Origin of the sequence: Streptomyces sp. WAC05374 (genome assembly GCF_004353505.1) — a bacterium.
Taxonomy (GTDB): Bacteria; Actinomycetota; Actinomycetes; order Streptomycetales; family Streptomycetaceae; genus Streptomyces.
Map to the genome: position 1 here is coordinate 1 of NZ_SMNQ01000020.1, position 56,630 is coordinate 56,630.

Annotated in this window: 52 protein-coding genes and 1 pseudogene (1 of these 53 running past the window's edge); 24 read left to right on the forward strand and 29 right to left on the reverse strand. The window is 72.0% G+C overall.

Annotation, left to right across the window (positions count from 1 at the left end):
• Positions 1-591 (forward strand): beta-lactamase family protein (locus tag E2B92_RS27405; protein WP_235024010.1); only part of this gene is annotated, 591 nt, incomplete at its 5' end.
• Between the two features lie 58 nt (positions 592-649).
• Here E2B92_RS27405 and E2B92_RS27410 read toward each other — a convergent pair.
• Both E2B92_RS27410 and E2B92_RS27415 read right to left on the reverse strand, forming a co-directional pair.
• Positions 650-1,102, reverse strand: coding sequence for a GNAT family N-acetyltransferase (locus E2B92_RS27410; protein ID WP_126884146.1), 453 nt, complete (start codon positions 1,100-1,102; stop codon positions 650-652).
• Between the two features lie 56 nt (positions 1,103-1,158).
• Entirely contained in the window at positions 1,159-1,620 is a 462-nt protein-coding gene (locus E2B92_RS27415; protein WP_126884145.1) for a MarR family winged helix-turn-helix transcriptional regulator, read from the reverse strand.
• Positions 1,621-1,762: 142 nt separating this feature from the next.
• On the opposite strand from E2B92_RS27415, the gene E2B92_RS27420 reads away from it, so the two are divergent.
• From E2B92_RS27420 to E2B92_RS27435, 4 genes are all read left to right on the forward strand, one after another.
• Positions 1,763-2,977 (forward strand): MFS transporter, encoded by a 1,215-nt coding sequence (locus tag E2B92_RS27420; RefSeq protein ID WP_126884144.1) that lies wholly within the window; start codon positions 1,763-1,765, stop codon positions 2,975-2,977.
• 61 nt (positions 2,978-3,038) lie between these two features.
• Entirely contained in the window at positions 3,039-3,461 is a 423-nt protein-coding gene (locus tag E2B92_RS27425) for a GlcG/HbpS family heme-binding protein (RefSeq protein WP_126884143.1), read from the forward strand.
• A 204-nt stretch (positions 3,462-3,665) separates the two neighbouring features.
• On the forward strand, positions 3,666-4,307 hold the full coding sequence (locus tag E2B92_RS27430) for an HAD family hydrolase (protein ID WP_126884142.1): 642 nt from the start codon (positions 3,666-3,668) through the stop codon (positions 4,305-4,307).
• A 277-nt stretch (positions 4,308-4,584) separates the two neighbouring features.
• Positions 4,585-6,357, forward strand: coding sequence for a globin domain-containing protein (locus tag E2B92_RS27435; RefSeq protein WP_133087729.1), 1,773 nt, complete (start codon positions 4,585-4,587; stop codon positions 6,355-6,357).
• A 16-nt stretch (positions 6,358-6,373) separates the two neighbouring features.
• Here E2B92_RS27435 and E2B92_RS27440 read toward each other — a convergent pair whose 3' ends face one another.
• From E2B92_RS27440 to E2B92_RS27460, 5 genes are all read right to left on the reverse strand, one after another.
• Positions 6,374-6,853 (reverse strand): NUDIX hydrolase, encoded by a 480-nt coding sequence (locus tag E2B92_RS27440; protein WP_126889258.1) that lies wholly within the window; start codon positions 6,851-6,853, stop codon positions 6,374-6,376.
• A gap of 62 nt (positions 6,854-6,915) precedes the next feature.
• The gene (locus E2B92_RS27445) at positions 6,916-7,812 is read right to left on the reverse strand and encodes a LysR family transcriptional regulator (protein WP_126889257.1); all 897 of its coding nucleotides are present in this window, start codon (positions 7,810-7,812) and stop codon (positions 6,916-6,918) included.
• A gap of 201 nt (positions 7,813-8,013) precedes the next feature.
• Positions 8,014-9,174 carry a cystathionine gamma-lyase gene (locus E2B92_RS27450; protein WP_126889256.1) on the reverse strand — a complete coding sequence of 387 codons (1,161 nt, stop codon included), beginning with the start codon at positions 9,172-9,174 and terminating at the stop codon, positions 8,014-8,016.
• A complete protein-coding gene (locus tag E2B92_RS27455; protein WP_312846109.1) occupies positions 9,171-9,677 on the reverse strand; it encodes a low molecular weight protein-tyrosine-phosphatase in 507 nt (168 codons plus the stop codon). The genes E2B92_RS27450 and E2B92_RS27455 overlap by 4 nt, the downstream gene beginning before the upstream one ends.
• Before the next feature lie 5 nt (positions 9,678-9,682).
• Complete coding sequence (locus E2B92_RS27460) at positions 9,683-10,063, reverse strand: phage holin family protein (RefSeq protein ID WP_126889255.1); 381 nt, start codon at positions 10,061-10,063, stop codon at positions 9,683-9,685.
• A 51-nt stretch (positions 10,064-10,114) separates the two neighbouring features.
• Between E2B92_RS27460 and E2B92_RS27465 the strand changes: the two genes are divergently transcribed.
• The 4 genes from E2B92_RS27465 (at position 10,115) to E2B92_RS27480 (ending at position 12,497) form a co-directional block, all read left to right on the forward strand.
• A complete protein-coding gene (locus E2B92_RS27465) occupies positions 10,115-10,432 on the forward strand; it encodes a cupin domain-containing protein (protein WP_126889254.1) in 318 nt (105 codons plus the stop codon).
• A gap of 157 nt (positions 10,433-10,589) precedes the next feature.
• The gene (locus E2B92_RS27470; protein WP_382665641.1) at positions 10,590-10,838 is read left to right on the forward strand and encodes a DUF5326 family protein; all 249 of its coding nucleotides are present in this window, start codon (positions 10,590-10,592) and stop codon (positions 10,836-10,838) included.
• Between the two features lie 350 nt (positions 10,839-11,188).
• Positions 11,189-11,914: an IclR family transcriptional regulator gene (locus E2B92_RS27475; RefSeq protein ID WP_133087730.1), complete on the forward strand. Its 726-nt coding sequence runs from the start codon at positions 11,189-11,191 to the stop codon at positions 11,912-11,914.
• A 148-nt stretch (positions 11,915-12,062) separates the two neighbouring features.
• Positions 12,063-12,497, forward strand: coding sequence for an SsgA family sporulation/cell division regulator (locus E2B92_RS27480; RefSeq protein WP_126888001.1), 435 nt, complete (start codon positions 12,063-12,065; stop codon positions 12,495-12,497).
• A 271-nt stretch (positions 12,498-12,768) separates the two neighbouring features.
• Here E2B92_RS27480 and E2B92_RS27485 read toward each other — a convergent pair whose 3' ends face one another.
• Positions 12,769-14,103 (reverse strand): YibE/F family protein, encoded by a 1,335-nt coding sequence (locus E2B92_RS27485; protein ID WP_126887992.1) that lies wholly within the window; start codon positions 14,101-14,103, stop codon positions 12,769-12,771.
• 199 nt (positions 14,104-14,302) lie between these two features.
• Between E2B92_RS27485 and thiC the strand changes: the two genes are divergently transcribed.
• Positions 14,303-16,084 carry a phosphomethylpyrimidine synthase ThiC gene (gene thiC / locus E2B92_RS27490; RefSeq protein WP_126887993.1) on the forward strand — a complete coding sequence of 594 codons (1,782 nt, stop codon included), beginning with the start codon at positions 14,303-14,305 and terminating at the stop codon, positions 16,082-16,084.
• 177 nt (positions 16,085-16,261) lie between these two features.
• On the opposite strand, the gene E2B92_RS27495 is transcribed toward thiC, so the two are convergent.
• From E2B92_RS27495 to E2B92_RS27505, 3 genes are all read right to left on the reverse strand, one after another.
• Positions 16,262-17,080 carry a hypothetical protein gene (locus E2B92_RS27495; RefSeq protein WP_185923706.1) on the reverse strand — a complete coding sequence of 273 codons (819 nt, stop codon included), beginning with the start codon at positions 17,078-17,080 and terminating at the stop codon, positions 16,262-16,264.
• A 159-nt stretch (positions 17,081-17,239) separates the two neighbouring features.
• A complete protein-coding gene (locus E2B92_RS27500) occupies positions 17,240-18,412 on the reverse strand; it encodes a metallophosphoesterase (protein ID WP_126887995.1) in 1,173 nt (390 codons plus the stop codon).
• 256 nt (positions 18,413-18,668) lie between these two features.
• A complete protein-coding gene (locus tag E2B92_RS27505; protein WP_126887996.1) occupies positions 18,669-19,775 on the reverse strand; it encodes a LacI family DNA-binding transcriptional regulator in 1,107 nt (368 codons plus the stop codon).
• Positions 19,776-20,361: 586 nt separating this feature from the next.
• Here E2B92_RS27505 and hisC point away from each other — a divergent pair.
• Complete coding sequence (gene hisC / locus E2B92_RS27510) at positions 20,362-21,444, forward strand: histidinol-phosphate transaminase (RefSeq protein WP_126887997.1); 1,083 nt, start codon at positions 20,362-20,364, stop codon at positions 21,442-21,444.
• 165 nt (positions 21,445-21,609) lie between these two features.
• On the opposite strand, the gene E2B92_RS27515 is transcribed toward hisC, so the two are convergent.
• Positions 21,610-21,978, reverse strand: a complete 369-nt coding sequence (locus E2B92_RS27515) for a cyclophilin-like fold protein (RefSeq protein WP_126887998.1) — start codon at positions 21,976-21,978, stop codon at positions 21,610-21,612.
• Between the two features lie 198 nt (positions 21,979-22,176).
• On the opposite strand from E2B92_RS27515, the gene E2B92_RS27520 reads away from it, so the two are divergent.
• From E2B92_RS27520 to E2B92_RS33080, 5 genes and pseudogenes are all read left to right on the forward strand, one after another.
• Positions 22,177-23,703 carry a cytochrome ubiquinol oxidase subunit I gene (locus E2B92_RS27520; RefSeq protein WP_126887999.1) on the forward strand — a complete coding sequence of 509 codons (1,527 nt, stop codon included), beginning with the start codon at positions 22,177-22,179 and terminating at the stop codon, positions 23,701-23,703.
• A 16-nt stretch (positions 23,704-23,719) separates the two neighbouring features.
• The gene (gene cydB, locus E2B92_RS27525) at positions 23,720-24,721 is read left to right on the forward strand and encodes a cytochrome d ubiquinol oxidase subunit II (RefSeq protein WP_126888000.1); all 1,002 of its coding nucleotides are present in this window, start codon (positions 23,720-23,722) and stop codon (positions 24,719-24,721) included.
• A 22-nt stretch (positions 24,722-24,743) separates the two neighbouring features.
• Positions 24,744-28,466, forward strand: a complete 3,723-nt coding sequence (gene cydD / locus E2B92_RS27530; protein WP_133087731.1) for a thiol reductant ABC exporter subunit CydD — start codon at positions 24,744-24,746, stop codon at positions 28,464-28,466.
• Positions 28,467-28,505: 39 nt separating this feature from the next.
• Positions 28,506-30,230 carry a GAF domain-containing sensor histidine kinase gene (locus E2B92_RS27535; protein ID WP_126884263.1) on the forward strand — a complete coding sequence of 575 codons (1,725 nt, stop codon included), beginning with the start codon at positions 28,506-28,508 and terminating at the stop codon, positions 30,228-30,230.
• 1,045 nt (positions 30,231-31,275) lie between these two features.
• Positions 31,276-31,698: pseudogene (locus E2B92_RS33080) on the forward strand (M23 family metallopeptidase); the annotation flags it as partial.
• Here the strand turns inward: E2B92_RS33080 and E2B92_RS27545 are convergent.
• Positions 31,692-32,561, reverse strand: coding sequence for a Cof-type HAD-IIB family hydrolase (locus E2B92_RS27545; RefSeq protein ID WP_126884261.1), 870 nt, complete (start codon positions 32,559-32,561; stop codon positions 31,692-31,694). The pseudogene E2B92_RS33080 and the gene E2B92_RS27545 sit on opposite strands and share 7 nt — an antisense overlap.
• 87 nt (positions 32,562-32,648) lie before the next feature.
• Here E2B92_RS27545 and E2B92_RS27550 point away from each other — a divergent pair, with 87 nt between their 5' ends.
• The gene (locus E2B92_RS27550; protein ID WP_126884260.1) at positions 32,649-33,539 is read left to right on the forward strand and encodes an LLM class flavin-dependent oxidoreductase; all 891 of its coding nucleotides are present in this window, start codon (positions 32,649-32,651) and stop codon (positions 33,537-33,539) included.
• Between the two features lie 2 nt (positions 33,540-33,541).
• Here E2B92_RS27550 and E2B92_RS27555 read toward each other — a convergent pair whose 3' ends face one another.
• From E2B92_RS27555 to E2B92_RS27570, 4 genes are all read right to left on the reverse strand, one after another.
• A complete protein-coding gene (locus E2B92_RS27555) occupies positions 33,542-34,084 on the reverse strand; it encodes an RNA 2'-phosphotransferase (RefSeq protein WP_126884259.1) in 543 nt (180 codons plus the stop codon).
• Positions 34,085-34,181: 97 nt separating this feature from the next.
• On the reverse strand, positions 34,182-35,162 hold the full coding sequence (locus E2B92_RS27560; protein WP_126884258.1) for a MerR family transcriptional regulator: 981 nt from the start codon (positions 35,160-35,162) through the stop codon (positions 34,182-34,184).
• Between the two features lie 68 nt (positions 35,163-35,230).
• Positions 35,231-36,997, reverse strand: a complete 1,767-nt coding sequence (locus E2B92_RS27565) for an SDR family oxidoreductase (protein ID WP_126884257.1) — start codon at positions 36,995-36,997, stop codon at positions 35,231-35,233.
• On the reverse strand, positions 36,997-37,758 hold the full coding sequence (locus E2B92_RS27570; RefSeq protein ID WP_126884256.1) for a M24 family metallopeptidase: 762 nt from the start codon (positions 37,756-37,758) through the stop codon (positions 36,997-36,999). The genes E2B92_RS27565 and E2B92_RS27570 overlap by 1 nt, the downstream gene beginning before the upstream one ends.
• Positions 37,759-37,982: 224 nt before the next feature.
• Between E2B92_RS27570 and E2B92_RS27575 the strand changes: the two genes are divergently transcribed.
• The 5 genes from E2B92_RS27575 (at position 37,983) to E2B92_RS27595 (ending at position 41,909) form a co-directional block, all read left to right on the forward strand.
• The gene (locus E2B92_RS27575) at positions 37,983-38,966 is read left to right on the forward strand and encodes an ABC transporter ATP-binding protein (protein WP_126884268.1); all 984 of its coding nucleotides are present in this window, start codon (positions 37,983-37,985) and stop codon (positions 38,964-38,966) included.
• Entirely contained in the window at positions 38,963-39,865 is a 903-nt protein-coding gene (locus E2B92_RS27580; RefSeq protein ID WP_126884255.1) for an ABC transporter permease, read from the forward strand. Before E2B92_RS27575 ends, E2B92_RS27580 begins: the two co-directional genes overlap by 4 nt.
• Before the next feature lie 49 nt (positions 39,866-39,914).
• The gene (locus E2B92_RS27585) at positions 39,915-40,826 is read left to right on the forward strand and encodes an ABC transporter ATP-binding protein (protein ID WP_126884254.1); all 912 of its coding nucleotides are present in this window, start codon (positions 39,915-39,917) and stop codon (positions 40,824-40,826) included.
• Between the two features lie 16 nt (positions 40,827-40,842).
• Positions 40,843-41,562: an ABC transporter permease gene (locus E2B92_RS27590; RefSeq protein WP_126884253.1), complete on the forward strand. Its 720-nt coding sequence runs from the start codon at positions 40,843-40,845 to the stop codon at positions 41,560-41,562.
• Between the two features lie 113 nt (positions 41,563-41,675).
• Complete coding sequence (locus E2B92_RS27595; protein ID WP_126884252.1) at positions 41,676-41,909, forward strand: SGM_3592 family protein; 234 nt, start codon at positions 41,676-41,678, stop codon at positions 41,907-41,909.
• Here E2B92_RS27595 and E2B92_RS27600 read toward each other — a convergent pair.
• Positions 41,906-43,168 (reverse strand): CynX/NimT family MFS transporter, encoded by a 1,263-nt coding sequence (locus tag E2B92_RS27600; RefSeq protein WP_126884251.1) that lies wholly within the window; start codon positions 43,166-43,168, stop codon positions 41,906-41,908. The two genes, E2B92_RS27595 and E2B92_RS27600, sit on opposite strands and share 4 nt — an antisense overlap.
• Before the next feature lie 41 nt (positions 43,169-43,209).
• Positions 43,210-43,887, reverse strand: coding sequence for a FadR/GntR family transcriptional regulator (locus E2B92_RS27605; protein ID WP_126884250.1), 678 nt, complete (start codon positions 43,885-43,887; stop codon positions 43,210-43,212).
• 111 nt (positions 43,888-43,998) lie between these two features.
• On the opposite strand from E2B92_RS27605, the gene lpdA reads away from it, so the two are divergent.
• Positions 43,999-45,402 (forward strand): dihydrolipoyl dehydrogenase, encoded by a 1,404-nt coding sequence (gene lpdA / locus E2B92_RS27610; protein ID WP_126884249.1) that lies wholly within the window; start codon positions 43,999-44,001, stop codon positions 45,400-45,402.
• A gap of 190 nt (positions 45,403-45,592) precedes the next feature.
• On the opposite strand, the gene E2B92_RS27615 is transcribed toward lpdA, so the two are convergent.
• The 9 genes from E2B92_RS27615 to E2B92_RS27655 form a co-directional block, all read right to left on the reverse strand.
• Positions 45,593-46,399 carry an HAD family hydrolase gene (locus E2B92_RS27615; RefSeq protein WP_126884248.1) on the reverse strand — a complete coding sequence of 269 codons (807 nt, stop codon included), beginning with the start codon at positions 46,397-46,399 and terminating at the stop codon, positions 45,593-45,595.
• Positions 46,396-47,673: a serine--tRNA ligase gene (gene serS, locus E2B92_RS27620; protein WP_126884247.1), complete on the reverse strand. Its 1,278-nt coding sequence runs from the start codon at positions 47,671-47,673 to the stop codon at positions 46,396-46,398. The genes E2B92_RS27615 and serS overlap by 4 nt, the downstream gene beginning before the upstream one ends.
• Before the next feature lie 447 nt (positions 47,674-48,120).
• Entirely contained in the window at positions 48,121-49,056 is a 936-nt protein-coding gene (gene pheA / locus E2B92_RS27625) for a prephenate dehydratase (protein WP_126884246.1), read from the reverse strand.
• Between the two features lie 71 nt (positions 49,057-49,127).
• Positions 49,128-50,369: an iron uptake transporter deferrochelatase/peroxidase subunit gene (efeB, locus tag E2B92_RS27630; RefSeq protein WP_126884266.1), complete on the reverse strand. Its 1,242-nt coding sequence runs from the start codon at positions 50,367-50,369 to the stop codon at positions 49,128-49,130.
• Complete coding sequence (locus tag E2B92_RS27635; protein ID WP_126884245.1) at positions 50,366-52,261, reverse strand: copper resistance CopC/CopD family protein; 1,896 nt, start codon at positions 52,259-52,261, stop codon at positions 50,366-50,368. The genes efeB and E2B92_RS27635 overlap by 4 nt, the downstream gene beginning before the upstream one ends.
• A gap of 22 nt (positions 52,262-52,283) precedes the next feature.
• Positions 52,284-52,739 (reverse strand): copper chaperone PCu(A)C, encoded by a 456-nt coding sequence (locus tag E2B92_RS27640; protein WP_235024012.1) that lies wholly within the window; start codon positions 52,737-52,739, stop codon positions 52,284-52,286.
• Positions 52,736-53,425, reverse strand: a complete 690-nt coding sequence (locus E2B92_RS27645; RefSeq protein ID WP_126884244.1) for an SCO family protein — start codon at positions 53,423-53,425, stop codon at positions 52,736-52,738. Before E2B92_RS27645 ends, E2B92_RS27640 begins: the two co-directional genes overlap by 4 nt.
• Positions 53,426-53,456: 31 nt before the next feature.
• Positions 53,457-54,173, reverse strand: a complete 717-nt coding sequence (locus E2B92_RS27650; RefSeq protein WP_126884243.1) for a YcnI family copper-binding membrane protein — start codon at positions 54,171-54,173, stop codon at positions 53,457-53,459.
• A gap of 85 nt (positions 54,174-54,258) precedes the next feature.
• Positions 54,259-55,035, reverse strand: a complete 777-nt coding sequence (locus E2B92_RS27655) for a hypothetical protein (protein WP_126884242.1) — start codon at positions 55,033-55,035, stop codon at positions 54,259-54,261.
• 214 nt (positions 55,036-55,249) lie between these two features.
• Here E2B92_RS27655 and E2B92_RS27660 point away from each other — a divergent pair, with 214 nt between their 5' ends.
• Positions 55,250-55,702: an ATP-binding protein gene (locus E2B92_RS27660; protein WP_126884241.1), complete on the forward strand. Its 453-nt coding sequence runs from the start codon at positions 55,250-55,252 to the stop codon at positions 55,700-55,702.
• 122 nt (positions 55,703-55,824) lie between these two features.
• Here the strand turns inward: E2B92_RS27660 and E2B92_RS27665 are convergent, their stop codons facing one another.
• A protein-coding gene (locus E2B92_RS27665; protein ID WP_126884240.1) for an aminopeptidase P family protein crosses the window boundary here: on the reverse strand, positions 55,825-56,630 show its 3' portion. Its footprint extends 658 nt past the window's final position; 806 of the gene's 1,464 nt are visible here — the last part of the coding sequence; its start codon lies off the right edge, out of view; it ends in the stop codon at positions 55,825-55,827.

Below are 56,630 nucleotides of genomic sequence, written 5' to 3' on the forward strand. Positions count from 1 at the left end.
GCCGTGCCGCCGGAGGCCGGGAACTGGGACACGGGCTATGGGCTCGGCCTGCAACTGGTACGCGGGGAGGGGCGCACCCTGGTGGGGCACTGCGGCTCTCTGCCGGGCTTCGTGGCGGGCCTGTGGGTGAGCGTGGAGGAGGATGTCACCGCCGTGATGCTCGCCAACACCACGTCGGGCCCGCTGCCCGGGACGGTCGCCGCCGACCTCGTACGAATCGTGGCCGACGCCGAGCCCCGTATCCCCGAGCCCTGGCAGCCGCTGCCCGACATCGACCCGGCACTGCTGGGGCTGACCGGCCCCTGGTACTGGGGCACGTACTCCTACGGTCTGCGCGTCGTCGCCCAGGGGGGCGTGGAGCTGTGTCCCCTGAAGGGGCAGGGCCGTGCCTCCCACTTCCGGGCCGAGCCGGATGGCACGTGGACCGGTCTGGACGGCTACTACGCGGGGGAGACGCTGCGGGTGGTGCGGCGTGCGGACGGTTCCGTGAGCCACCTGGACCTGGGGTCGTTCGTGTTCACGCGCGAGCCGTACGAGCCGGGGGACGCGGTGCCGGGCGGTGTCGACCAGGACGGCTGGCGCGGGCTGTGACGTGCGCCAGTGGTGACGTTTCACGTGAAACGGTGCGCCCGCCGCACCGGCCCATGCCTCACAGCGTCATCTTGAAGCCCACGTGTGAGGCCTCGAACCCAAGCCGCTTGTAGAAGCGGTGGGCGTCGGTGCGGGTGGCGTCGGATGTGAGTTGCACCAACTGGCATCCCCGCCGCCGCGACTCGCTGATCGCCCACTCGATGAGTTGAGTGCCGAGGCCGCCGCCCCGTTCATCGGTGTGTATGCGGACGGCTTCGATGATCGACCGGCTGGCACCACGCCGGGAGAGACCGGGAATGATCGTGAGCTGAAGTGTCCCGACGACCCGCTCGCCGCGTACGGCGACGACCAGGTGCTGGTGCGGGTCGCCCGTCAGTCGCTCGAAGGCGGCGGTGTACGGGGTGAGGTCGTCGGGCGACTCGCGCTGGGCGCCCAGGGGGTCGTCGGCGAGCATGGCCACGATCGCGGGGATGTCGGCGTGAGCCGCGGGCCTGATGTCAAGATCACTCATGCGGCGCAGCGTACTCGCGCGCCACGGCCGGGCTGCGCTGAATGTGGGCGGGAAGGTCAGCCCACGGGGGCGTGCAGCTCTTCGACGGCCCTGACCAGGGGGGCCAGCTCAGGGTTCCTCGCCGCCTCGTCGAGCGCCTCGCGCAGGGCCGCGTCATTGGTGGGCCGGGCCTCGGCCAGGAGCGTCAGGCCGGCCTCGGTGACATCGGTGTAGATACCGCGCCGGTCCGTGTCGCAGAGGTAGCGCGTGAGCAGCCCCCGGTCCTCGAGGCGGGTGACCAGGCGGGTGGTGGCGCTCTGGCTGAGCACGACGGCGTCGGCGACCTGCTTCATCTGGAGATGACCGCCGGGGCCGCTGTGCTGCCGGCTGAGGACATCGAGCAGGGAGAACTCCCGCACGCTCAGGCCATGCTTCGCCTCCAGCTCGCGCTCGATGCGGGCCTCGATCTTCCCGTGGAGCAGCGAGAGCGCGCACCAGCCCTGGGAGAGGGCGGTGAGCGCCGGGTCTGTGGCTGTCATGGGGGTCTCTCCTCCGTCCCGGAGCGGCTTGTCCACCAGGATAGACGACCGCTGCAATAGCCCGCGCTTGCCATTAACCCGCGTCTGCAATTATTGTCGACGCTCGTAAGGCGCAGACGCAATCTTCTGGAAGGTGTACTCCATGCCCCTCGCGCTTCTGGCCCTCGCCATCGGGGCCTTCGGTATCGGGACCACCGAGTTCGTGATCATGGGGCTGCTTCCACAGGTCGCGGCTGACTACCAGGTGTCCATCCCGGCCGCGGGCTACCTCGTCACCGGCTACGCGCTCGGCGTGGTCCTGGGAGCCCCTCTGATGACCGCCCTCGGCACCCGGGTCTCCCGGAAGCGGATGCTGATGCTGCTGATGGGCCTGTTCATCGCGGGCAACCTGCTGTCCGCCGTCGCTCCGGTCTTCGGACTGATGCTGGCCGGACGCGTCGTCGCGTCCCTCGCCCACGGGGCGTTCTTCGGCATCGGATCGGTCGTCGCCGCCGACCTCGTCGTCCCGGAGAAGAAGGCCGGCGCCATCGCGATGATGTTCACCGGCCTGACCGTGGCCAATGTGGTCGGCGTACCCGCCGGCACCTTCATCGGTCAGACGGCCGGATGGCGCCTGACGTTCTTCGTCGTCGCCGCCCTCGGTGTCCTCGGTCTCCTCGGGGTCGCGAAGCTGGTCCCGGAGCAGCCCAAGCCCGAAGGAGTACGGCTGCGGCACGAGCTCGCCGCCTTCCGCAACGTCCAGGTGCTGCTGGCCATGGCGATGACCGTGCTCGGCTTCGGCGGCGTCTTCGCCGCGATCACCTACATCACCCCGATGATGACCGAGGCAGCCGGCTTCGCCGAGTCCTCCGTCACCTGGCTGCTCGTCCTCTTCGGCCTGGGCATGGTCGGCGGCAACCTCATCGGGGGCAAGCTCGCCGACCGAAAGCTGATGCCGCTGCTCTACGTCTCGCTGGGCGCCCTCGCCGTGGTGCTCGCCCTGTTCACCGTCACGGCACACCACCAGGTCGCGGCCGCCATCACCATCACCCTGATCGGCGCATTGGGCTTCGCCACCGTGCCGCCGCTCCAGAAGCGGGTCCTGGACCAGGCCGCCGGCGCTCCCACCCTGGCCTCCGCCGTGAACATCGGCGCCTTCAACCTCGGTAACGCGCTGTCCGCCTGGCTCGGCGGCATCGTGATCGCGTCTGGCCTCGGGATCACCGCCCCCAACTGGGTCGGTGCCGTGCTCGCCGCTTCCGCCCTGGCGCTGGCCGTCCTTTCCAGCGCACTGGAGCGCCGGGACACCCGGCACGGCAGCCGGATCGTCGCCGGTGCCACCCCTGAGCCGGCCACCGTCGGCGCGGCCCACCACTGAACACACCCACGGGAACTCCCGTCCCCCTCCCCCCGCACCCCCTCAGCAAGGAGCCATCCACATGAGCACCACCACCACCGTCGCCCCTCTGACCACCCAGGACGCCGAGGCCCTCGTGAACACCGCCCGCCGCGCCGCCGAGGCGGCCGGGGCCACCGTCGCCGTCACCGTCCTGGACGCGGGCGGCCATCTGCTCACCTTCCGCCGTGACGACCGCGCGGTGCTGATCGCCGGGGAGACCAGCACCCGCAAGGCGTTCACCGCCCTCCAGCTCAATGCCCCGACGGCCGACCTGGTCGACGCCGTCCAGCCCGGCGGCCCCTTCCACACGCTTCCCACCGCCCTCGACCGGCCGCTCCTCTTCATCGCCGGTGGCGTCCCGGTCCACCGCGACGGCCGTCTCATCGGCGCCATCGGCGTGGGGGGCGGCGCCCCGGAGCAGGACCACGAGTTCGCCACCGCAGCGGTGCAGGCCCTGACGTAAGGACGACGGGCTCGCTCCCTTCACCCTCGTCCCCCTGGCCCGGAAGCGTTCCTGGCCGGGGGGACTGGCGTATCTCGCGCATGCGGGGCGCCGCGTCCCGCGAGCGGGACGTTCGCGTTGTTTCACGTGAAACACAGCCCGACCGGGACGCTCGCTGGCGGTGTCCGGCGACGGAGAAAAGCGCACGTACTAACCTCGGCGTACATGGCGAGCCCACCCAGACTCCACCTGTTCGATCTCGACGGCACACTGATCCGCGGGTCGGCGGCGGCCGTGGAGATATCCCGCCAGCTCGGGCTGAGTGCCGAGATCGCCGAGCTGGAGCGCGCGTTCCTGACCAAGGCACTGACTCCGGACGAGTTCGCGGTCCGAGCCAGGGAACTGTGGTCCGAGCTGACCCTGGAGCATGTCGTGGCGGCGTTCGACGGCGCGCCATGGCTGGAAGGCATCCGTGACGTATGGGCGGACATCCGGGCACGCGGCGGTTACTGCGCGGTCATCTCTCTCTCACCCGATTTCTTCGTCGAGCGGCTGCTCGACTGGGGGGCTCACGCCGCCCACGGTTCACGTTGGCCTGCCGTCCCATTCACCCAGCCGGTCAATCGGGAGGGCATTCTCAATGCGTCGGCGAAAGTGAAGATCGCGAACCGACTCTGTGCAGAGTTGGGGGTGGATCTGGACGAGTGTGTTGCATACGGTGATTCCATGTCCGACGCGGAGATCTTCGCGACGGTCCCGGTAGCGGTAGCGATCAACGCGGACCACCATCTGTCCGGTCTTGCCACACACGCTTATACGGGAGGCGATCTCCGCGAGGCCTACGAACTGGTACGAGCCGACCGTTAGTTGCAGGACACGGCGGTAACGCAGCCTAACGAAAACTGGGGTCGAAATCCGGGCTTTCCGCTCTCGCTCCGACGAGCCGGCAATCCCTGCCATGCTGCGACCACGGCAACTGCGGTCAATGTCACAGCCGGTCGCGCTCGTCCCGTTTCGTGGTGCGGTTGAGGGTTACTGTGGGCAGCGGGCAGCGAATACGAGCCGAAAAGCGGCGAATTGAGGCACCTTCCGGGCTGGCGGAAGTGCACAGACCGACCGAAAGAAGTTCGAGGCGAGGCACTCTATGGACGCTCCGACCACCACGTCGGCCGACAACGGCACTTCCGGCGGCAGCGGCGGGGGCAGCGGATGGTTCACCCCGCGCAAGCCGGTCACCGACCGGTCCACCGAGCCCGGAGCTGCCCACTCCGACGGGCGGCAGGGGCCTGCGGCGGGCACTGACGAGGCCCGGGACGGAAGCCAGGAACCGACAGCCGGTCCGCGTCGTCCGCTCACGTCCATACGCATGGTCGGCAACGGCGCGACGCGCACCGCCCCGCCCCAGGCGATGCCCGAGCATCCCGCGGACCGCGCCCGGACCCCCGGGACGCACGGCACCCCGTACGACCGCCCGTACAACGCCCCCGGCCGCCAGGAGGACGGCGCCGACCGCCCCTCCGACGTCCCGGACCAACCCGCCCACCCGCACCCCGGCGAAGGCCGGACCGGCCTCCCGCACGGCCCCGCCGCCCCCGCCGAGCACCGCCCCGCCCACGGCCCCGCCGCCCCCGCCGAAGGCCACCCGCACAGCGCCGGTCGCCAGGGCGGGCCCGCCGACCGGGCGGACAGCGCCCCGGACCAGCCCGCCCCCGCCTCCAGCCCCGCCCTCGGTCCCACTTCCGCCGCTGCCACCAATCCCGCGCCCGCCCCCGCCGAGGCGGAGGCCCCGGCCTCGGCAGCGGAGCCGGGGTCGCCCGACGCGGTACGGGTCCGGCGGACACTCGCCGAGATCGGGCCCGTGGCCGACAAGGTCACCTCGTACTTCTACGCCCTGCTCTTCACCCGCAGCCCCGAACTGCGCGCCCTCTTCCCGGCCGCCATGGAGACCCAGCGCGACCGGCTCCTGAAGGCGCTGCTGACCGCCGCCGAGCACATGGACAACGCTGGCGTGCTCACCGAGTACCTCCAGCACCTGGGCCGCGGACACCGCAAGTACGGCACCGAGGCGTCGCACTACCCGGCCGTCGGCGAGGCGCTCATCGGGGCGCTCAGCCGGTACGCGACGACGACCTGGGACCAGGAGACCGAGGCCGCCTGGGTCCGGACGTACACGACGATCTCCCAGATCATGATCGACGCGGCCGCCGAGAACGAACGGCACGCGCCCGCCTGGTGGCACGCCGAGGTCGTCTCGCACGACCTGAGAACGCCCGACATCGCGGTCATCACGGTCCGCCCCGACCAGCCGTACCCCTTCCTCGCGGGGCAGTACACGAGCCTGGAGACGCCGTGGTGGCCGCGGATATGGCGGCACTACTCCTTCGCCTCCACGCCCCGCTCCGACGGCCTGCTGTCCTTCCACGTGAAGGCGGTCCCGGCCGGCTGGGTGTCCAACGCCCTCGTCCACCACGCGCGCCCCGGCGACGTACTGCGGCTGGGCCCGCCGGCCGGTTCGATGACCGTCGACCACACCACCGACAACGGCATGCTCTGCCTGGGCGGCGGCACCGGTATCGCGCCCATCAAGGCGCTGGTGGAGGACGTCGCCGAGCACGGCGAGCGGCGCCCGGTCGAGGTCTTCTACGGCGCCCGCACGGATCACGACCTGTACGACATCGACACCATGCTGCGCCTCCAGCAGTCCCACCCGTGGCTCGAGGTGCGGGCGATCATCGACGGCAGGACGCAACTGCCCGACGTGGTGCGCGAGTACGGGCCGTGGAACGAGTACGACGCCTACCTCTCGGGCCCGGTCGGCATGATCCGCAGCAGTGTCGACGCGCTCAGGGGCGTCGGCGTGCCCTACGAGCGCATCCGCCACGACTCGCTCGAGGAACTCGTGGCGGCGGCCGACTAGCACCCGGCCGGACCGGTCAGCCCAGGTCGGGGGCGTGCATCGCCCGTACGCCCTCGATGTTGCCGTCCAGGTAGTGCCGCAGCGACAGCGGCACCAGGTTGACGGCGGCGATGCCCACCCGGCTGAAGGGCACGCGCACGATCTCGTACTCGCCGAGCGGCTCGTCCATCTCCGGCCCGTGCCGCTGTGAGGGGTCCATGGACTCCAGCCGGCAGACGAAGAAGTGCTGCACCTTCACGCCCGAGACGCCGGCGTCCACGATGTGCTCGACGGTGTCGACGAAACAGGGCACCACATCGGTGATCTTGGCGCCCAGTTCCTCGTGGACCTCCCGGTGCAGCGCGTCGACGACCGTCGTGTCGTCCGGCTCGACACCGCCGCCCGGGGTGACCCAGTAGGGGTCCAGGCCAGGCTTCGTACGCTTGATCAGGACGAGGTCGTCGCCGTCGAGCAGGATGGCGCGTGCGGTGCGCTTGACCACGGGACGTTCGGTCATGGCTTCACCATGGCCCGGAGGACTTCGTCTGAAACACCCCCGGGACCGGCATCGACCTGCCGTCACCAGTCCGTCGCAGCGCGCAGCAGCGACTCGTGCGCCCGCGCGATGTGCGGCAGGGCGAGTGTGCCCGTGCGCACCACCACGAAGTAGGTGCGCAGCGGGGGCACCGGCGGGTCCAGGAGGGCCACCAGCCGGCCGCTGGCGAGGTCGTCCTCGCACAGGTAGCGGGGCAGTACGGCGAGGCCGGCGCCCGAGGCGGCCGACTCCTGGACGGCGCGCAGGTCGGGCGCGATGACGGTGGCCGCGGCGGCCGGTTTCGACTCGAAGACCTCCGCCCAGTAGCGCGCCACGAACGGCAGCGACTCATGGACCTCGACCACCGGCAACTGCTCCAGGACGACGGCGCCCCGGCGTAACAGGACGCCGGGCGCCAGGCGGGCGGCCCAGCGTGGGGAGGCGACCAGGACGTGCTCCTCGTCGCAGAGCGGGGTCGCGGTCAGCAGGCCGCCGCGCGGGCGGGCGGTGGCGATGGCCAGGTCGTGGTGGCCGGCGGCCAGCCCGTCGAGGACCTCCTCGGCGGCCGAGACCAGGGAGGTGCGCACCGCGAGCCCCTGCGAGACCAGGGTGGTGAGGGCGGGCAGGGCGCGCACGGAGGTGAACTCGGGCGGCCCGGCGAGGTGGAGGGTGCGGACCCCGGACTCGTCGTCGAGCCCCGCCTCGGCGATCTCGACGAGCGCGTCCAGGTGCGGCGCCGCCCGGTGGGCGAGCTCGTCGCCGATGGTGGTGGGCGTGACGCCGCGGGCCTGGCGCAGGAACAGCGGGCGGCCCAGTTGACGTTCCAGCGTGCGGATCTGGCTGGTCACGGCCGGCTGGGAGAGGCCCAGCAGAGCGGCGGCGCGGGTGAAGGAACCGGCCCGGTGCACCGTGACGAACGTACGCAGCAACGCCAGATCCATGCGCCTCCCCCCTCCCACCGTCGGCCACGTACGGCTGACGTCGCCTCAGATCCGACCGTCCAACTATAAATAAGTCGATAGGTCGCTGTCGCTAGCGTGATTGGACACTGACACAGAGTCAACTAGCCTTGTTCACGCGGTCACCGCAGAAAAAAGCGGACGGTCCGAGCCATGAGGGGGGAGGCTCGGACCGTCCGTGCGTCATGGGTGATCGCCCGGTTCACCGCCGCGGCCCGGCCTCAGCCCGGTCTCGTCCAGGGCGCGCAGCACGTCCGCCACCAGGTCCTCGGCGTCCTCGGCACCGACCGAGAAGCGGATGAAGCCCTCGGGGACCGCGTCCCCGCCCCACCGCCCGCGCCGCTCGGCCGTGGAGCGCACCCCGCCGAAGCTGGTCGCGTCGTCCACCAGCCGCAGCGCCTCCAGGAAGCGCTCCGCCCGCTCCCGGTCGGGCAGCACGAAGGAGACGACCGACCCGAACCGGCGCATCTGCCCGGCCGCCACCTTGTGCGAGGGGTCGCCCGGCAGCCCCGGGTAGCGCACGCCGGTCACGTCCGCGCGCCCCGCCAGTGCTTCCGCGAGCGTCAGTGCGGTCGCGCACTGCCGGTCGACGCGGAGCTGGAGCGTCGCCAGCGACCGGTGCGCGAGCCAGGCCTCCATCGGCCCCGGGATCGCCCCGGCGATCTTGCGCCACCGCCGCACCCCCGCCGCCAGGGTGGTGTCACGGCAGGTCACGTGCCCGAGCAGGATGTCCCCGTGCCCGGTCAGCCCCTTGGTGTCGCTGGCCACGGAGAAGTCGGCGCCCAGCTCCAGCGGGCGCTGTCCCAGGGGGGTGGCGAGCGTGTTGTCGAGCGCCACCAGCGCACCTCCCGCGTGCGCGGCTGTCACCAGGCGCCGGACGTCGCACACGTCGAGCCCGGGGTTGGACGGCGTCTCGATCCACAGCAGGCGTGCTCCGTCCAGCACCGCGAGCTGGGCGTCGCCGCCGGTCGGCGCGGGGCGCACCTCGATCCCGTAGGCCTGGAGCTGCTCCCGCACGAGAGCCAGCGCCTGGTAGCCGTCGGCCGGAAGGACGACCGCGTCACCGGCCTTGAGCTGCGAGAACAGGACGGCGGAGATCGCGGCCATCCCGGAGGCGAAGACGACCGTCTCGGCCTCCGGCGTGCCGGGCGCCTCCAGCTCGCCGATGGCCCGCTCCAGATGCGTCCAGGTCGGGTTCTCGTCCCTCCCGTAGGTGTAGGGCCCGGTCGGCTCGCCCGGCAGGTGGTAGTGGGCGGCGAACACCGGCCCGGGGAGGGTGGGTTCGTACGCCTTCGGTTCGGGAAGGCCGGCCCGTACCGCCCTGGTTCCGTCGCCCCACGTCATGCGGCACGCTCCTCAAGACTGTTCCGTACGGCGACGAGCAGCCCTTCGCTCGCCGCCTCCACCATGGCCAGGCACTCCTCGAAGCCCGCCCGCGAGCCGTAGTACGGATCGGGGACGTCGAGGTCGGCCGGTGCCGCCGGGTCGTACGACCGCAGCAGTCGTATCTTCGCCGCCTCCATGGGCGTGGGCGCGAGCCGGATCAGCTCCCGCCGGTGGCTCCCGTCCAGCGCGATCACCAGGTCGAGCCGTGCGAACCAGGACGGGCGGAACCGCCGGGCGGTGTGCTCGGTCCCGTAACCGTGCTCGTCGAGGACGGAGAGGGCACGCGGGTCGGCGCCGTCCCCCTCGTGCCAGCCGCCGGTGCCCGCGCTGTCGACCTCCACCAGGCCGCCGAGCCCGGCCTCCGCCACCCTCGCGCGGAAGACGGACGCGGCCATCGGCGAGCGGCATATGTTGCCGGTGCAGACGAAGCAGACGCGGTAGGCGGTGCGCACTGGTCTCACCCGGCTCAGTCCCTGCCGTCGGGCAGGACGACGTTCATGGCCCACGAGACGACGGAGATGATCAGGCCGCCGAGCACGGCGGTCCAGAAGCCCTCGACGTGGAAGTTGAGGCCCAGCGTGTCGGCGAGCCACGAGGTGAGCAGCAGCATCAGCGCGTTCACGATCAGCGTGAACAGGCCCAGCGTGAGGATGAACAGCGGCAGGGTGAGAAGCTTCACCACAGGCTTGACGAGGGTGTTCACGACGCCGAAGACCAGGGCCACCAGGACCAGGGTCAGGGCCTTCTTGCCGGTGCTGTCACCGGTGAGCGTGATGTCGGCGAGCAGCCAGATCGCCACGGCCAGCGCGGCCGCGTTCGCGATCGTCTTGACGAGGAAATTCATCATGTGTCTGATCGTGGCAGACCCGATCGGACGAAGGGCAGGGGCGGACGGACCATGAAGGCATTCCGACTGGACGAGCTGGAGGCGGAGCGCGTCGCCAATGACGGCGCGTATCTGCAGTTCCTTCGGGAGCGGAACATGTCGGTGGGCCTGTACGCGCTGGACGCCGGGCAGCTCGATCCGCAGCAGCCGCACAAGGAGGACGAGGTGTACTTCGTCGTCAGCGGGCGTGCGTCGATCACGGTGGGGACGGAGACGACGCAGGTGGGGCGGGGGAGCGTGGTCTACGTGCCGGCCGGGGTGCCGCACAAGTTCCACCACATCACCGAGGACCTGCGGGTGATGGTGGTCTTCTCCCCGCCGGAGAGCTGAGTCCCGTCCGGGACCCCGGCCGGACCTCTTCCGGGCGCCGCCCGTACGCATCCGGAACCCGTCCGGACCCTAGGGGAAGGATCAGGGGAGAGCCGGGGGCCGTGGAGCACCCGTCGCGCGTCCCCGGCACCTAGCATCGAAGGTGCCAACGGTAGGAATGGTCACCAGAGATGAGGTCGGGACAATGGCGGCGGTACGGGAAATGCTCGCGGGGATGCCCTGGTGGGTCAAGTGGATCGCCATACCCGTCGTCGCGCTGGTGGTCTTCGGAAGCCTGATCGGCACGGTGATCAGTGTGCTGATCGGGCTGCTGTTCAAGGTGCTGGTGTTCGCCGTGCTGGTCGGTGGACTCATTTACGTCGTACGGAAGTTCATGTCGTCCTCGTCGTCCCGGGGCGACTGGTGAGATCCCCCGGACATTCGTCCGTGCGCCAGCCCGGGTGTTAGCCCGGGCGGGGGAACGGCCCCGGCGAAACCTCACCCCGAACGGAGGCTGCCATTAGAGTGGCAAGCCTCCGCTGCCCTTGGAATCAAGGGGTTTACCTACGCCCTACCAGCGGTTTGTACGACTGAACTGGGCGTAATGCCTGGGGGTGACCTTTGGCCACGGCACCGCATTCCCCTCCCACCCGTACCCCGATCCCTTTCCCCTCCCGCTCCCCCGCTTCCTCCCGCTCCCTGACTCCGCCTCCCGCCCCCGCGCGGGCTCCCGAGCCGGAGCCCGCGGCCGCCGCCGCGCCGACGCTCATCGGTTCCGTGCAGCGGGCGCTGAGGCTGCTGGAGGCGGTGGCGTCCCACACCGACGGCGCGCCCGCCAAGCAGCTCGCGCGCGAGACGGGTTTGCCGCTGCCGACCGCCTACCACCTGCTGCGCACCCTGACGCACGAGGGATATCTGCGCCGGGAGAGCGGGGTGTTCGTCCTCGGGGAGGCGGTGGCGCGGCTGGCGGGCGGCGCGGCGTTGCAGAATCGTCGCAGCAAGATCGAGAGCTCGCTCGCGCACTGGCGCGACACGATCGGTGTCCCCGTGTACTTCGCCGTCTACCGTGACGGCGAGATCGAACTCATCTCGGTCTCCGACACCCCGTCCGTGCCCGCCGTCGATGAGTGGGCGGACTTCCGGGAGACGGGACACGCCCACGCCATCGGCCAGTGCCTGCTCAGCCAGCTCGACGAGCCGTCCCGGCGCGACCACCTGGACCGCCACCCCGTGCAGGCCATCACCCCGTACACGGTCCGTGACGGACGGACGCTGCTGGAGCGGCTCCGGACCACGCAGCGGATGCAGCCGGTGGTCGAGCGCCAGGAGTACGCGCTCGGCACGGTCTGCGCGGCCATTCCCGTCACGGCGGGGTCCACCGCCGCCACGATGGCCATTTCCGTCCCCATCCACCAGGAACAACGGCTGCTGCCCGCGGTGGAGCGGCTGCGCGGAGAGGTGGGGAGGCTGTTCAGTTCACTCGTGTTCTCTATCAGTATCTGAAAAATCACTCCTTGTGATCCTGTAGGGCATACAGGACGATGGCGTCAAGAGGCCAGTGCGGATCTTTCCTGGCCGATTTTCCAGCCGCTTTCTCACCGATCTTCATGAGCTGTTGTTCACCACTGCTTCATCCATTGCGGGGTACATGATGCGCGAGTCGGTTCAGGCCGAAGTCCTGATGAGCTTCGTCGTCTCCGAGGAGCTTTCCTTCAGGATTCCGGTCGAGCTGGGGTACGAGACGAGAGATCCGTTCGCGGTTCGGATGACGTTCCACCTGCCCGGCGATGCCCCGGTCACTTGGGCATTCGGCCGGGAGCTGCTGGTGGACGGGATCAATGGGCCGAGCGGTGACGGCGATGTGCACATCACGCCGACCGGACCCGAGGACCTGTCGGACGTCAGCATCAGGCTCCAGGTCGGTGCCGACCGCGCGGTGTTCCGGTCCAGCGCGCCGCCCCTGGTGGCCTTCCTCGACCGCACCGACAAGCTGGTGCCGCTGGGGCAGGAGCGCACGCTCGGTGATTTCGAGGACCACTTGGAGGAAGCCCTCGGCCGCATCCTCGCCGAGGAGAACGCCGGCTGAGGGCTCCGCCCGGGGGCCAGGGGGTGTCTTGCCGATCTCGCCGGGCTCGCGACGCCTGGCACGCACGCTCGCTGCGTTGTCGTCGGTCGCCAATGTCCCCCGTAGCCCTACGGGCACGGGAGGTGCCCCCACCGCAGTGGCTCCTCCCCCTGCCTTCGGCGGGGGGACCCCCACCTCCGCCTGGCGATGCGTCCCCTCGGCCCTGGCAGCCGGGGGAGACCCCATGCACCAGACGCCGCTCCCTGATCCGGCCTGATCGACAAGACACCCCCTACCGCTTGCGCCGTCGTCCCCGCCCCCCGGCGCGGACGCCCGCCGGTGCCTCGGGGCCCGGCCGGTCGGCCGAGACGACCAGGGCGGCCAGCGCGGTGGTCACCGGCACCGAGGCCACCAGACCGATCGAACCCACCAGAGTCCGCACGATTTCCTCGGCGACCAGTTCGCTGTTGGCGACCGTGCCCACGCTGCTCTGCGCGATCGAGAACAGCAGCAGCAGGGGCAGGGCCGCACCCGCGTACGCGAGCACCAGAGTGTTCACCACCGAGGCGATGTGGTCGCGACCGATCCGGATACTGGCCCGGTACAGGGCCCGCGGTCCCATCCTCGGGTCCGCCTGGTGCAGTTCCCACACCGCGGACGTCTGGGTCACGGTCACGTCGTCCAGGACACCGAGCGAACCGATGATGATGCCGGCGAGCAGCAGGCCGGACATGTCGATCTCCGGGTAGAGGCCGTGGATGAGGCCCGTGTTGTCGTCGGTGTTGCCGGTCAGCGAGGCCCAGTCGATGAACAGCGAGCCGAGGAGCCCGATCAGCAGCAGCGAGATCAGCGTGCCCAGCACCGCGACGGAGGTGCGCGCGGTGAGCCCGTGGCAACTGTAGAGCGCGATCAGCATGATGGCGCTCGACCCCACCACCGCCACGAGCAGCGGGTTCGACCCCTGGAGGATCGCGGGCAGGATGAACACGGTCAGCACGGCGAAGCTCACGGCCAGCGCGATCAGTGCCATCACCCCGCGCATCCGGCCGACGGCCACCACCACCAGCGCGAAGATCCCCGCCAGGACCAGCATCGGAACCTTCCGGTTCACATCGGTCACCGAATACTGGAGGTCACGCGGGGCGTCCGGGGCGTAGGCCACCACCACCCCCTGACCCTCCTCCAACTGGCGGGGCGCGTCGGGCTGCACGACCTCGACGAACCGCCGGCCCTTGTCCTTGCCGGTCGTGACCTCGACCGTCGCCTTCGTGCACTGCCCCTGCTGGGCGTTGACCGCCTCACGGCCCTCCGGGGTGGTCGTGTCGCCGGTCGGCGGGACCTGCGCGGCGTTCACGTCCCGGCAGTCGACCTTCTCGGTCTGGACCACCGTGCCCTGCTCGGTCTGCCGGTCGAAGCCGACGCCCGTGCGTTCGTGCTCCGGGGCACCACCGGGCCACAGGACGACGAGGCCGACCAGCACGGCCGTCGCGAAGGGGATCAGGACCGCGGCGATGACCTTCCGCAGGTGCTTGGAGACGGGCGCGGCGGGGCCGTGGCCATGGGCATGGCTGTGGGTATGACCATGTGCCTGTCCGGTCGGTTCGGGGGGCTGCTGCGAGGAAGTCACCGACCGATCATCGCAAGAACGACCGGGGCCCTCTGTTCAGCGTGGCCGGGATGGCGCTAGCGTGGTGGCACCTTTGCACACGCGGGAGCTCGGAGCACCGGGCTGAGAGGGCGCTGACATCCGTACGACGGGTACGGAGATGGCTGCGTCGACCGCCGAACCTGTTACCGGGTAATGCCGGCGTAGGGAGTAGGTCATCATGACCGTTCAGGACGCACGCACGCCTGCCTCGAACCAGAACGACGAGGCCGGGAAGTCCATCGGATGGCACAAGGGGTACATCGAGGGCTCGCGCCCCGACCTCCGCGTGCCGGTCCGCAAGGTGCACCTCACCAACGGCAAGGACGTGACGCTGTACGACACGTCAGGGCCGTACACCGATCCGAACATCGAGACCGATGTACGCCGTGGCCTGCCGCCGCTGCGTGAGAACTGGATCATCGGCCGCGGCGACACCGAGGAGTACGCCGGCCGGCCCGTCCGCCCCGAGGACGACGGCATCAAGCACACCGCACCCCGCGGCGGGCTGCGCAACCTCGACGCCGTCTTCCCCGGCCGTCCGCGCCAGCCCCGCCGGGGCCGTGACGGACAGGCGGTGACGCAGTTGGCGTACGCCCGCCGGGGCGAGATCACGCCGGAGATGGAGTACGTCGCGCTGCGCGAGAACGTCTCCCCCGAGGTCGTGCGCGAGGAGATCGCGGCGGGCCGCGCGGTCCTGCCGGCCAACGTCAACCACCCGGAGATCGAGCCGATGATCATCGGCAAGCGGTTCCTGGTGAAGGTCAACGCCAACATCGGCAACTCGGCGGTCACCTCCTCCATCGAGGAGGAGGTGGAGAAGATGACCTGGGCCACCCGCTGGGGCGCCGACACGGTCATGGACCTCTCCACCGGCCGCAACATCCACACCACACGCGAGTGGGTGCTGCGCAACTCGCCCGTGCCGATCGGCACCGTGCCGCTGTACCAGGCCCTGGAGAAGGTCGACGGCAAGGCCGAGGAACTGACCTGGGAGATCTACAAGGACACGGTCATCGAGCAGGCCGAGCAGGGCGTCGACTACATGACGGTCCACGCCGGTGTGCTCCTGCGATACGTGCCGCTGACCGCACGCCGCAAGACCGGCATCGTCTCGCGCGGCGGCTCGATCATGGCCGCGTGGTGCCTGGCGCACCACAAGGAGTCGTTCCTCTACGAGAACTTCGAGGAGCTCTGCGAGATCCTCGCGGCGTACGACGTGACGTACTCCCTGGGTGACGGCCTGCGGCCCGGCTCCATCGCCGACGCCAACGACGAGGCGCAGTTCGCGGAGCTGCGCACGCTGGGTGAGCTGAACCAGATCGCCAAGCGGCACAACGTGCAGACGATGATCGAGGGCCCGGGCCACGTCCCGATGCACAAGATCAAGGAGAACATCGACCTCCAGCAGGAGATCTGCGAGGAGGCGCCGTTCTACACGCTCGGCCCGCTGACCACGGATGTGGCCCCGGCCTACGACCACATCACCTCCGGCATCGGCGCGGCGATGATCGCCTGGTGGGGCACCGCGATGCTCTGCTACGTCACGCCCAAGGAGCACCTGGGCCTGCCCAACCGGGACGACGTGAAGACCGGCGTCATCACCTACAAGATCGCCGCCCACGCGGCGGACCTGGCCAAGGGGCACCCGGGCGCTCAGGAGTGGGACGACGCCCTGTCGGACGCGCGGTTCGAGTTCCGCTGGGAGGACCAGTTCAACCTGGCCCTCGACCCGGACACGGCACGGGAGTTCCACGACGAGACGCTGCCCGCCGAGCCGGCCAAGACCGCCCACTTCTGCTCCATGTGCGGGCCGAAGTTCTGCTCGATGAAGATCTCCCAGGACATCCGGCGCGAGCACGGCGGGGACCTGAAGGAGAAGGAGATCGAGGCCGGAATGGCGGAGAAGTCCGCGGAGTTCGCCGCGGCCGGCAACCGGGTCTATCTGCCGCTGGCGGACTGACGCCGACGCCCGCCGATGGAGCGCCTGCCTGTTTCACGTGAAACATCCGTTCGTTTCACGTGAAACAGGCGCTCACGGCGATGCCGGCCGGCCCTGGCCGACCGGTCGTTGCGCGGCCGTTGCCCGGCCGGACCAGTGGGCGCTCGGTCGGGCGGCCGCGTGACACGGGTGACCCGCTCAGTCCGGCTGGTGCTCCGGGCCACCGAAATCGGGGCTTGTGAAGTCGGGGCTGGTGAACGCCGGGCGGGAACCGGCGCCGCCCTCGCCGGGGCTGGAGAAGTCGGGGCCGCTGTAGCCCACCTTCGGAATCCGGCCGACGTGGCGCGGAGGCACCCCTGACAGGGGGTCCGCGCTGGGATCGGCCAGCGCGTTCCTGAGGAACGGCAGAATCCCCCGCTCCAGCAGGGCGTGGCGCCATGCCTCCCTGGCACGGGACACCTCGTCGGGCAGCTCACCGCCCGGCTCCTGGGCCGGTACCGCGGTGGAGCTGTTGCGCAACGCCGTCACCAGCAGGCCGATGGCGGCTGCCAGGATGCCGGCCGCCGTCACGGCACCGAAGAACCAGCCCGCCGCGAGCAGGGAGTCCGCGAAGGCGGGGGCCGGGTCGAGCGCCTTCAGGACGTAGCCCACCAGCAGGAAGATCACGGCGGCCGTGCCCGCGAGGACCGGCGCCAGCACGGTGACGATGACACCGACCCCGGCACCCGTGTCGTTCTCGTCGTCGGACGAGGCCAGGACGGAGCCGATGGCCGCCATACCGGTGGGGTTGCGCGACTCCTCGCGCACCTTGACGAAGTGGTCGTACTCCGCGGCGGCGGCCGCGGAGATCAGCGCGGTTGCGTTCAGGGCCATGGTGCGCAACTGCTCGGTGTTGAGCCGCTGCCCGATCCCGGCGAGATCCGGACGGTCGTGTGCGGTGCGCAGCGCGTCGTCGAGGACACGCTCGTACTCGGCGCGGTCCTCGGTCAGCAGGTGCGGAGCGCTTTTCATGTGCATCCCCCGATGCTCCGTAGGCCCGGTTTGCCCGCGTAGAACGGGCAGTTGGGCAGAAACGGAGGAGAGCCTGCTACGGAAATACCGATGGTAGAGCGGTTACGGCAAGGGGTGACAGAGGAATTCCGGAAATCGCCTGGCCCGACTGCGCAGCGTCACGTCTCAATGCGGCAGGGGGAGCTGGACGACCAGCAGCTTTCCGGCCATGGTCACACCGCCGTCCATGGCGATGGCCAGTCCGTCCGCGTACACGTGTGGTCCCTCGACCGTCGGGCCCGTGCCGTCCTCGCCGTCCTCGGAACCCACTTCGCCCAGCAGGTACGGAATCGGGCTGTGGCCGTGGACGATACGCCGGCCGCCGTAGGCCGCCAGCAGTTCCTGCACGGCCGTGGACCCGCCATCGTCGCGGAACGCGAAACGCTTGGTCAGCTTGCGGAACAGGTCCCAGCACTCGTCGGCGTCGTTGCGGGTCAGGATCTCGTGGACGGTGTCGTTGACGTCCTCGATGGTGGAGCCGTACTCCAGGTAGGCGGTGGTGTCGGAGTGCACCAGCAGGTGCCCGTCCTCCTCCACCACGGCGTCGAGGCGGGACATCCACTGGAGGTGGACGTCCTGGAGACGGTCCATGTCGCTCTTCTGACCGCCGTTGAGCAGCCAGGCCGCCTGGAACGTGGCGGTTCCGGCACCGGAGTTGACGGGCGTGTCCGCGAACCGCTTGGCGCCGATCAGCAGCAGTTCGTGGTTGCCCATCAGCGCCTTGCAGTAGCCGCCGGCGGCGGCGGCCTCGGCGGAGAGCCGCATGACCAGGTCGATGACGCCGATCCCGTCGGGGCCGCGGTCGGTGAAGTCGCCCAGGAACCACAGTCTGGCGTTGCCGGCCGCCCAGCGTCCCTCGGCGTCGATGAGTCCCTGGTCGCGGAGGGCGGCGAGGAGCTCGTCGAGGTATCCGTGGACGTCGCCCACCACGTACAGCGGACCAGGCCCGCTCTCGGGGGCGGGCGCCGGGGCCGTGGCGGGTGCCGGGGCCGCGTCGGGGGAGACGGTCACCTGCACGGTGTCCCCGCGGTTGATCACCGGGAGGTCGCGCTCGGTGGGCGTGTACCCCTCCGGCACCTCGCTCTCGGGGAAGGCGTTGCCCGGGTGCACGTCACCGGGGTGCACGCTGCCGGGGTGGGCCGCACCGGCGTGCGTGTTGCCGGGGTGGGCGCTTCCCGGGTGGAGGTCGCCGGGAGGGGAGGCATGACCCTGCACGGGCACCTGGGCGTACGGCGGTACGCGGAAGTCGCGCAACGTCGCCGTCCGCACCACGGGTCCTTGACCGGCCCCCTGAGTCATCGACCCCTCCACCACCGTCGCGACGCCCTACACCTGGCGGACCGGCCTGGTCGGGGCGGTCCGCGGTGTCGTCCGCCCATCATAGGAATGAGCCTTGTGCTGTGTGACGCACCAGGGGTGGTGAATCCGGGTGCACTGCGGGTTCCCCGGCCGATTCACACCCAATTGGGGAAGTTTGGCCATGGCCCGACCGGACCTGACCCGGCCCTGGTCCATACCGATGGAGGTCCAGGGCGCTCATCGGGTCGTCCGCCGGTCAGTCCTGTGAGGGTGAGCGGGGAGGGCTGACGGTCGTCCGTGGCGGCCGCCGCTGGGAGGACGTCCGCACGATCAACTCGGTCGGTATCACCTGCTCGACGGGCCGGTCGGTGTCGATGCCCTCGATGGCGTCGATGAGCAACTGGACGACCGCGGTCCCGATCCGGCGTGGCTTGAGCGAGAGCGTGGTGATGGGCGGCTCGGTGGCGGCGTAGACGGTCGACTCGCTGCAGCACACCAGCAGCAGGTCGTCCGGCACGCGCAGTCCGTAGCGCCGCGCCGCCGCCAGCAGGTCGGTGCCGTTGGGGTCGAACAGCCCGTACACCGCGTCGGGGCGGTCGGGGCGGGCGAGCAGCCGGTCGGCGGCCACGGCACCCGCGCAGGGATCGTGAGCCGGGTACGCCTCGTAGACCGGGTCCTGTCCGACGCGCTCGCACCAATTGAGGTACGCGGTGGTGGACAGGCGGGTGTACGTGTCGGTCGACGTGCCGGTGAGCAGGCCGATCCGGCGGGCGCCGGCGGCCGCGAGGTGGTCCAGCAGGTCGAGGACGGCGGCCTCGTGGTCGTTGTCGACCCAGGCGGTGACGGGGAGGGTGCCGGCCGGGCGGCCGTCGGAGACCACCGGCAGGCCCTGGCGGACCAGCTCGGCGACCACCGGATCGTGGTCGGACGGGTCGATGACGACGGTGCCGTCGAGGGCGACGTTCGACCAGACGTCATGGCGGGATGTGGCGGGGAGGATGACCAGGGCGTAGCCGCGGGCGAGCGCGGCGGAGGTGGCGGCCCGGGCCATCTCGGCGAAGTACGCGAACTCGGTGAAGGTGAAAGGTTCATCCCCGTAGGTCGTCACGGTCAGGCCGATGAGGCCGGACTTGCCGGTACGGAGCGTGCGGGCCGCGGCGGAGGGGCGATAGCCCAGCCGGTCGGCGACCTCGCGGACATGGCGGCGGGTGGCGTCCGGGAGCCGGCCCTTGCCGTTGAGCGCGTCGGAGACAGTCGTGATGGAGACCCCGGCTGCGGCGGCCACGTCCCGGATGCCCGCTCGCCCTTGCCGGCTTCCCCGGGTCTGTGCCCGGCTCACCTGGTGCTTCCCTGCTGCTGTCATGGCGAGCCGATAGTAGGGCGAGGGCGGGCGGTTGAGCCGTTCGCATATTCACTCGTTGACAGGCACGTTTCTGCACGGTCGCCACCCCTCAATCGCCTTGAAAAGCCAGGTAGTTGTAAGTGTTTGCATGGTGCCGCGACTTGTCGGCACGCATGAGCCTGCCAAATGGACGATGTCTCGAAGTGGCCTCAACTCACCTCTACGGGGGACGCGCGCCACGGCGCGAGCCAGGGGCGCACAGCATCGGGGGGAGCGCTCCCCTCGGGTGTCGCGCCGGTGGCGTGACGGTCCGCGCCGGTCCGTCGGTCCGGAACCGGTCATGCCGGCGGCGCCGGTGGCACCCGTCCCGGACCGGCATGGCCGAGGTGGCCGGTGAACCGTGGACCGCGGCCGGTGGGCCGGGTGCCCGTCGGCCGTGGCCGGGCCGATCGGTGGGCCGGCGGGTCGGTTCTGTCCCGCTTGGGGCCTGCCTGGGGCCCGCGCGGCTCCCGTGCGGCTCCCGCGCTGAAAATTGGCCATTCGCAGGGCGGCGGAATCCTCATATGGTGAGCAGTATTGGTGGTACGTACGGTCGAGGAGGACCAGAGTGAGCGAGACGAGCCCGAAGCTGCGCGCCGTGCTGGACGGCATCCCCACCTACAAGCCGGGCAAGCCCGCCGCGGCCGAGGGACCGGTCGCGTACAAGCTCTCCTCCAACGAGAACCCCTACCCGCCGCTGCCCGGCGTCATGGAGAGCGCGATGGAGGCGGCCTCCGCCTTCAACCGCTACCCGGACATGGCGTGCACGGGCCTCATGAACGAGCTCGCCGAGCGCTTCGGTGTGCCGGTGTCGCACCTGGCCACCGGGACCGGGTCGGTGGGCGTGGCCCAGCAGCTCGTCCAGGCGACTTCCGGCCCCGGCGACGAGGTCATCTACGCGTGGCGGTCCTTCGAGGCGTACCCGATCATCACCCAGGTCAGCGGCGCGACGCCGGTGCAGGTGCCGCTCACCTCCGGCGACGTCCACGACCTGGACGCGATGGCCGACGCGATCACCGACAGGACCCGGCTGATTTTCGTCTGCAACCCCAACAACCCGACCGGCACGGTGGTGCGCCGCGCCGAGCTGGAGCGGTTCCTGGACCGGGTGCCGTCGGACGTGCTGGTCGTGCTGGACGAGGCGTACCGGGAGTTCATCCGGGACGTCGAGGTGCCGGACGGGGTGGAGATCTACCGCGAGCGCCCCAATGTGGCCGTGCTGCGTACCTTCTCCAAGGCGTACGGACTGGCGGGTCTGCGGGTCGGATTCGCGGTCGCGCACGAGCCGGTGGCGGCCGCGCTGCGCAAGACCGCCGTTCCGTTCGGCGTGAGCCAGCTCGCCCAGGACGCGGCGGTGGCCTCCCTGCGGGCGGAGGACGAGCTGCTGGGGCGCGTGGGCTCGCTGGTGTGCGAGCGCAACCGCGTGTACGAGGGCCTCGTCGGCCAGGGGTGGACGGTGCCGGAGACGCAGGCCAACTTCGTGTGGCTGCGGCTGGGTGAGCTGACGGTGGACTTCGCGGCGGCCTGCGAGCAGGCGGGCGTGGTCGTGCGCGGCTTCCCGGGCGAGGGCGTGCGGGTCACGATCGGCGAGAGCGAGGCGAACGACATCTTCCTGCGGGCCGCCGAGGCGTTCCGCAAGGAGCGGTTCTAGGCGCTGCCGCGCCGGCGCCACGCCCCGGAGCGCCCCGCCCCTGCCGGGCGCTGTCGCCCGGCCCGCGCCACGCCCCGGCGGGTACGCGTGAGGCGTGCCGCGCCGGGGGTCGTGCCGCGCCGGGGGTCGTGCCGCGCCGGGGCGCCCGGCCCCGGCGGGTACGCGTCAGGCGAGCTCCACGCGGATCGGGTCGCCGGAGCGGACCGTGGCCAGGGCGCGCGGGTCGCCGTCGATGCGGCCGAGGACGTTGCACGGGCTCGCCAGCCGGCATTCGTCGCCGCGCGAGATGGGGGTCGGGCCGTACGGGAGGGCGAGCGCGTCGCCCTCGGTCCAGAAGGCGACCGTGCCGGGCTCGACCACCTGCTGGGCGTCGGGCTCCAGGGCGGGGGAGGCGGGCGTCTCGAAGTAGACCTCCTCGCCCCAGGTGTGGGCCGTGGACGAGATCGGGAGAACCCCTGCGAGCGCCTTGCTCGTGGGGGTTTCGTCGATGGTCGCGGTGACATGGCCGGCGGGCCAGGAGATACGTATCTGCATGCGCGAAATTCAACAAGATGTTGAAGTTTTGCGGAAGGGGACCCCCGGTCTGGGCTACGGATTCCGTGTGAGTCATAATAGCTTGTGATTGTGAACGCATTCACAAGCGCGCCTGGTTCCTCCCAAGATCCACCGGAATCGGCGAGGCGACGCAAGGACGTCCGGACCGTAGGACGTAGGCCGTAAGGAGAAGCTGACGTGGACCTGGCTCTGGCGCCAGAGACGCTGGCGCGGTGGCAGTTCGGCATCACGACCGTCTATCACTTCCTCTTCGTTCCCCTGACGATCTCTCTCGCCGCGCTCACCGCCGGTCTCCAGACGGCATGGGTGCGGACCGAGAAGGAGAAGTACCTCAGGGCGACGAAGTTCTGGGGGAAGCTGTTCCTCATCAACATCGCGATGGGTGTGGTCACCGGCATCGTGCAGGAGTTCCAGTTCGGCATGAACTGGTCCGACTACTCGCGGTTCGTCGGTGACGTCTTCGGCGCGCCACTCGCGTTCGAGGCGCTGATCGCGTTCTTCTTCGAGTCGACCTTCATCGGTCTGTGGATCTTCGGCTGGGACAAGCTGCCGAAGAAGATCCACCTGGCGTGCATATGGATGGTGTCGATCGGCACCATCCTGTCGGCGTATTTCATCCTGGCCGCGAACTCCTGGATGCAGCACCCGGTCGGGTACAAGATCAATGAAAAGACCGGGCGCGCCGAGCTCACCGACTTCTGGCTGGTGCTCACGCAGAACACCACGCTGACCCAGGTCTTCCACACCATGTCCGCGGCCTTCCTGACCGGTGGCGCGTTCATGGTCGGCATCGCGGCCTTCCACCTGATGCGCAAGAAGCACGTCCCGGTGATGAAGACCTCGCTCCGGCTGGGCCTGGTGACCGTGGTGGTCGGCGGCATGTTCACCGCGATCAGCGGTGACTTCCTCGGCAAGGTCATGTACGAGCAGCAGCCGATGAAGATGGCCGCGGCCGAGGCGCTGTGGGAGGGCGAGAAGCCCGCGCCCTTCTCGATCTTCGCCGTGGGCGACGTCGACAAGGGGCACAACAAGGTCGCGATCGAGATACCCGGCCTGCTCTCCTTCCTCGCGCACAGCGACTTCGAGTCGTATGTGCCGGGCATCAACGACACCAACAAGGCCCTTCAGGAGAAGTACGGCCCCGGTGACTACCGGCCCAACATCCCCGTGGCGTACTGGGGGTTCCGGTGGATGATCGGCTTCGGCATGGCGTCCTTCTCGCTGGGCATCCTCGGGCTCTGGCTGACCCGGAAGCGGTTCCTGCTGCCCGCCCGGCTGCGGGTGGGGGACGACGAGGTGCCCAACCTCGTGCTGTTCAAGAAGCCGCTCAGCCCCAAGCTGGGCAGGCTCTACTGGCTCGTCGCCCTGTGGACGCTGGCCTTCCCGCTGATCGCCAACTCCTGGGGCTGGATCTTCACGGAGATGGGCCGCCAGCCCTGGGTGGTGTACGGGGTCCTGCGCACCCGTGACGCGGTCTCGCCGGGGGTCTCGCAGGCCGAGGTGATCACATCGATGGTCGTCTTCACGGCGCTCTACGCGGTGCTCGCCGTGATCGAGGTCAAGCTGCTCGTGAAGTACGTGAAGGCCGGCCCGCCCGAGCTGACGGAGGCCGACCTCAACCCGCCCACCAGGATCGGCGGCCACGACCGGGACCCGGACAACCCCGAGCGTGAAGTCGACCGGCCCATGGCCTTTTCGTACTGAGGACTGGAACTGAGTCATGGAACTTCACGACATCTGGTTCGTCGTCATCGCCTTCCTGTGGACCGGCTACTTCTTCTTGGAGGGCTTCGACTTCGGCGTCGGCGTCCTGACCAAGTTGCTCGCCCGCAACCGGGTGGAGAAGCGCGTGCTGATCAACACGATCGGTCCGGTCTGGGACGGCAACGAGGTGTGGCTGCTCACGGCCGGAGGGGCGACCTTCGCCGCCTTCCCGGACTGGTACGCCACGCTCTTCTCCGGCTTCTACCTGCCGCTGCTCGCCATCCTGGTCTGCCTGATCGTGCGGGGCGTCGCCTTCGAGTACCGGGCCAAGCGCCCGGAGGAGAAGTGGCAGCACAACTGGGAGCAGGCGATCTTCTGGACCTCGCTGATCCCCGCGTTCCTGTGGGGTGTCGCCTTCGGCAACATCGTGCGGGGCGTGAAGATCGACGCCTCCAAGGAGTACGTGGGCACGCTGGTCGACCTGTTCAACCCGTTCGCCCTGCTGGGCGGCCTGGTCACGCTGACGCTGTTCACCTTCCACGGGGCGGTGTTCACCGCGCTGAAGACGGTCGGGGACATCCGGGTGCGGGCCCGGAAGCTGGCGCTCACGCTGGGGCTGGTGGCCGTGGTGCTGGCCGTCGGATTTCTCGGGTGGACCCAGGTCTCGCGCGGTGACGGCTCCAGCCTGGTCGCGATGGTGATCGCCGCGGCGGCGCTGGTCCTGGCGGTCGGCGCGATCAAGGCGGGGCGTGAGGGATGGTCGTTCGCGCTGTCGGGTGTCACGATCGCGGCCGCGGTGGCGATGCTCTTCCTGACGCTCTTCCCGAACGTCATGCCGTCCTCGCTGGACCCGGCCTGGAGCCTGACCGTCACGAACTCGGCCTCCAGCCCGTACACGCTGAAGATCATGTCCTGGTGTGCGGCCGTCGCCGCGCCGCTGGTGATGCTGTACCAGGGCTGGACGTACTGGGTGTTCCGCAAGCGCATCGGCACCCAGCACATCGCCGACGCCCACTAGTCACCGGCAGGGGATGTTTCACGTGAAACCGATCGACCCGCGTCTGCTCCGATACGCCCGGGCCACCCGTCTGTTCCTGGCGGCGGTGGTGGTCCTGGGCGTCCTCGGGGCGGCGCTGGTCGTCGCCCAGGCCATGCTCATCGCCGAGGTGGTGGTGGGCGCCTTCCAGCGGGGGCTGGGCGTTCAGGACCTGGGGACGCCGTTGCTGCTGCTGGCGGTCGTGGCGGCCGGGCGCGGGCTCGTGTCCTGGCTGACCGAGCTGGCAGCCCACCGGGCGAGCGCCGCGGTCAAGTCGGAGCTGCGCAGGCGCCTGCTGGCTCGGGCGGCCGAGCTGGGGCCGGGGTGGCTCAGCGGGCAGAAGGCCGGCTCGCTGGTGGCGCTGGCCACCCGAGGGGTGGACGCGCTCGACGACTACTTCTCGCGGTATCTGCCGCAGCTCGGGCTGGCGGTGGTGGTGCCGGTGGCGGTCCTGGCGCGGATCGTCACCGAGGACTGGGTGTCGGCGGCGATCATCGTCGGGACCCTCCCGCTGATCCCCGTCTTCATGGTCCTCATCGGCTGGGCCACCCAGTCCCGGATGGACCGGCAGTGGAAGTTGCTGTCCCGGCTGTCCGGACACTTCCTGGACGTGGTGGCGGGGCTGCCGACGCTCAAGGTGTTCGGCCGGGCCAAGGCACAGGCCGGATCGATCCGGGCGATCACCTCCGAGTACCGGCAGGCGACGCTGCGGACGCTGAGGATCGCGTTCCTGTCGTCGTTCGCACTGGAGCTGCTGTCCACGCTGTCGGTCGCGCTGGTCGCGGTCGGCGTGGGCATGCGGCTGGTCCACGGGGAACTGGACCTGTACACGGGCCTGGTCATCCTGATCCTGGCGCCCGAGGCGTACCTGCCGCTGCGGCAGGTCGGTGCGCAGTACCACGCGGCGGCGGAAGGGCTGTCGGCCGCGGAGGAGATCTTCGCCGTTCTGCGGACGCCGGTCCGCGAGGGCGGCGGCGCTCCGGTGCCCGGGACCGTACGGCTCGAGCTGGAGAACGTGACCGTACGGCACGCCGGGCGCGCCGAGCCGTCACTGGACCGCGCGTCGCTGGTGGTGGAGCCGGGCGAGACGGTCGCCCTGGTCGGCCCGAGCGGGGCCGGCAAGTCGACGCTGCTCGACGTGGTGCTGGGCTTCGTCGAGCCGGAGGACGACGGCGGGCGGGTACGGGTCGGGGGCGCCGACCTGGCGACGCTCGACCTGGAGCGGTGGCGGGAGCGGATCGCGTGGGTCCCTCAACGGCCCTACCTGTTCGCCGGGACCATCGCGGACAACGTGCGCCTCGCCCGTCCGGACGCGGACGACGAGGCGGTCGCGCGGGCCCTGCGGGACGCGGGCGCGGCCGGCTTCGTGGCGGCGCTGCCCGACGGCGCCGCGACGGTGCTCGGCGAGGACGGCGCCGGGCTGTCGGCGGGCCAGCGGCAACGGCTGGCCCTGGCACGGGCGTTCCTGGCCGACCGGCCGCTGCTGCTGCTGGACGAGCCGACGGCGGCGCTCGACGGGGAGACCGAGGCGGCCGTGGTGGACGCGGTGCGCCGCCTCGCCGAGGGCCGCACGGTGCTCCTGGTCGTCCACCGCCCGGCGCTGCTGGCGGTGGCGGACCGCGTGGTGACGCTGCGGGGAACCCCCTCGGGTGGGGCGGCCACCGCCGGCTCCGGGGCGCCGCGCGGACTGGAGGCGCTCGACGCGGCGTTCGGACTCGTGGGCGGGCACCCGGCCGCACCGGAGACGGCCACCGCCGGCCCCGCGCCGGGTCGTGGTGGCGGCGCCGTGGCCGACCCCGGCGGGGATGGTGGAGCGCTCGCCGGGCCCGGCCGTGACGGCGGGGCGGCTCTGGGCTTGGGCCGTGATGGCGGGGTGGCCCCGGGCGGGGGACGTGGTGGCGGGGCGGCCCCGGGTTCCGGCCGGGACGGCGGGGCGGCCCCGGGCGTGGGCCGGGACGGCGGGGTGCTCGCGCGGGTGCGGGCGACGGCCGCCGGGCTGCGTGGGCGGCTCGCCCTGGCGCTGCTGCTGGGCAGCCTCGCCCTGGGGTCGGCCGTGGGGCTCATGGCCGTGTCCGGGTGGCTGATCTCGCGGGCCTCCGAACAGCCGCCCGTGCTGTACCTGATGGTGGCGGTGACGGCCACCCGGGCCTTCGGCATCGGGCGGGCGGTGTTCCGGTACGCCGAGCGGCTCGTGTCGCACGACGCCGTGCTGCGGACGCTCGCCGAACTGCGCGTCGCCGTCTACGGCCGGCTGGAGCGGATCGCACCGGCCGGGCTGCGCACGGTGCGCCGGGGCGACCTGTTGTCACGGCTCGTCTCCGACGTGGACGCCCTCCAGGACTACTGGCTGCGGTGGCTGCTGCCCGTGGGGAGCGCCGCCGTGGTGGGCGCCGGGGCCGTCGGGTTCACCGCCTGGCTGCTGCCCGAGGCGGGGGCGGTCCTGGCGGTCGGGCTGCTGGTCGCGGGCGTGGCCGTGCCACTGGTCAGCGGCGTCGTCGCGCGCCGCGCCGAGCAGCGCCTGGCCCCCGCGCGCGGTGTGCTCGCCGCCCGGGTGGTGGACCTGCTGCGCGGTTGCGCCGAGCTGACCGTGGCGGGCGCCCTCGCCCGGCGTATCGACCGGGCCCGCGAGGCGGACGGCGCGCTCACCCGGATCGCCGGCCGCCAGGCCACCGCCACCGCCCTGGGCGGCGGGCTGTCCGCGCTGGTCACCGGGCTGACCGTGGCGGCGGCCGCGCTGGTCGGCGTGCAGGGGGTCCGCGACGGGCGGCTCGACGGCGTGGAGCTGGCCGTCGTCGTCCTGACCCCGCTCGCCGCGTTCGAGGCGGTCACCGGTCTCCCCCTGGCCGTGCAGTACCGCCAGCGCGTCCGGAGGAGCGCGGAACGGGTGTACGAGGTGCTCGACGCCCCCGTCCCCGTACACGAACCGGACGAGCCGCAGGCCGCGCCGGACAGCGCCTTCCCGCTGGAGCTGCGCGGACTCACCGCCCGGTACACGGGCCAGCACCGGGACGCCCTCGCGGCGTTCGACCTGCGGCTGGAGGCCGGCCGGAGGGTCGCCGTCGTCGGGGCGTCCGGCTCCGGCAAGACGACGCTCGCGCAGGTGCTGCTGCGGTTCCTGGACGCCCGCGAGGGCGCGTACCGGATCGGCGGGGTGGACGCGGCCGCGCTCGACGGCGACGACGTGCGCCGCCTGGTCGGGCTGTGCGCCCAGGACGCCCACACCTTCGACAGCTCCGTCAAGGAGAACCTGCGCCTGGCCCGGCCGGGTGCGAGCGACGGCGAACTGCGCGCGGCGCTGGACCGGGCGCGGCTGCTGGACTGGGTCGACGGGCTGCCCGAGGGGCTCGACACGCTCGTCGGCGAGCACGGCGCCCAGCTCTCCGGCGGCCAGCGCCAGCGCCTGGCCCTCGCCCGCGCGCTGCTGGCCGACTTCCCCGTGCTCGTCCTGGACGAGCCGGCCGAGCACTTGGACCTGGCCACGGCGGACGCGCTCACCGACGACCTGCTGCGGGTGACGGAGGGCCGGACGACCGTGCTGATCACGCACCGGCTGCGCGGCCTCGACGCGGTCGACGAGGTCGTCGTCCTGGACGGCGGGCGTACGGTGCAGCGCGGCCCGTACGCCGAACTCGCCACCGCCGACGGCCCGCTGCGCCGCATGCTGGAGCGGGAGAGGGCGGCCGATCTGCTGCTGGAGGGATCGGCGGGGCCGACTCTCCCGTCATAGCGGACAAAGCGCGCTGCTCGACTCATTACGCTCACGGGCATGACCGCGCCCGAGCGACCGGAGAACCGGAGCGAACAGGAGCAGGCGGCGGCACAGGAGTCCGGCGGCCTCCAGGGGCCGCCGGACGAGCCGGCCGCCCGCGTCCCGCGACTGCTGGAGGCCATGCGCTCCATCGGCACCGGGCTGGAGCTCCGCTCCACGCTCGACCGGATCTGCGAGACCGCCGCCGAGGTCGCCGGTGCCCGCTACGCCGCCATCGGCGTCGTCGACGAGGAGGGCGAAGGTCTGGCGGAGTTCGTGACGTACGGGACCTCCGACGAGGCCGCACGGCGGATCGGCCGCCGCCCCGACGGCCACGCCGGGCTGCTCGGGGCGCTCATCCACGATCCGGAGGCCCTGCGCCTCACCGACCTGACGGCCGACCCGCGCGCCGCCGGATTCCCGCCCGGCCACCCCCCGATGCGCACCTTTCTCGGCGTACCCGTCCGCGTCCGGGGCGAGGTCTTCGGCAACCTCTACCTGACGGACAAGCGCGGCGGGGCCGCGTTCACCGAGGACGACCTGCACCTGGTGCGCGTGCTCGCCACCGAGGCGGGGATCGCCATCGGCAACGCCCGCCTCTACGAGGCCGCCCGCCGGCGTGAGCGGTGGATCGACGGCTCGGTGGCCGTCACCACCGCGCTGCTGTCCGGCCAGGACGCCGACGAGGCCCTGTCGGTGGTCGCCGAGCAGGCCCGCGGGCTCGCCGACGCGAGCGCCGGGGCCGTGCTGCTGCCCGCCTCCGACGGCAGCGGCGGACTGGAGGTCGTCGCCGTACGCGCCGACGACCCGGCCTCCGCGCTGGGCGTCGTCGTCCCGCCGGAGAACCCGGTGGCCGAGCGGCTGCTGGCCGGGGAAGCGGTGTTCATGGCCGACACGGCGACCGACCCCCGCATGATCACCCGCCTGGCGCGGCTGTACGGGCCCAGCATGATGCTCCCGCTCCGCAGCGGCGGCCGTGTCCTGGGCGCCCTCGCCGTCCTGCGCGCGCCGGGCGCCCGGCCCTTCACCGGGGCGGAACGCTCCCTCGCCAGCCGGTTCGCGTCCCAGGCCGCGCTGGCGCTGATGATGGCGGAGGCACAGCGCGACCGCGAGCGCCTCGCGGTCTACGAGGACCGGGACCGTATCGCGCGTGACCTGCACGACCTGGTCATCGAGCGGCTGTTCGCCACCGGGGTGATGCTGGAGGACGCCCGGCGCGGCTCGCCGGAGCCCGCCGTCCGGGCCGGTGTGGAGCGGGCCGTCGCGGAACTGGACGTGACCGTCCAGGAGATCCGCACCGCCGTCTTCGCGCTCCAGCAGTCCCCGGCCGAGGCACCCTCGGGCCTGCGCATCCGTGTCCTGCGGGAGATCAACACGGCGGCCGTACCGCTGGGCTTCACCCCCTCGCACCGCTTCACCGGCCCCGTCGACACGGCGGTCGGCGAACTGACCGGCAAGAACCTCGTGGCGGCGCTGCGCGAGGCGCTGTCCAACGCCTTCCGGCACGCCCGCGCCCACCGGATCGAGGTCGCCGTGGACGCCACGGTCAGGATGCCCGGCGGCGCGGAGGGCGTGCGGCTGACGGTCGCCGACGACGGGGTGGGCCTGCCCGAGGGCGGGCGGCGCAGCGGGCTGCGCAACCTCGCCCGGAGGGCGGAGTCGCTGGGCGGGGCGAGCTGGTGCGGGCCCGGCATCGGCGAGGACGGCGGCGGTACGACGGTGGTGTGGGAGGCGCCACTGTAGGCACTCGTCCGGGTGGCGCCATGAGCCGGCCGGCCCAACGGCAATGGGCCGGTCGGCGGTACGACACCGCTTCGGTGCCGGACATCGGCCGCGCCCGGCGCCACCATCCCAGGATGGTGCTCGTGGCGCTGGCCGTACTCCTCGCCCTGCTCCCCCTCCCGGCGGCCGCCGCCGACGGGCCCGGCGGGGCGGCCACGGAGGTCGCGCGGCTGTACGACGAGGCCGCGCGGGCCACCGAGGCGTACGAGCGGGGCCGGCGCGCGGCCGCCGCTCAGCGTGCCGTGGCCGGCCGGCTCCAGCGGGAGCTGGTCCTGAAGCGGCGCGAGCTGGCGGTGCTGAACGACCGGATGGGCGAGGTGGCCCGCGCCCAGTACCGGGCCGGCGGCTCACTGGGCCTCACGGCCCGGCTGCTGATGGCCGACGACCCCGACGAGGCGATGCTGGCCGAACGGCTCGCCCGGCAGGCGGACCGGGCGGTGAACCGTCTCATGGAGCGCACCAGGGCGGCGGAGCGGCGCCTCGCGCGGGCCGAGGGCGACGCCCGCGTGGCCTGGCGCGACCTGGACGTGCGCGGGAAGCGCCTGGCCGCGATCCGGCGGGGCGTCGAGGCGCGGCTGGAGCGGGCCCAAGGGCGGTTGCAGGCGGAGGCGGACCGGCGGGTGGCCGCCGGCCGGTGCGGCGGCACGGCCTGGGCGGGTGGTGCGTCGGCGGGCGGCGCGTCGGCGAGTGGTGCGTCGGCGAGTGGTGCGGCTCGCGGGGGTGGTGGGGCCGGTGGGGCGGGTGGCGCGTGGGCGGGTGGCGCCCCGGCGGGCGGGGGACCGGCCGGTGCGCGCGGGTGGGTCGCGCCGGTGGAGGGGTACGCGCTGTCCGCCGGGTTCCACCGGCGGGGCGCGCACCGGGCGCGGCGGCGCACGGGGGAGGGCTTCGCGGGGGGCGGGGGGGCGCCGGTGGGGTGCCTCGGGGGGGGCCGGGGGGGGGGGGGGGGGGGGGGGGGGCGGGGGGCGGGGGGGGGGGGGGCGCCCGGGGGGGGGGGGGCCCGGCGGGTGCGCGCGGGTGGGTCGCGCCGGTGGAGGGGTACGCGCTGTCCGCCGGGTTCCACCGGCGGGGCGCGCACTGGGCGCGACGGCACACGGGGCAGGACTTCGCGGTGGCCGTGGGGACGCCGGTGCGGTCCATCGGGGCGGGCCGGGTGCAGTCGGTGAACTGCGGCGGGGCGTTCGGGATCGAGGTGGTGGTGCGCCACTCCGGAGGCTGGTACTCGCAGTACGCGCACCTCGCCGTGCCCGGTGTGTCACCGGGGCAGCCGGTGGTGGCCGGGCAGCCGATCGGGCGGTCCGGGAACACCGGCAACTCGACGGGACCGCACCTCCACTTCGAGGTGCGGATCACGCCGTACATGGGCTCGGCCGTGGACCCGGTGCGCTGGCTGGGCGAGCACGGGGTCCGGCTGAGCCCGTCCGGTCACTGAGGCGTGCCGAGGATGTCCTCGATGACGCGTGCGACGCCGTCGTCGTTGTTGGCGACGGTACGGCCGGACGCGGCGGCCACCACGTCGGGGTGGGCGTTGCCCATCGCGTAGGACCGGCCCGCCCAGGACAGCATCTCGATGTCGTTCGGCATGTCCCCGAACGCGACGACCTCGTCGGCGGAGATGCCGCGCTCGGCGCAGCACAGGGCCAGCGTGCTCGCCTTGGAGACCCCCAGGCCGCTGATCTCCAGCAGCGCGCTGGGGCTGGAGCGGGTGATGCTCGCGCGGTCACCGGCCGCGGTGCGGGCCAGGGCGAGGAAGCCGTCGGGCGTCAGCCCGGGGTGCTGGGCGAGCAGCTTGAGCACGGGCGCGCCGGAGCCGGGTTCGTCCTCGTGCAGGAGCTTCTCGGCGGGTGCGACGGTGGCGGACGGGTCGAGCCAGAAGGGCGGGTAGTCCGGCTCGTAGTGGAAGCCGGTGGTGAGCTCGACCGCGAACGCCGTGCCGGGTGCCTCCCTGCGCAGGGTCCGTACGACGTCGAGGGCGGTCTCCCGGTCCAGCGGCCGTACCTCCAGCAGCTTGCCGCCGGAGTGCAGGTCGACGACGGCGGCGCCGTTGGCGCAGATGGCCAGGCCGTGTCCCTGGACGTGGTCGCTGACGACGCCCATCCAGCGGGCGGGGCGGCCGGTGACGAAGAAGACCTCGATGCCGGCCTCCTCGGCGGCGGCGAGGGCGGAGACCGTCCGGTCCGACACCGACTTGTCGTCACGCAGAAGCGTTCCGTCCAGGTCGGTGGCGATCAGCCGGGGACGTCGATGTGCCAGGGGCCGTGGGCGGGGAGAGATCGCTGAGGTCACGCCTCCCATTGTCCCGTACGGGGGTGCACGGGCGTGCGGAGTACTGCACATCTGAGCCGGTGCGGGGTTGTCGGTGGGGCGCCGTAGGCTCGTTCCATGCGTTTGAGCACGGTGATCCTCCCTTCCCGCCGCTGGCACGACGGCGGCCGTGACGCGTGGCTGCGCGCCGAGCGGCTCGGTTTCCACGCCGCGTACACGTATGACCACCTGTCGTGGCGGAGCTTCCGGGACGGACCGTGGTTCGGCGCGATCCCGACGCTGACGGCGGCGGCCGCGGCGACCGGGCGGATACGGCTGGGCACGCTGGTGACCTCGCCGAACTTCCGGCATCCGGTCACGCTCGCCAAGGAGCTGATCTCGCTGGACGACATCTCCGGCGGCCGGTTCACGCTGGGCATCGGCGCGGGGGGCAACGGCTTCGACGCGACGGCGCTGGGCCAGGAGGCGTGGACGCCGCGCGAGCGGGCGGACCGGCTGGCGGAGTTCGTGCCGCTGCTGGACCGGCTGCTGACGGAGGAGTCGGTGACGTACGAGGGCAGGTTCTACGCGGCGGACGAGGCGCGCAACATCCCCGGGTGCGTGCAGCGGCCGCGGCTGCCGTTCGCCGTGGCCGCCACGGGGCCGCGCGGGATGAGGCTGGCGGCGCGGCACGGGCAGGCCTGGGTGACGACCGGGGACCCGAAGCTGTTCGCGTCCGGCACGCCGGAGGAGTCGCGCGAGGCGCTGCTGGGGCAGCTCGACAAGCTCGGCAAGGCGTGCGCGGACGCCGGCCGGGACGCGGCGGAGCTGGACAAGATCATGCTGACCGGGTTCACGCCGGACCGGCCGCTGGAGTCCTTCGACGCCTTCGTCGACTTCGCGGGCCGCCATTTCGAGCTGGGCTTCACCGAGATCGTGATCCACGCGCCGATCGCGGACTCGGTGTTCGCGGCGGACGAGAAGGTGTTCGAGCGGATCGCGACGGAGGCCCTGGCGCAGCTCCGCTGAGCTCAGCCGGGGAAGCGGAGGTAGGCGGGCGGTACGGCGTCGGTGAGCCACACCCCGTTGGCGCTGACGTGGAAGACATGGCCGTCGCGGTGCATGGCGGCGGCGTCCACGGACAGCACGACGGGACGGCCGCGCCGGGCGCCGACGCGGGTCGCGGTCTCGCGGTCGGGTGACAGGTGGACGTGGTGGCGGGCCATGGGCCGCAGGCCCTCGGCGCGGATCGCGGGCAGATTGCTCGCGACGGTGCCGTGGTACAGATACGCGGGCGGGACGGCGGGTGGCAGGCCGAGGTCGACGTCGACGGTGTGGCCCTGGTTGGCGCGGATGCGGTCGCCGTCGATCGTGAAGCGCCTTTTGTCGTTGACGGCGACGACGTGCTCCAGTTCGGCGCGGCTGATCCGGACGCCGTGGTCGGCGGCGGCGCGCAGCAGGTCGTCGATCGCGACCCAGCCGTTCGGGTCGAGGGCCAGTCCGATCCGCTCGGGCTGGTGGCGCAGGTGCTTCGACAGGTACTTCGACACCCGCACGGTGCGTCGTTCATCCATGCCGAGAGGGTGTCAGGCATCACGCCCGGCTTGCCACAGAAATTACGCTGACCAGGTTTGATCCACAAACAACTCGGGTTATCCACAGGGGAATTGGTCATTCTGTGGACAACTCCCGTGGCTCCCCGGGGCTTTCGTCAACTTTGCTTGACCTGGCATGGTTTGAGGCGAGTGCGTTCAATGTCCGCTCACTCAGCTCCTTTTCGGCCGCCGCCGCGATGAACGCCGACACGTGCCGCTGCCCAACAAGGCCGCGTACGGCCTCGATCGTCGAAGCCGGCAGGGCCACCCGGGCGGTCTCGGCGCCCTTCGCGGGCGGGCCGTCGGGCGACAGGTGCTGCTGGAGGTGCCGGGTGGCGAACGTGCGCATGGCGCGCGCCAGTTCGGCGTCCACCGTCTGCTGGGCGAGCGGCCGCAGCCGCCGCACCAGGGCGGCCGCCTCCGAGGCGTCCGCGTCCGTGGGCGGCCGGTGGCCGAGGTAGCGGGCGAAGACGTGCTCCGTGGTGAACTCCAGGAAACGGGCGGCAATGTGCTCGACCTGGCCCCGAAGTTCCCTCAGGTGACCGGAGATCGCGAGCAGCGGTACCCCGGCGGCGTACAACTCGGCCGCCACCGCCAGCTCTTGGGGACTCGGCACGAGGAACTCGTCCTCGCGCCCCGGAATGCGCTCCAGTACGCCGAGCTCTATCGCCTCCTCCACGGCCTCGTCGTCCGGCGTTCCGCCGAAGGTGGCGTCCAGCTCCGCACGCGTGATCCGGTCCGCCTCCTCGTCCGTCCACGGGCCGTGCACCTCGGCGACCAGGCCCAGGACGCCGCCCAGGCCCCGCCCGGCGTCCCACGCCTCCAGCAGTTCCTTGATGGACGCCAGCGTGTAGCCCCGGTCCAGGAGGTCGGCTATCTGCCGCAGCCGGGCGAGATGGGCGTCGCCGTACACATTGGACCGGCCGCGCCGCTCCGGCCTGGGCAGCAGCCCCCGGTCCTGGTAGGCGCGGATGGTCCGGACCGTGGCGCCGCTCAGGTGCGCCAGGTCCTCGATCCGGTACTCGGCCACCGCTGTCCGTGACGCCCGCTCGTCCACACCCGCTCCCCGCTACCCCGAAGCCGTCCGCTCACCGCCCTGCGAGGGATGGTACGGCCGGGCGGCGGTCACAGCCGCGCCTCCAGCCTGGCGAGCGCCCGCAGGGCCCCCGGCGCCAGCCTGGACAGCAGCCGGGCGCCATGGGCCTCCGGTGTCACCGGCACCACCGCCTCATTGCGGACGACGGCCCGCAGGATCGCGTCGGCGACCTTCTCCGGGGGGTAGTTGCGCAGCCCGTACAGGCGGGCGGTCTTCTTCTGCCGGCGCTTCTCCTCCTCCTCGGACACCCCGGCGAAGCGGGCGGTGGCGGTGATGTTGGTGTTCACGATGCCGGGGCACACGGCGGTCACCCCAATGTCCCGGCCGGCCAGCTCGGCGCGCAGGCACTCGCTGAGCATCAGCACCGCCGCCTTGGAGGTGCCGTACGCGGGCAGCATGCGGGAGGGCTGGAACGCGGCGGCGGACGCTGTGTTGACGATGTGGCCGCCCTGGCCGCGCTCGGCCATCTGCCGGCCGAAGATCCGGCAGCCGTGGATGACGCCCCACAGATTGACGTCGAGGACCTTGCGCCAGTCCTCGCTCGTCGTGTCGAGGAAGGCACCGGACAGCCCGATCCCGGCGTTGTTCACCAGCACGTCCACCGTGCCGTACTCGGCGGCGACCTTCTCGGCGAGTTTCTCCATGGCCCGCTCGTCGCTGACGTCCACTTCCTCGCCCCAGGCGTCCGGCGCGCCGACCAGCCGCGCCATCTCCGCCGTCCGGGCCGCGCCCTCCGCGTCCCGGTCCACCGCCACCACCCGCGCCCCCGCCTCGGCGAACGCGAACGCCGTGGCCCGCCCGATACCGCTGGCCGCGCCCGTGACCAGCACGAGCTGCCCGCCGAACCGGTCCGCGTACCGCCGCCCCGTGGCGACCGGCGCGGGCACCTCGCCGCCCCGGTCCTCGTGCGCCGTCACGAACTCGGAGATCCACGCGGCGAGCTGGTCCGGCCGGGTGCGCGGCACCCAGTGCTTGGCCGGCAGCGTACGGCGCACCAGCCGCGGGGCCCACGTCCCCAGCTCGTCGTACAGCCGCTGCGACAGGAAGACGTCACCGGTGGGCGTGATGAGCTGCACGGGCGCGTGGGCGTACGCGTCGGGGCGGGGGCGCCGCAGCCGCGCCCGGACGTTGTCCCGGTAGAGCCAGGCGCCGTGCGCCGCGTCGGACGGCAGCGACGCGGTCGGGTAGCCGTCGTCCGGCACCTTCTCGACGCGCCGCATGAGCCCCGGCCACCGCTTGCCGAGCGGACCACGCCAGGCCAGTTCGGGCAGGACGGGCGTGTGCAGCAGGTACACGTACCAGGACTTGGCGCCCTGGCCCAGCAACTGGCCCACCCGGCGGGGGGTCGGCCGGGTCATACGCTGCTTGATCCAGTGACCGAAGTGGTCCAGGGAGGGCCCGGACAGCGAGGTGAAGGACGCGATCCGCCCCTCGGTGCGCGCGACCGTCACGAACTCCCACGCCTGCACCGAACCCCAGTCGTGCCCGACCAGGTGCACCGGCCTGTCCGGGCTGACCGCGTCCACCACGGCCAGGAAGTCGTCCGTCAGCTTCTCCAGCGTGAACCCGCCGCGCAGCGGCTTCGGCGCCGTCGACCGGCCGTGCCCGCGCACGTCGTACAGCACCACGTGGAAGTGCTCGGCGAGCCGGACGGCGACCCGGGACCACACCTCCTTGGAGTCCGGGTAGCCGTGGACCAGCACGACCGTCGGCCGGTCGGCGTCCCCCAGTTCCGCGACGCACAGCTCGATCCCGCCCGTACGGACCCAGCGCTCCCGCGCGTCCAGCGAGGCCATCACACACCCTCCGTCCAGCGCCGCACGTGCGGCAGATCGTCGTCCAGCCAGAAGGCGCTCTCCTCGGGGTCCCGCGCATCGGTCACCACCAAGAGCTCCTCGAACGTCGCTCCCGTACCCCGGAAGCCGAGGTGCGGTCCGACCGCCCACACGCCGGGGCGCGGGGGACGGCCGGAGAACCCGTACGGCGGCCACAGCGGCGAGCGGCGGCGGTCCCGGACGCGGCCGGCCTCGCGGGCGATCGCGCCGAAGGGGCGGGCCCGGTGCCGGCCGGCGTACCCCTGCCGCACCGTCAGCCGGTCCACGTCCTGGTGGATCTCCCGCAGCGGCCGCCGCTCCCGCACCTCGCGCAGGATCAGCTCCCGGTGCTCGCGCAGATCGGCGAGGAGCCTGTCGTGGACGGGATCCAGGCCGAGGCAGCCCGAGTACACCGCATCGGCGACATGGCCCCGGTACACGGGCGCCACGTGGAGGATGAACGGCATCCCCCGCTCCAGCCGCCGGCCCGTCGGGAAGAACCGCAACGGTGTCCGGACCCTCGCGAACGCCGTACGGTCGCCGAACCAGGCCAACGGCGGGCGGAAGCGGTCCCGCACGCCGTGCCGGCGCAGCCAGTCGTGCTGCATCCGGGCCGCCCCGCGCTCCGTCACCCCGGGTCCGAGCTGCGCGGCCACCGCCTCCGCGCACGCGTACGCCAGGCGCTGCGCCTGTCTCAACCCCCGCAGCTCCGCGCCGCGTTCGCCTGCCACCAACGACGTCATGCCACCCGTCCGTCCCGTGTGCGGTATGCGCTACGCGTCCGTAACGTGACACTGATGAATGTGACAATGTCCGGCGGCGGCGTCAAGGGTCGTGCAGCGCCTGGGGAAAACCCCGACTGAGGTGCCAGGCCCCCTACGGGCACGTACGCCTGGAGTCGGACACCGATCCAGCCGCCTGGTCTGACGCCCGGTGTGGCCTGGGCCACTACCGTCGAAGCGTGACTGTGATCGCGACCGAAAGCCTCAGCAAGCGGTTCCCCCGGGTGACCGCTCTCGACCGGCTCTCCCTGGACATCGGGCCCGGTGTGACCGGACTGGTGGGTGCCAACGGAGCCGGCAAGTCCACCATGATCAAGATTCTGCTGGGCCTGTCCCCCGCCACCGAGGGCCGCGCCGAGGTCCTCGGCCTCGACGTCGCCACCAGTGGTGCCGCCATCCGCGAGCGGGTCGGCTACATGCCCGAGCACGACTGCCTGCCGCCCGACGTCTCGGCCACCGAGTTCGTCGTCCACATGGCGCGCATGTCCGGCCTGCCGCCCACCGCCGCACGCGAGCGCACCGCCGACACCCTGCGCCACGTCGGCCTGTACGAGGAGCGCTACCGCCCCATCGGCGGCTACTCGACCGGCATGAAGCAGCGCGTGAAGCTCGCGCAGGCCCTGGTGCACGACCCGAAGCTGGTCCTCCTCGACGAGCCGACCAACGGGCTCGACCCGGTCGGCCGCGACGAGATGCTGGGCCTGATCCGCCGCGTGTACACGGACTTCGGCATCTCGGTCCTGGTCACCTCCCACCTGCTGGGCGAGCTCGAGCGGACCTGCGACCACGTCGTCGTCATCGACGGCGGCAAGCTGCTGCGCTCCAGCTCCACCAGCGACTTCACCCAGCTCACGGCCACCCTCGCCGTCGAGGTCACCGACACCGACGAGCACCCCGACGGCACGGCGGCCGTCCGCGAGGCGCTCACGGCGGCCGGGGTCACGCTCCACGCGCGCGTGGAGGACGGCCTGCCGGGCGCGGGCCACATCCTGCTGCTGGAGGCGACCGGCGAGGAGACGTACGACATCGTGCGCGACACCGTCGCCCGCCTCGGCCTCGGCCTCGTCCGGATGGAACAGCGCCGCCACCACATCGCCGAGGTCTTCCGGCCGGGCACGGAAGCGGCACCCGCGGCGGACCAGGCCACGACGGAGGTAACGGCCCGATGACCACCGAGCCCCAGACCCACACCCCGGCCCAGACCCGGATCCACAACATCGGCTACCGCGACTACGCGGGGCCCCGCCTCGGTCGCTCCTACGCCCGCCGCTCGCTGTTCTCGCAGTCGCTGCGCGGCGCGTACGGGCTGGGCCGCAGCGCCAAGTCCAAGGTGCTGCCGATGATCCTGTTCGCGGTGATGTGCATCCCCGCGCTGGTCGTCGTCGCGGTCGCCGTGGCCACCAAGCTGGAGGACCTGCCGCTGGACTACACGCGGTACGCGATCTTCACGCAGGCCGTCATCGGGCTGTACCTGGCCGCGCAGGCCCCGCAGTCGGTCTCGCGCGACCTGCGCTTCAAGACGGTGCCGCTGTACTTCTCCCGCCCCATCGAGCGCGTCGACTACGTCCTCGCCAAGTACGGCGCCATGGCGTCGGCGCTGTTCGTCCTGACCGCCTCGCCGCTGCTCATCCTCTACATCGGGTCCCTGCTGGCGAAGATGGACTTCGCCGACCAGACACGGGGATTCGCCCAGGGACTGGTCTCCGTGGCTCTGCTCTCGCTCCTCTTCGGCGGCATCGGCCTCGTCATGGCCGCGCTCACCCCGCGCCGGGGCTTCGGCGTCGCCGCCGTGATCGCCGTCCTCACGATCACGTACGGCGCCGTCACCACCCTCCAGGCCATCGCCTGGAGCACCGACTCCCTGGGGGCGGTGCAGTGGCTCGGCCTGTTCTCGCCGATCACCCTCATCGACGGCGTACAGACCGCCTTCCTGGGCGCCACGTCGTCCTTCCCCGCCGAGGCGGGCCCGGACGCCGGGGTGGGCGCGGTCTACCTGCTGGTCGTCCTCGCGCTCATCGCGGGCTCCTACGCCGTACTGATGCGCCGCTACCGAAAGGTCGGGCTGTGACCGCCCTCCCGTCGCCCACCACCAGCCTCCTAAGGAACGGGCCGCGCCCATGAGCACTCTTTCCATCGACCACGTCTCGCGGTGGTTCGGGAACGTCGTGGCCGTCAACGACGTCACCATGACCATCGGCCCCGGTGTGACCGGACTGCTCGGGCCCAACGGCGCGGGCAAGTCCACCCTGATCAACATGATGGGCGGCTTCCTCGCCCCCTCGACCGGTGCCGTGACCCTCGACGGGGAGCAGATCTGGCGCAACGAGTCCGTCTACCGGCGGATCGGCGTCGTGCCGGAGCGCGAGGCCATGTACGACTTCCTCACCGGCCGCGAATTCGTCGTCGCCAACGCCGAGTTGCACGGGCTGGGCGCGGCGGAGGCGCAACGGGCGCTGGCCACCGTGGAGATGGAGTACGCCCAGGACCGCAAGATCGCCACGTACAGCAAGGGCATGCGGCAGCGCGTGAAGATGGCGTCCGCCCTCGTCCACGAGCCGTCCGTGCTGCTGCTGGACGAGCCGTTCAACGGCATGGACCCGCGCCAGCGCATGCAGCTCATGGACCTGCTGCGGCGGATGGGCCGGGAGGGCCGTACCGTCCTGTTCTCCTCGCACATCCTGGAGGAGGTCGAGCAGCTCGCCTCGCACATCGAGGTGATCGTGGCGGGGCGGCACGCGGCGAGCGGCGACTTCCGGCGCATCCGGCGCCTGATGACCGACCGGCCGCACCGCTACCTCGTACGCTCCAGCGACGACCGCGCGCTGGCGGCCGCCCTGATCGCCGACCCCTCGACGGCCGGCATCGAGGTGGACGTGACCGAGGGGGCGCTGCGCATCCAGGCGGTGGACTTCGGGCGCTTCACCGAGCTGCTGCCGAAGGTGGCCCGCGAGCACTCCATCCGGCTGCTGACGGTCTCGCCCTCGGACGAGTCCCTGGAGTCGGTCTTCTCGTACCTCGTCGCGGCCTGAAGGGAGCCTCACGACCATGTACAACCCCACAGTCGCCCGGCTCACCTACAAGGCCCTGCTCGGCCGCCGCCGGGCCGCGATCCTCTTCGTCCTGCCCGGCCTGCTGCTGCTGATCGCGGCCGCCGTCCGGGGATTCAACGGCGCCGACGACCAGATCGCCGCCGACGTCCTCGGCGGGTTCGCGCTCGCCACGATGGTGCCGCTGATCGGCGTGATCGCCGGAACGGGCGCGATCGGGCCGGAGATCGACGACGGCTCCATCGTCTACCTGCTCGCCAAGCCGGTGAAGCGGCCGTCGATCATCTTCACCAAACTGATCGTGGCCATCGCCGTGACCATGGTGTTCTCCGCCGTCCCCACCTTCCTGGCGGGGTACATCCTCAACGGCAACGGACAGCAGGTGGCGGTCGCCTACACCGTCGCCGCGCTGGTCGCCTCCATCGCCTACAGCGCGCTGTTCCTGCTGCTCGGTACGGTCAGCCGGCACGCGGTCGTCATCGGGCTCGTGTACGCGCTGGTGTGGGAGGCCCTGTTCGGCACCCTCATCGAGGGCGCCAAGACGCTGAGCGTCCAGCAGTGGGCGCTGGCCGTCGCCGAGAAGGTCACCGGCGACGGGCTGATCGCCTCGGACGTGGGCCTGCCGGTCGCGGTGGCGCTGCTGGCGGGGGTGACCGTCGCGGCGACCTGGTACGCCGGTCAGAAGCTGCGGACGCTGACCCTGGCGGGCGACGAGTAGGCGGTCCGTACGGCACACGAAAGGCCCTCCACGCACGCGTGCAGGGCCTTTCGGCCTTCCTCACACCGTTCCGACGGACCGGTGGGCACACTTGGCGTACGGAGGAGGCAACCATGGCCGCTGACCCCGACGACCCGTGGGACGACGTCGAGCTGGACGACGACTTCATACGCTCCGCCGGGACCACCGAGCCGTCCGCCCGGGCCCGGATGCTCGCCGCCCGGTGGCGCGGCCGGCCGCCCGAGCCGCAGCCCTGGCGCTCCGACGAGCCGCCGGCCGGCTGGTTCTTCAGCCGCGCCCGCCGCGAGCACCGGCGCGGGTGGCGCCGCCGCAAGGACCGGGACTAGATCTTCCGGTCGCGCGCCGCCATCAGGCCCACCGCCAGCGCCGCCCCGCAGACGCCCAGGACCAGCGCGATGGGGACCGTCCAGGTGCCCGTCGCCTCGTGGACCGCGCCCGCCGCCAGCGGACCGGCGGCCGCCAGGAGGTAACCGACCGTCTGGGCCATCCCCGAGAGCCGTGAGGCGGTCACCGCGTCCCCGCTGCGCAGCACGATCAGGGTCAGGGCGAGCCCCACCGCGCCGCCCTGGCCGACACCGAGCACCGCCGCCCACAGCCAGGCGCCCGCGACCGGGGCGACCATCAGCCCCGCGTACCCCGTCGCGACCAGCGAGGTGACCAGCACGACGAGCGGGCGCTGGCCGCGCATCCGGCCCGCCAGCAGGGGCACCAGGAACGCGCCCGCGACCTGGATGAGGTTGTTGAAGGCGAAGACGACACCGGCCGTGGAGCGGCTCATCCCCTGGTCGGTGAAGATCGTCGGCATCCAGGCGATCAGGACGTACGACCACAGGGACTGGAGCCCCATGAAGAGGGTGACCTGCCAGGCCAGTGCCGAGCGCCAGACACCGCGGCCCGCGCCCCGGCCGGCCGCCGTGCGCAGCTCGTGCCCCGTCCGTCCCCGGGCGATCAGCACCTGCGGCAGCCACACGACCGCCGCCACCGCCGCGAGCAGCGACCAGAAGGCCAGCGACGCCGCCCAGCTCCCCCCGAACGCCCGCTCCAGCGGCACGGACGCGGCCGCCACCACCGTCGCGCCCGCGATCATCGCGCCCGTGTAGACGGACGTCATGGACGCGGCCCGGTCGGGGAAGTCGCGCTTGATCAGCCCGGGCATCAGGACGTTGAGCAGCGCGATGGCCGTCCCGACCAGCACACCCCCGCCGTACAGCGCGTACACGGAGGGCAGCACGCGCGCGAGGATGCCCGCCGCCAGCAGCAACAGCGCGCCCAGCAGCACCCGTTCGGTGCCCAGCCGCCGTGCCAGCCCGGGCGCGACCAGCGCACCCACGCCGAGGAACAGCACGGGCACGGACGTGACCAGGGAGGTCGCCGTGGACGACAGCCCGAACGCCGCGCTGATCTCGCCGACCAGGGGTGACACGCTCGCCAGTGCCGCCCGCATGTTCAGCGACGCCAGCACGATCCCGACGAGCAGCAGCACCGGGTGGGCGAGCGACGCCCGCCGCGCGGCGGCGCCTTGCGGCGAGGGCCGGACGTCCGCCTCCGCGTCCAGGAGCAGCTCATCGGCATCCGGGCGTGACACGGCATGCACCTTTCTCGACAACGTACGTACGTGAGGGGGGTTCAGCGGGCGGCGACGATCGCGCGCACCGTCTCCAGGGGCTCCCGCAGCAGCTCGCGCGCCGCCGCGCCCGCCGCCTCCGGGTCGCCCGCCTCGACGGCCACGACCAGCGCCTCGTGCGCGTCCAGGTCGATGGCGGGCATCTCGTGGTCGCCGAGCGCAGCGACGAGGCTCTCGTGGACCTGCGCGGAGAAGAACCGGTACACCTCGGTGAACGCGGCGTTGTGCGTCGCCTCGACGACCGCGCGGTGGAAGGCCAGGTCGGCGTCCGCGTCCCGGTCGCCCTCCTCGCGCAGGGTCGCCAGCGCGGCGCGCAGCCGCAGCAGGTCGTGCGTGTCGCGCCGCAGCGCCGCCAGGCGGGCCGCCTCGGTCTCCAGGGCGATCCGCAGCTCCAGGACGTCCAGGGCGCCGGCGGCCCGGACGGTGCGCAGGACGGCGGCGGGGTCGGCGGTGGAGCGGACGAACGTGCCGTTGCCCTGCCGGGACTCCAGCAGGCCGGCGTGGACGAGGACGCGGACGGCCTCGCGGACGGTGTTGCGGCCGACGCCGAGCTGCTCGGCGAGGTCGTGCTCGGTGGGGATGCGGTCGCCGACGGCCCATGCGCCGTCCGTGAGCTGGGCGCGGAGCTGCTCCACGACCGCGTCGACGAGGGAGGTGCGTCCCGCCGCCTTCAGTGCCATCCGCCCACTGCTCCATTCCGCCTATTCGCCCGGTTGCCCAGTCATCCTACAACTTGCCCCCAGGATTACTGTGGGCACATCCGCACTCACTCACACCCTGGGGAGCACGCCATGTCAGACCGCTTCGACGTCGTCGTACTCGGAGCAGGCCCCGGCGGATACGTCGCCGCCATCCGCGCCGCCCAGTTGGGCAAGCGCGTCGCGGTCGTCGAGGAGAAGTACTGGGGCGGTGTCTGCCTGAACGTCGGCTGCATCCCCACCAAGGCCCTGCTGCGCAACGCCGAGCTGGCCCACCTCTTCACCCACGAGGCGAAGACGTACGGCATCAAGGTCGACGGCCAGGTCTCCTTCGACTACGGGGAGGCGTTCCGGCGCAGCCGGTCCGTCGCGGACGGCCGTGTGAAGGGCGTCCACTTCCTGATGAAGAAGAACAAGATCACCGAGTTCACCGGCCGGGGCACCTTCCTGGACGCGAACACGCTCCAGGTCGCGCTCTCCGACGGCGGCTCGACCACGATCTCGTTCGACCACTGCATCATCGCCACCGGCGCCACGCCGCGCCTGCTGCCCGGCACGCGGCGCAGCGAGCGGGTCGTCACGTACGAGGAGCAGATCCTCACCCAGGACCTGCCCCAGTCGATCGTGATCGCCGGCGCGGGCGCGATCGGCATCGAGTTCGCGTACGTGATGCACAACTACGGCGTGAAGGTCACCATCGTCGAGTTCCTCGACCGGGTGGCGCCGCTGGAGGACAAGGACGTCTCGGCGGAGCTGGCGAAGCAGTACCGCAAGCTTGGGATCGACGTGCTGACGTCCACGCGGGTGGAGGCGATCGACGAGTCCGGTCCGCGGGTGCGGGTGACCGTGACCGGCAAGGACGGCAAGCAGCAGGTGCTGGAGGCCGACAAGGTGCTCCAGGCGATCGGCTTCGCGCCGAACGTCGAGGGCTACGGCCTGGAGAACACCGGGGTGAAGCTCACCGAGCGCGGCGCGATCGACGTGGACGGGCGCTCGCGCACCTCGGTGCCGCACATCTACGCGATCGGTGACGTGACGGCGAAGCTGATGCTCGCGCACACGGCCGAGGCGATGGGCGTCGTCGCCGCCGAGACCATCGCGGGTGCCGAGACCATGGAGCTCGACTACCCGATGATCCCGCGCGCCACGTACTGCCAGCCGCAGATCGCCAGCTTCGGCTGGACGGAGGAGCAGGCGCGGGAGAAGGGCTTCGACGTCAAGGTCGCGAAGTTCCCGTTCATGGCGAACGGCAAGGCGCACGGGCTGGGGGACACGACCGGGTTCGTGAAGCTGATCAGCGACGCGAAGTACGGCGAGATCATCGGCGCGCACCTGATCGGCCCGGACGTCACGGAGCTGCTGCCCGAGCTGACGCTGGCGCAGCAGTGGGACCTGACGGTGCACGAGGTGGCGCGGAACGTCCACGCGCACCCGACGTTGGGCGAGGCCGTCAAGGAGGCCGTGCACGGGCTGGCCGGGCACATGATCAACTTCTGACCCGTACGGGTCCGGCGCGGCGCCCCGGGTAATCCGGTGGCGCCGCGCCGTGCGTGCGGGGCACATTGGTCATGCCCCGGTCGCACGGGGTGAGCGCGCCGGGGGCGGCCGCTTCGAGCGCGCGACGTGTCGCGCGGGCCGCCCCCTCCGGCGCGTTGCCCGGCAGGGGAGCGGACCCCCGGAGGGCCTCCTAGCCCGCCAGGAGCTGCTCGAGCACGACCGCGATGCCGTCGTCCTCGTTGGAGGCCGTGACCTCGTGGGCGACGGCCTTGAGGTCGTCGTGGGCGTTGGCCATGGCGACGCCGTGGTGGGCCCAGGCGAACATGGGGATGTCGTTGGGCATGTCGCCGAACGCGATGGTGCCGGCCGCCTTGACGCCCAGCCGGCGGGCGGCCAGGGACAGGCCCGTGGCCTTGCTCAGGCCCAGCGGGAGGATCTCGACGACCCCCGCGCCCGCCACCACCACGTCCACCAGACCGCCGACGGTCCGCCGGGCGGCGTGCGCCAGGGCGTCGTCGTCCAGTTCGGGGTGCTGGATGTAGACCTTGTTGAGCGGGGCGGACCACAGGTCGGCCGGGTCCTCGTACGGCAGGTAGGGCAGCGGGCCCTCCTGGACGCGGTAACCGGGACCGACCAGGACCTCCCCGTCCAGGCCGTCACGGCTGGCGGCGAGGGCCAGCGGGCCGACCTCGGCCTCCAGCTTGGACAGGGCCAGGCCCGCGAGCTGCCGGTCCAGGGTCACGGAGGTCAGCAGCCGGTGCTCGCCCGCGTGGTAGACCTGGGCGCCCTGGCCGCAGACGGCGAGCCCGTCGTACCCCAGGTCGTCCAGGATGTGGCGGGTCCAGGGGACGGCCCGGCCCGTGACGACGATGTGCGCGGCGCCCGCCTCCGTGGCGGCGGCGAGCGCGTCGCGCGTGCGCTGCGAGACCGTCCCGTCGGAACGCAGCAGCGTCCCGTCCAGGTCGGTCGCGACCAGCTTGTAGGGGAACGGGGTCACTTGGAGACGGGCTCCAGGACGTCCCGGCCACCGAGGTAGGGACGGAGGACCGGCGGGACGCGCACGGAGCCGTCGGCCTGCTGGTGGTTCTCCAGCAGCGCGACGATCGTGCGGGGGACCGCGCACAGCGTGCCGTTGAGGGTGGCGAGCGGCTGGACCTTCTTGCCGTCGCGCATCCGCACCGACAGGCGCCGCGCCTGGAAGCTGTCGCAGTTCGACGCGGAGGTCAGCTCGCGGTACTTGCCCTGCGTCGGGATCCAGGCCTCGCAGTCGTACTTGCGCGAGGCGGAGGCGCCCAGGTCACCGGTGGCCACGTCGATCACCTGGAACGGCAGCTCCAGGGCCGTCAGCCACTGCTTCTCCCAGTCCAGCAGCCGCTTGTGCTCGGCCTCGGCGTCCTCCGGCGCGACGTAGGAGAACATCTCCACCTTGTCGAACTGGTGGACGCGGAAGATGCCCCGGGTGTCCTTGCCGTACGTGCCCGCCTCGCGCCGGTAGCAGGGCGAGAAGCCGGCGTACCGCAGCGGCAGCTTGTCCGCGTCGAGGATCTCGTCCATGTGGTACGCGGCCAGCGGCACCTCGGACGTGCCGACCAGGTAGTAGTCGTCCTTCTCCAGGTGGTACACGTTCTCGGCGGCCTGGCCGAGGAAGCCGGTGCCCTCCATGGCGCGCGGACGGACCAGCGTGGGCGTCAGCATCGGGATGAACCCGGCCTCCGTCGCCTGCGCGATCGCCGCGTTGACCAGCGCGAGCTCCAGCAGCGCGCCGACGCCGGTGAGGTAGTAGAAGCGCGAGCCGGAGACCTTGGCGGCGCGCTCGACGTCGATGGCGCCCAGTGCCTCGCCGAGCTCCAGGTGGTCCTTGGGCTCGAAGCCCTCGGCGCCGAAGTCGCGGACGGTGCCGTGCGTCTCCAGGACGACGAAGTCCTCCTCGCCGCCGACCGGCACGTCCTCGTGGACGATGTTGCCGAGCTTCAGCAGCAGCCGCCTGGTCTCGTCGTCCGCCTCGTTCTGGGCGGCGTCGGCGGCCCTGACGTCCGCCTTGAGCTGCTCGGCCTTCTGGAGCAGCTCCGCGCGCTCCTCGGGGGACGCCTTGGGAATCAGCTTGCCGAGCGCCTTCTGCTCGGAGCGGAGTTCGTCGAAGCGGACGCCGGACGACCTGCGCCGCTCATCGGCGGAGAGCAGGGCGTCGACGAGGCCGACGTCCTCTCCACGGGCGCGCTGGGAGGCGCGAACACGGTCGGGGTCCTCACGGAGCAGGCGAAGGTCAATCACCCCACCAGGCTACCGGTGCGGACTCACCGCACCCCAGCCGATATGCCGGGCGTGGCTTGCGTGTCGCTTTGCCCGAATTGCCGGAATTCTTTCCCGGGAAAGCGGGCTGAATTCCCGGCCGTTGTCCACAGCCGACGGGCGATTCCCTGGGTTATCCACAGGCTGTGCGCATCCATTGTGGACTAAGAAATGGATCATTCCGAATACCGTGGCGTTGCCGTGCCGTCACCCTGGATTCCCTGATCAAACACCCTCCACACACTCATTCGGGTGGGAAATTCTCGCCCTAAAGAGTTGATCGATGGAATTGAGGTGACACGGCCGACGTGGGGCGCTCTGCGGCCACCTGGGGTGACTGGAGCGATTTGTCGACCTCGCCCGGTTGCGTTGTCGACTTGTCCCCAGGTCGAGAAGCGGGCCTGTGGATAACTCGGTGGACAACTGTTCTCAGGCCCGGCCGTCCTGGCACCGCGCCAGCCAGTCCGACGCCGCCGTGAAGTCCGCGTCCGACGTGCCCGGCCGCGGCGACGCCACGTCCTCGGGGCGCGCCCCCGCCCGCGGGTACGAGCCGAGGAACCGCACGTTCGCGCAGATCCGCCTCAGGCCCATCAGGGCCTCCCCGACCCGCCGGTCCGCGATGTGGCCCTCGGCGTCGATCGCGAAGCAGTAATTGCCGATCCCCGCGCCCGTCGGCCGCGACTGGAGCAGCATCAGGTTCACCCCGCGCGCCGCGAACTCCTGGAGCAGCTCCAGCAGCGCACCCGGGTGGTCCTCGCGCTGCCAGATGACCACCGACGTCTTGTCCGCGCCCGTCGGGGCGGACGGCCGGGCCGGGCGGCCCACCAGCACGAACCGGGTCTCCGCGTTCTCGGCGTCGTGGATCTCGGTGACCAGCGCCTCCAGCCCGTACGTCGCCGCCGCGAACTCACCCGCGAACGCCGCGTCGAACCGGCCCTCCTGCACCAGCCGCGCACCGTCCGCGTTCGACGCGGCCGACTCCCACACCGCCTCGGGCAGGTGCGCCCGCAGCCAGTTGCGCACCTGCGGCTGGGCGACCGGGTGACCGGTGACCGTCTTGATGTCGGACAGCGCCGTGCCAGGACGCACCAGCAGCGCGAAGGCGATCGGCAGCAGCACCTCGCGGTAGATCATCAGCGGCTCGCCGGACGCCAGCTCGTCGAGGGTCGCGGTCACCCCGCCCTCCACCGAGTTCTCGATCGGCACGAGTGCGGCCGCCGCCTCCCCGTTGCGCACGGCGTCCAGCGCCGCCGGCACGGAGACCATCGGCACCAGCTCCCGCGTGGCGGCTTCCGGGAGCGTGCGCAGGGCGGCTTCCGTGAAGGTGCCCTCGGGACCGAGATACGTATAGCGCGTGGCCGACATACCGGTCACCCTAATGCTCCACGCGCCCGCGTGGTCACGTCCCCGGCAGCCGCTGCCCCACGCGCGCGTGGTCACGCCTCCAGCAGCCGCTGCCCCACGTACTCGCCCTCCCGCGGACCGCCCGGCACGGCGAACAGGCCGCTCGACTCGTGCCGGAGGAACGGCGACAGCGCGTCACCCCGGTCCAGCTTCCGCTGCACCGGTACGAACCCCTTCAGGGGATCGGCCTGCCAGGCGATGAACAGCAGCCCCGCGTCCGGCGCCCCGTCCGGCCCGATGCCGTCGTGGAAGGAGAACGGGCGCCGCAGCATCGCCGCGCCGCCGTTCTGCTCCGGCGCCGAGATCCGCGCGTGCGCGTTGTCCGGCACCACCGGCTTCCCGTCCGGACCGGTCCGGTCCAGGTCGATCGCGGACGTCTCGCTCCCGCCCGTCAGCGGCGCCCCGTCCGACTTCCGGCGGCCTATCACCCGCTCCTGCCGCTCGCGCGGCAGCTTCTCCCAGTCGTCCAGGAGCATCCGGATGCGCCGGACGACGGCGTACGAACCGCCCGCCATCCACGGGTGCTCCCCGCCCGCCGGGACGAAGACCCGCTGCTGGAAGTCCGGCTCGGACGGCTTGGGATTGCGCGAACCGTCCACCTGGCCCATCAGATTGCGGGCCGTCATCGGGTGCGCGGTGGCGCCCGGCGAGCGGTTGAAGCCGTTCATCTGCCAGCGCACCCTCGCGGCCGCGCCCGCCTCCTTCTGGACGGTGCGCAGCGCGTGGAAGGCGACCAGCGCGTCGTCGGCACCGATCTGCACCCACAGATCGCCGTTCGACCGCTTGGGGTCCAGTTGGTCGGACGAGAAGGCGGGCAGCGGGTCCAGCTCCACCGGCCGCCGCGCCACCAGCCCCGTCCGGTCGAAGAAGGACGCCCCGAAGCCGAACGTGACCGTCAGCGAGGACGGGCCCGCGTCCAGGGCCACGCCGCTGTCCGCCTCCCCCAGCGGCTCGCCGGCCATCAGCCGCTCGGCCGCCGCCGACCAGCGGCGCATCAGCGCGACGGCCTCCTTGCGGCCCGCGCCCGGCGCCAGGTCGAAGGCGATCAGGTGGCCGCGCGCCTGGAGCGGCTGGAGGATGCCCGCCTGGTGCGCCCCGCGGAACGGCACGGCGGTCGAGCCGACGCTCGCCAGCGCCACGGCGGGCTCCGCCGCGGCCGCGGCGTACGCCGCCGCGCCCCCGGTGGCGCCCAGTGCCAGCCCGGTGGCGCCGGCCGCGCCGACGGTGCCCAGCAGTCTGCGCCTCGAAATGTCCACGTGCTCGCTCACGGTCAGCCGATCTTCACGTTCTTGTCGATGGTCGTCTGGTCGATGTCGGAGGTACGGACGGTCACCCGCAGCCTCCACTCGCCCGGCATCGGGATCTGGACCCGGTCCGAGGTCCAGTGCCCGGCCGTGACCCGGTCCGGGACCACGGGCAGGGGGCCGATCTGCTGGGACTCCAGGGTGTAGGAGACCTTCAGCTCCGGTACGTCCAGGGGCCGCCCGTTCGCCCCGGTCACGAACAGGTGGAGGGTGTTGCGGCCGGAGCGGCCCGGGTCGAGGGTGAGCCGTACCGTGCCCTTGCCGTTCTTGGCGCCGCCGGTGTCGAAGGGCAGCCTCAGGTCGAGCGGCCGGTCCGGCACGGCGGGGGAGGACGACGACGCCTGCGCACGGCCCGCCTCCTCCTCGGTGCGGCCCGGCTCGGTGGTCGTCAGGACGGTGGTCACGGCGAGCAGCACCACCGCGACGGACGCCTCGGCGAGCACGGAACGCCGCAGTCCGGCGCGCTCGGGGTCGGCCTCGCGGGCGCGCTTGGCGCGGGCGGTGGCGAGGGCGGCCCGCTGCCGGGCGAGCTGGGCGGCGCGCTCCTCGGGTACGTCGTCGGGGACGGTGACCGGCTCGCCGGCGCCCTCGTCCTCGTCCCGGCCCTCGTCCTCTTCGTCCCCGGCCGCCACGACGGCCGTCTCCGCCAGCCGCCGCGTCCACCGCCGGGAGATCCACGCCACGGCCAGCAGGACGGCGACCAGCGCCACCTTGAGCAGCAGCAGCCGCCCGTACGCCGTACCGGTCAGCGCGGTCCAGGAACCGACCTGCCGCCACGACTGGTACACGCCGGTCACGGCCAGCACGACCACGGAGCCGAACGCCACCCGCGAGAACCGCCGTACCGCCGAGCCCTCGATCGTCGGCTCCCGGTGGAGCGCGACCAGCAGTGCGGCCAGGCCGCCCAGCCAGGCGGCCATCGCCAGCAGGTGCAGGATGTCCACGGGCATGGCGACCAGCGGCTGGAGCCCGGCCGACGCGTGCTCGGACAGCGCCCACGTACCGGCGATCCCGGCGGCGACCACCGTGCCGCCGATGGCGAGCCCGAAGGTGAGGTCCTTCTTCTCTGTCTCGTCCTCCCGCCGCGTGTACGCGCCGAAGAGCACCGCCACGAACAGCGCCGCCGCGCCCAGCAGCAGCAGCCGTGAGACGAGGGCGGCACCGGTCTTGGTCTCCAGGACCGCGCCGAGCGAGCCGACCCCGAAGGGCAGCCCGGTGTACGGCGCGCGCAGCACCAGCAGGGCCAGCGTGGCCGCCGTCAGCACCGCCCACCCCCGCACCACGACCCGCTGCACCGCCCGTACGGACGCGCCGCGCGGCCAGCACGCCAGCACGAAGGCGGCGCCGCCCACCAGCAGCACGAAACCGGCGTAGGAGACGTACCGCGCGACCCCGTACAGCACGCCCGCCGTCCCGCCGCCCGCCTCCTCCTTGGGCAGCGCCACCGTCGTCTTCGACGGGGCGCCGATGGAGAAGGTGAACGCGCCGGAGATGGGGTGGCTGTCGGCGGAGACGGCGCGCCAGGCGACGGTGTACGTGCCGTCGGGCAGCCCGGCGTGCAGGTCCACGCCGTACTTCACGACGGCGCCGGAGCACAGGTCGCGCAGCTCGCCCGTGTCGGCGCGCTTGCCGCTCGGTTCCAGCACGCGGATGGCGTCGTCGCCCATGGCGACCTGTTCGGAGAAGGTGAGCGTGACGCCCTTGGGGGCGGTGGCGACCACCGCCCCGTCCTTCGGGTCGCTGCCGGTCAGGGCGGCGTGCGCGTTCGCCGTGCCGGAGAGCACGGTGGCGAGCAGCGCGGCGGTGACCAGCAGCAGCCGCAGCACGTGGGCGGCGCCGAAGCGCGGGGCGGTGGCCGTCATGGTGTGTCAGTCCCCCAAGTGCCTAGTGCGCGGCCGGGTTGTGGGTCGCGGCTTCCACCGGCAGGTCGACCTTGATCGGGTCCGACTTCTCGAAGTGGAGCTCCACCTCGACCGTGTCGCCCTGCTTCGGCCGCTTCTTGATGGCCATGAACATGATGTGGCTGCCGCCGCGTTCGAGCTTCAGCTCGCCGCCCGCGGGGATGTCGAAGGACGACACCTGCCGCATCTTCTGGTTCTTGGTCTCGTGTATCTGGACGTCGTCGGAGAGCGGGCTCGTGACCGAGGTGAGGCGGTCGGCCGCGTCCCCCGAGTTGGTGACGGTCATGAAGCCGCCCGCCATGTCGCTCACGGGCTGCGGCATGAAGGCCCCGTCGACCTTGAGCGCGGGCCCGCTGCCGGAGGAGCAGCCGCCCAGCGCCACGGCCCCTGCGAGGGCGGTGGCGGCGGCGAGGGCGGTCAGGGTGGTGCGGCGGTTCACGGGTTCTCCCCCTTGATGATCTTCGGCAGGGCCTTCTCGTACTCCTCGGCGGTGGTGTCGTCGTCGAAGACGACGTAGCCCTGGTCGGTCCTGGGCGAGAACGCGATCACCTGCGCGCCGTGCATGGAGACGACCGAGCCGTCCTTCTCCTTCTTCGGCGGGTCGATGCCGATGCCGATCTGGCGCGCGCCCGCCTGGATGGTCGGGAAGTCGCCGGTGAGGCCGGTGAAGGACGGATCGCCCGCGCCGGGCAGCCACTTGGCGAGCTCGGCGGCGGTGTCCCGCTCGGGGTCGGTCGTGACGAACACGACCTGGAGCCGGTCCTGGTCCGCCCTGGGGAGCTTCTTGCGGGCCAGGGCGATGTTGCTCATCGTCAGCGGGCAGACGTCGGGGCAGTGCGTGTAGCCGAAGTAGATCAGCGTCGGCCTGCCGTCGGTTTGCGCACGGAGGTCGTACTTCCGGCCCTTGGTGTCCGTCAGGACGAGGTTGGGCTTCTCGAAGGGCCGGTCGAGCACGGTCGCGCCCTTGTCGGGCGACGCCTGGACGGACACTCCGGCGACGGAGTCGCCGGAGGTGCCGCTGCCGCCGTCGCCGCAGGCGGACAGGGTGAGCGCCGACACGGCGACGAGCGCGGCCGCGACGACGGGGGTACGCCGGGACCGCGCGCCGGTCTTGGGGATGTGCATGGGTTTCTCTCTCGGTGTTTCGGGGTGGCCGTCAGGCCGAGCGGCGGCGTCCGGCGAGGACACCGAAGGCGACACCGGCGGCGCCGACGAGGATGCCGACGACGCCGAGGACACGGGCGGTGGTGTCGGTGGAGTCCGCGGCGGCCGCCTTCTCCTCCGTGCCGTGGTCCTTCTCGTCCTTCGTGGTGGCGGTGGAGTGGTGGTCGTCCTTCGCGGCGGACAGCTTCAGCACGGGAGCGGGCGTCTCCGGCTCCGGGGCGCCGTCCTTCGGCTCCTCGATCCAGCGCACGACCTCCTTGTTGTCGTACGTCTGGAGGGCCTTGAAGACGAGCTGGTCGGCGTTCTCGGGAAGCTGCCCCAGGGAGACGGGGAACTGCTGGAACTGCCCGGGGCCGATCTTGGAACCGGCCGCCGTCCAAGTGATCTTGGAGGGCGCCTCGGTGATCTTCTTGCCGTGCACCTCGAGCGGCTTGGCGAGCTTGGCCTTGTCGACCGTGACGGTCCAGCCCGGGACGGGCTGCGGCATGACGGAGGCCATCGGGGCGTCGGCGGGGAGGGTCACTTCGACCTTCACGGTCGAGGCGTTGTCGCGCTCGTTGGGGACCTTGAAGTTGACGGTGGCGTACCCGCCCTTGGCGGCCTCGCCCTGCGGCTGCACGCTGACGTGCGCGAAGGCGGTCCCGGAGAGCAGGACGACGGAGGAGAGGGCGACACCGCCGGCGAGGGCGATACGGGAAGAAACGTTCATGGCAGGAACACACTCCACGGAACTCAGGAAAGTGGACGCGTGCGCACGGGCGCACCACGGCACCACTCCCGTCGAGTGGGCCGTGTCAGGCTGCGAGGGCGTAGAGCGATACGGCCGGCGGGCCGCGCCTGATCACCGTGTGGAGAAGTGCCTCCGCCGCGGGGGGCGGAGGAGTGTCGTCGTCGGTACGCGGCGGACGCGGCCCGCTCGCGGGCAGCGCGGGCAGCCCGGACACCAGGGCGCGTACGAGGACGAGGGCGGCGCGCAGGGAGCGCACCAGCGCCCCTTCGGCGAGTTCGGTGGCACCGTGTGCCGACAGGCGGCCCAGCTTCAGCAGCGCCAGGTCGCCGCGCCGCAGCAGCCACCCGGTCGCCAGGGCGGCCAGCAGGTGTCCGAGGACCATGGGCAGGCCGGGCCACAGCGCGGCGGGTTCCGCCGCGTGCCCCGCGTGCGGGACGGCGGCGGCCGGGTCCAGCCCGGCCCGCGTGACGATCCGCCGGGCGTCCGGGACGCTCAGCGACGAGGCGCCCGCCCCGCACACCAGTTTGGCGGCCATCCGGATCAACGCGTCGTCCGCCCGCTCGCCGATACCCATGGTGAGCTGCTGCCGCTGTCCGAGCCCGAACAGCACGTGCAGCGTGAGCTGGCCGCCGGCCAGGGCCGTGGCGATCACCGGGAGCGACCGTTCGCGACCGGCGAACGGCACCGTCACCGCGAAGACGCAGAGGAAGCCCAGGACCAGCGTCCACCAGGGAACGGTCTCGCAGGCGGCGAGTACATGCCCCAGCCCGGACAGCACGAGGCAGACCGCGGTGAACACCGCGGCCCTCAGCAGCCGTGGACCAGCGGAAGGGGCAGACATGGCCGGGCCATCATCGCACTGCGGCCCTCCCCGCCACGCGGCAGGTCCGGAAGGTCACCGTTTCGCCGGGGGAGTCCGACAGAACCCGACATACACCGGCGTACGGGCTACGCATATCCGCCGAACGGGGGCCGTCGCGTCAACGCGGCGCTTACGACCGACAACGCGGGGCAATACGTATCGGTATGTCGAGCCGCAGCCAGGAGGCTGGAGCATGAGCATCTGGTGGTCTCTCCATTTGCGGCGCGAGGCTGCGAGCGTTCCGCTCGCCCGTCGCCTCCTCCTCGGCACCATGGAGACCGCGGGGGTCGATCCGGAGACCTCCTACGACCTGTCGCTCGCCCTCACCGAGGCGTGCGCCAACGCGGTGGAGCACGGCGGGCGGACGGGCACCGGGGACGTCTCGGCGGAGTACCGGGTGACGGCGTACCTGGACGGCGAGAAGTGCCGTATCGAGGTGGCCGACTCGGGCCCCGGGTTCCCCGCCGAACCGGCCCCGGCGGTGTGCCGCACCACCCTGGAGGCCGAGCACGGACGGGGCCTGCGCCTCATCGAAGAGCTGGCCGACCACGTCCACTTCGGCAACCGGTCCGGACGCGGCGGCGCGGTGGTGAGCTTCGACAAGATCGTCAAGTGGCGTACGGGCGCCCCGCTCGTGGCGTCATGACACGGCGCCGGTGACGCCGGGCGCGGGTCACCCAGGGGCGCCGGTGACGAAGGGCGCCGCACCACGCCGGAAGGCCCCCCGCCGGCGCACCGGTGGGGGGCCTTGCGTGAGGTTCCCGAGGGTCAGCCCTTCAGGCCGGCCATCCACGCCTCGACCTCGTCCGACCGGCGCGGCAGCGCGGCCGAAAGGTTCCTGTTGCCGTCCTCGGTGACCAGGATGTCGTCCTCGATGCGCACACCGATGCCCCGGTACTCCTCCGGCACCGTCAGGTCGTCCGCCTGGAAGTACAGGCCCGGCTCGACGGTCAGGCACATGCCCGGCTCCAGGACGCCGTCCACGTACGCCTCGGTCCGCGCGGCCGCGCAGTCGTGGACGTCCATGCCCAGCATGTGACCGGTGCCGTGCAGGGTCCAGCGGCGCTGGAGGCCCAGCTCCAGGACCTTCTCCACGTCCATGTCCCCGAGCAGGCCCCACGAGACCAGCCGCTCGGCCAGCACGCGCTGGGCCGCGTCGTGGAAGTCGCGGAACTGCGCGCCCGGCCGCACCGCCGCGATACCCGCCTCCTGGGCGTCGTACACGGCGTCGTAGATCTTGCGCTGGAGGTCCGTGAAGCGGCCGTTGATCGGCAGCGTCCGGGTCACGTCGGCCGTGTAGAGGGCGGTCGTCTCCACGCCCGCGTCCAGCAGCAGCAGCTCACCGGAGCGGACCGGGCCGTCGTTGCGCACCCAGTGCAGCGTCGTGGCGTGCGGACCGGCGGCGCAGATGGAGCCGTAGCCGATGTCGTTGCCCTCGACGCGGGCCCGCAGGAAGAACGTTCCCTCGATGTACCGCTCGCTGGTCGCCTCCGCCTTGTCCAGGACCCGGACGACGTCCTCGAAGCCCCGGGCGGTCGACGCGCACGCCCGCTCCAGCTCGGCGATCTCGAACG

Excerpts from the sequence above, each read along its gene's own strand:
- E2B92_RS27570 (WP_126884256.1), bottom strand. The coding sequence starts at position 37,758 with ATGACGTCGTTGGTGGCAGGCGAACGCGGCGCGGAGCTGCGGGGGTTG.
- E2B92_RS27580 (WP_126884255.1), top strand. The coding sequence starts at position 38,963 with ATGACCACCGAGCCCCAGACCCACACCCCGGCCCAGACCCGGATCCAC.
- E2B92_RS27505 (WP_126887996.1), bottom strand. The coding sequence starts at position 19,775 with ATGACAGCAGCAGGGAAGCACCAGGTGAGCCGGGCACAGACCCGGGGA.
- E2B92_RS27465 (WP_126889254.1), top strand. The coding sequence starts at position 10,115 with ATGAAGGCATTCCGACTGGACGAGCTGGAGGCGGAGCGCGTCGCCAAT.
- E2B92_RS27565 (WP_126884257.1), bottom strand. The coding sequence starts at position 36,997 with ATGGCCTCGCTGGACGCGCGGGAGCGCTGGGTCCGTACGGGCGGGATC.
- pheA (WP_126884246.1), bottom strand. The coding sequence starts at position 49,056 with ATGTCGGCCACGCGCTATACGTATCTCGGTCCCGAGGGCACCTTCACG.
- cydB (WP_126888000.1), top strand. The coding sequence starts at position 23,720 with ATGGAACTTCACGACATCTGGTTCGTCGTCATCGCCTTCCTGTGGACC.
- E2B92_RS27410 (WP_126884146.1), bottom strand. The coding sequence starts at position 1,102 with ATGAGTGATCTTGACATCAGGCCCGCGGCTCACGCCGACATCCCCGCG.
- E2B92_RS27585 (WP_126884254.1), top strand. The coding sequence starts at position 39,915 with ATGAGCACTCTTTCCATCGACCACGTCTCGCGGTGGTTCGGGAACGTC.
- E2B92_RS27555 (WP_126884259.1), bottom strand. The coding sequence starts at position 34,084 with ATGGATGAACGACGCACCGTGCGGGTGTCGAAGTACCTGTCGAAGCAC.
- E2B92_RS27650 (WP_126884243.1), bottom strand. The coding sequence starts at position 54,173 with ATGAACGTTTCTTCCCGTATCGCCCTCGCCGGCGGTGTCGCCCTCTCC.
- E2B92_RS27440 (WP_126889258.1), bottom strand. The coding sequence starts at position 6,853 with ATGACCGAACGTCCCGTGGTCAAGCGCACCGCACGCGCCATCCTGCTC.
- E2B92_RS27645 (WP_126884244.1), bottom strand. The coding sequence starts at position 53,425 with ATGCACATCCCCAAGACCGGCGCGCGGTCCCGGCGTACCCCCGTCGTC.
- E2B92_RS27460 (WP_126889255.1), bottom strand. The coding sequence starts at position 10,063 with ATGATGAATTTCCTCGTCAAGACGATCGCGAACGCGGCCGCGCTGGCC.
- E2B92_RS27445 (WP_126889257.1), bottom strand. The coding sequence starts at position 7,812 with ATGGATCTGGCGTTGCTGCGTACGTTCGTCACGGTGCACCGGGCCGGT.
- E2B92_RS27420 (WP_126884144.1), top strand. The coding sequence starts at position 1,763 with ATGCCCCTCGCGCTTCTGGCCCTCGCCATCGGGGCCTTCGGTATCGGG.
- E2B92_RS27515 (WP_126887998.1), bottom strand. The coding sequence starts at position 21,978 with ATGCAGATACGTATCTCCTGGCCCGCCGGCCATGTCACCGCGACCATC.
- E2B92_RS27595 (WP_126884252.1), top strand. The coding sequence starts at position 41,676 with ATGGCCGCTGACCCCGACGACCCGTGGGACGACGTCGAGCTGGACGAC.
- E2B92_RS27605 (WP_126884250.1), bottom strand. The coding sequence starts at position 43,887 with ATGGCACTGAAGGCGGCGGGACGCACCTCCCTCGTCGACGCGGTCGTG.
- E2B92_RS27495 (WP_185923706.1), bottom strand. The coding sequence starts at position 17,080 with ATGCACATGAAAAGCGCTCCGCACCTGCTGACCGAGGACCGCGCCGAG.
- E2B92_RS27545 (WP_126884261.1), bottom strand. The coding sequence starts at position 32,561 with ATGGGAGGCGTGACCTCAGCGATCTCTCCCCGCCCACGGCCCCTGGCA.
- E2B92_RS27470 (WP_382665641.1), top strand. The coding sequence starts at position 10,590 with ATGGTCACCAGAGATGAGGTCGGGACAATGGCGGCGGTACGGGAAATG.
- E2B92_RS27590 (WP_126884253.1), top strand. The coding sequence starts at position 40,843 with ATGTACAACCCCACAGTCGCCCGGCTCACCTACAAGGCCCTGCTCGGC.
- E2B92_RS27430 (WP_126884142.1), top strand. The coding sequence starts at position 3,666 with ATGGCGAGCCCACCCAGACTCCACCTGTTCGATCTCGACGGCACACTG.
- E2B92_RS27660 (WP_126884241.1), top strand. The coding sequence starts at position 55,250 with ATGAGCATCTGGTGGTCTCTCCATTTGCGGCGCGAGGCTGCGAGCGTT.
- E2B92_RS27635 (WP_126884245.1), bottom strand. The coding sequence starts at position 52,261 with ATGACGGCCACCGCCCCGCGCTTCGGCGCCGCCCACGTGCTGCGGCTG.
- E2B92_RS27425 (WP_126884143.1), top strand. The coding sequence starts at position 3,039 with ATGAGCACCACCACCACCGTCGCCCCTCTGACCACCCAGGACGCCGAG.
- E2B92_RS27550 (WP_126884260.1), top strand. The coding sequence starts at position 32,649 with ATGCGTTTGAGCACGGTGATCCTCCCTTCCCGCCGCTGGCACGACGGC.
- E2B92_RS27435 (WP_133087729.1), top strand. The coding sequence starts at position 4,585 with ATGGACGCTCCGACCACCACGTCGGCCGACAACGGCACTTCCGGCGGC.
- E2B92_RS27655 (WP_126884242.1), bottom strand. The coding sequence starts at position 55,035 with ATGTCTGCCCCTTCCGCTGGTCCACGGCTGCTGAGGGCCGCGGTGTTC.
- lpdA (WP_126884249.1), top strand. The coding sequence starts at position 43,999 with ATGTCAGACCGCTTCGACGTCGTCGTACTCGGAGCAGGCCCCGGCGGA.
- E2B92_RS27500 (WP_126887995.1), bottom strand. The coding sequence starts at position 18,412 with ATGACTCAGGGGGCCGGTCAAGGACCCGTGGTGCGGACGGCGACGTTG.
- E2B92_RS27535 (WP_126884263.1), top strand. The coding sequence starts at position 28,506 with ATGACCGCGCCCGAGCGACCGGAGAACCGGAGCGAACAGGAGCAGGCG.
- thiC (WP_126887993.1), top strand. The coding sequence starts at position 14,303 with ATGACCGTTCAGGACGCACGCACGCCTGCCTCGAACCAGAACGACGAG.
- E2B92_RS27450 (WP_126889256.1), bottom strand. The coding sequence starts at position 9,174 with ATGACGTGGGGCGACGGAACCAGGGCGGTACGGGCCGGCCTTCCCGAA.
- E2B92_RS27480 (WP_126888001.1), top strand. The coding sequence starts at position 12,063 with ATGCGCGAGTCGGTTCAGGCCGAAGTCCTGATGAGCTTCGTCGTCTCC.
- E2B92_RS27415 (WP_126884145.1), bottom strand. The coding sequence starts at position 1,620 with ATGACAGCCACAGACCCGGCGCTCACCGCCCTCTCCCAGGGCTGGTGC.